At 26.0% G+C, this 42,564-nt stretch carries 52 protein-coding genes (1 of these 52 only partly in view); 37 read left to right on the top strand and 15 right to left on the bottom strand.

Annotation, left to right across the window (positions count from 1 at the left end; all coding sequences use genetic code 4):
• Nucleotides 1-212 precede the first annotated feature (212 nt).
• Together AAHF53_RS05640 and AAHF53_RS05635 are read right to left on the bottom strand one after the other, a co-directional pair.
• Entirely contained in the window at nucleotides 213-1,283 is a 1,071-nt protein-coding gene (locus AAHF53_RS05640; protein WP_342189781.1) for a hypothetical protein, read from the bottom strand.
• Nucleotides 1,284-1,306: 23 nt separating this feature from the next.
• Nucleotides 1,307-1,672 (bottom strand): hypothetical protein, encoded by a 366-nt coding sequence (locus tag AAHF53_RS05635; RefSeq protein WP_342189780.1) that lies wholly within the window; start codon nucleotides 1,670-1,672, stop codon nucleotides 1,307-1,309.
• A gap of 420 nt (nucleotides 1,673-2,092) precedes the next feature.
• On the opposite strand from AAHF53_RS05635, the gene AAHF53_RS05630 reads away from it, so the two are divergent.
• The 16 genes from AAHF53_RS05630 (at nucleotide 2,093) to AAHF53_RS05555 (ending at nucleotide 12,844) form a co-directional block, all read left to right on the top strand.
• The gene (locus AAHF53_RS05630) at nucleotides 2,093-2,365 is read left to right on the top strand and encodes a hypothetical protein (RefSeq protein ID WP_342189779.1); all 273 of its coding nucleotides are present in this window, start codon (nucleotides 2,093-2,095) and stop codon (nucleotides 2,363-2,365) included.
• Between the two features lie 17 nt (nucleotides 2,366-2,382).
• Nucleotides 2,383-2,526 (top strand): hypothetical protein, encoded by a 144-nt coding sequence (locus tag AAHF53_RS05625; protein WP_342189778.1) that lies wholly within the window; start codon nucleotides 2,383-2,385, stop codon nucleotides 2,524-2,526.
• Nucleotides 2,527-2,772: 246 nt separating this feature from the next.
• Entirely contained in the window at nucleotides 2,773-2,907 is a 135-nt protein-coding gene (locus AAHF53_RS05620; protein ID WP_338968593.1) for a hypothetical protein, read from the top strand.
• 19 nt (nucleotides 2,908-2,926) lie between these two features.
• A complete protein-coding gene (locus tag AAHF53_RS05615; RefSeq protein ID WP_342189776.1) occupies nucleotides 2,927-3,172 on the top strand; it encodes a hypothetical protein in 246 nt (81 codons plus the stop codon).
• Between the two features lie 24 nt (nucleotides 3,173-3,196).
• Nucleotides 3,197-4,183 carry a hypothetical protein gene (locus tag AAHF53_RS05610; RefSeq protein ID WP_342189775.1) on the top strand — a complete coding sequence of 329 codons (987 nt, stop codon included), beginning with the start codon at nucleotides 3,197-3,199 and terminating at the stop codon, nucleotides 4,181-4,183.
• A gap of 3 nt (nucleotides 4,184-4,186) precedes the next feature.
• The gene (locus tag AAHF53_RS05605) at nucleotides 4,187-4,372 is read left to right on the top strand and encodes a hypothetical protein (RefSeq protein WP_342189774.1); all 186 of its coding nucleotides are present in this window, start codon (nucleotides 4,187-4,189) and stop codon (nucleotides 4,370-4,372) included.
• Between the two features lie 101 nt (nucleotides 4,373-4,473).
• Nucleotides 4,474-4,722 (top strand): hypothetical protein, encoded by a 249-nt coding sequence (locus AAHF53_RS05600; RefSeq protein ID WP_338967900.1) that lies wholly within the window; start codon nucleotides 4,474-4,476, stop codon nucleotides 4,720-4,722.
• A gap of 22 nt (nucleotides 4,723-4,744) precedes the next feature.
• Nucleotides 4,745-5,137 carry a hypothetical protein gene (locus AAHF53_RS05595; protein WP_342189773.1) on the top strand — a complete coding sequence of 131 codons (393 nt, stop codon included), beginning with the start codon at nucleotides 4,745-4,747 and terminating at the stop codon, nucleotides 5,135-5,137.
• Nucleotides 5,138-5,404: 267 nt separating this feature from the next.
• Nucleotides 5,405-7,285 carry a hypothetical protein gene (locus AAHF53_RS05590; RefSeq protein ID WP_342189772.1) on the top strand — a complete coding sequence of 627 codons (1,881 nt, stop codon included), beginning with the start codon at nucleotides 5,405-5,407 and terminating at the stop codon, nucleotides 7,283-7,285.
• Nucleotides 7,286-7,331: 46 nt separating this feature from the next.
• Entirely contained in the window at nucleotides 7,332-7,856 is a 525-nt protein-coding gene (locus AAHF53_RS05585; protein ID WP_342189771.1) for a hypothetical protein, read from the top strand.
• A gap of 618 nt (nucleotides 7,857-8,474) precedes the next feature.
• Nucleotides 8,475-8,609: a 50S ribosomal protein L34 gene (gene rpmH, locus AAHF53_RS05580; protein ID WP_215826699.1), complete on the top strand. Its 135-nt coding sequence runs from the start codon at nucleotides 8,475-8,477 to the stop codon at nucleotides 8,607-8,609.
• A gap of 17 nt (nucleotides 8,610-8,626) precedes the next feature.
• Entirely contained in the window at nucleotides 8,627-8,956 is a 330-nt protein-coding gene (gene rnpA / locus AAHF53_RS05575) for a ribonuclease P protein component (RefSeq protein ID WP_338967806.1), read from the top strand.
• A gap of 12 nt (nucleotides 8,957-8,968) precedes the next feature.
• Entirely contained in the window at nucleotides 8,969-10,027 is a 1,059-nt protein-coding gene (yidC, locus tag AAHF53_RS05570; protein WP_342189770.1) for a membrane protein insertase YidC, read from the top strand.
• A 17-nt stretch (nucleotides 10,028-10,044) separates the two neighbouring features.
• Complete coding sequence (locus AAHF53_RS05565) at nucleotides 10,045-10,650, top strand: protein jag (RefSeq protein WP_342189769.1); 606 nt, start codon at nucleotides 10,045-10,047, stop codon at nucleotides 10,648-10,650.
• A 49-nt stretch (nucleotides 10,651-10,699) separates the two neighbouring features.
• On the top strand, nucleotides 10,700-12,064 hold the full coding sequence (mnmE, locus tag AAHF53_RS05560; RefSeq protein WP_342189768.1) for a tRNA uridine-5-carboxymethylaminomethyl(34) synthesis GTPase MnmE: 1,365 nt from the start codon (nucleotides 10,700-10,702) through the stop codon (nucleotides 12,062-12,064).
• 12 nt (nucleotides 12,065-12,076) lie between these two features.
• A complete protein-coding gene (locus AAHF53_RS05555; protein ID WP_342189767.1) occupies nucleotides 12,077-12,844 on the top strand; it encodes a TatD family hydrolase in 768 nt (255 codons plus the stop codon).
• Between the two features lie 66 nt (nucleotides 12,845-12,910).
• Here AAHF53_RS05555 and AAHF53_RS05550 read toward each other — a convergent pair whose 3' ends face one another.
• The 5 genes from AAHF53_RS05550 to AAHF53_RS05530 all read right to left on the bottom strand — a co-directional run bounded on the left by AAHF53_RS05550 (nucleotide 12,911) and on the right by AAHF53_RS05530 (nucleotide 18,691).
• Nucleotides 12,911-13,939, bottom strand: coding sequence for a rod shape-determining protein (locus AAHF53_RS05550; protein ID WP_342189766.1), 1,029 nt, complete (start codon nucleotides 13,937-13,939; stop codon nucleotides 12,911-12,913).
• A gap of 678 nt (nucleotides 13,940-14,617) precedes the next feature.
• On the bottom strand, nucleotides 14,618-15,634 hold the full coding sequence (locus AAHF53_RS05545; protein ID WP_342189765.1) for a rod shape-determining protein: 1,017 nt from the start codon (nucleotides 15,632-15,634) through the stop codon (nucleotides 14,618-14,620).
• Nucleotides 15,635-15,714: 80 nt separating this feature from the next.
• The gene (locus AAHF53_RS05540; protein WP_342189764.1) at nucleotides 15,715-16,746 is read right to left on the bottom strand and encodes a rod shape-determining protein; all 1,032 of its coding nucleotides are present in this window, start codon (nucleotides 16,744-16,746) and stop codon (nucleotides 15,715-15,717) included.
• Between the two features lie 160 nt (nucleotides 16,747-16,906).
• Nucleotides 16,907-17,980, bottom strand: coding sequence for a rod shape-determining protein (locus tag AAHF53_RS05535; protein WP_338967792.1), 1,074 nt, complete (start codon nucleotides 17,978-17,980; stop codon nucleotides 16,907-16,909).
• Between the two features lie 216 nt (nucleotides 17,981-18,196).
• Entirely contained in the window at nucleotides 18,197-18,691 is a 495-nt protein-coding gene (locus tag AAHF53_RS05530) for a hypothetical protein (protein ID WP_342189763.1), read from the bottom strand.
• A gap of 678 nt (nucleotides 18,692-19,369) precedes the next feature.
• On the opposite strand from AAHF53_RS05530, the gene rsmA reads away from it, so the two are divergent.
• From rsmA to AAHF53_RS05675, 16 genes are all read left to right on the top strand, one after another.
• The gene (gene rsmA, locus AAHF53_RS05525; RefSeq protein WP_338967790.1) at nucleotides 19,370-20,239 is read left to right on the top strand and encodes a 16S rRNA (adenine(1518)-N(6)/adenine(1519)-N(6))-dimethyltransferase RsmA; all 870 of its coding nucleotides are present in this window, start codon (nucleotides 19,370-19,372) and stop codon (nucleotides 20,237-20,239) included.
• Complete coding sequence (locus AAHF53_RS05520; protein WP_342189762.1) at nucleotides 20,229-21,224, top strand: ribose-phosphate pyrophosphokinase; 996 nt, start codon at nucleotides 20,229-20,231, stop codon at nucleotides 21,222-21,224. Before rsmA ends, AAHF53_RS05520 begins: the two co-directional genes overlap by 11 nt.
• 67 nt (nucleotides 21,225-21,291) lie before the next feature.
• The gene (pth, locus tag AAHF53_RS05515; protein WP_338967788.1) at nucleotides 21,292-21,849 is read left to right on the top strand and encodes an aminoacyl-tRNA hydrolase; all 558 of its coding nucleotides are present in this window, start codon (nucleotides 21,292-21,294) and stop codon (nucleotides 21,847-21,849) included.
• 51 nt (nucleotides 21,850-21,900) lie between these two features.
• Nucleotides 21,901-23,187 carry an adenylosuccinate synthase gene (locus AAHF53_RS05510; protein WP_342189761.1) on the top strand — a complete coding sequence of 429 codons (1,287 nt, stop codon included), beginning with the start codon at nucleotides 21,901-21,903 and terminating at the stop codon, nucleotides 23,185-23,187.
• A 20-nt stretch (nucleotides 23,188-23,207) separates the two neighbouring features.
• On the top strand, nucleotides 23,208-23,756 hold the full coding sequence (locus AAHF53_RS05505) for a DJ-1 family glyoxalase III (protein WP_338967786.1): 549 nt from the start codon (nucleotides 23,208-23,210) through the stop codon (nucleotides 23,754-23,756).
• Nucleotides 23,757-23,783: 27 nt separating this feature from the next.
• A complete protein-coding gene (purB, locus tag AAHF53_RS05500; protein ID WP_338967785.1) occupies nucleotides 23,784-25,082 on the top strand; it encodes an adenylosuccinate lyase in 1,299 nt (432 codons plus the stop codon).
• A 12-nt stretch (nucleotides 25,083-25,094) separates the two neighbouring features.
• Nucleotides 25,095-25,940, top strand: coding sequence for a 16S rRNA (cytidine(1402)-2'-O)-methyltransferase (rsmI, locus tag AAHF53_RS05495; protein WP_342189760.1), 846 nt, complete (start codon nucleotides 25,095-25,097; stop codon nucleotides 25,938-25,940).
• A gap of 384 nt (nucleotides 25,941-26,324) precedes the next feature.
• Nucleotides 26,325-26,681, top strand: a complete 357-nt coding sequence (locus tag AAHF53_RS05490; protein ID WP_342189759.1) for a hypothetical protein — start codon at nucleotides 26,325-26,327, stop codon at nucleotides 26,679-26,681.
• Nucleotides 26,682-26,703: 22 nt separating this feature from the next.
• Nucleotides 26,704-26,847, top strand: a complete 144-nt coding sequence (locus tag AAHF53_RS05485) for a hypothetical protein (RefSeq protein ID WP_342189758.1) — start codon at nucleotides 26,704-26,706, stop codon at nucleotides 26,845-26,847.
• On the top strand, nucleotides 26,841-27,089 hold the full coding sequence (locus AAHF53_RS05480) for a hypothetical protein (protein WP_342189757.1): 249 nt from the start codon (nucleotides 26,841-26,843) through the stop codon (nucleotides 27,087-27,089). Before AAHF53_RS05485 ends, AAHF53_RS05480 begins: the two co-directional genes overlap by 7 nt.
• Nucleotides 27,090-27,252: 163 nt before the next feature.
• A complete protein-coding gene (locus AAHF53_RS05475; protein WP_342189756.1) occupies nucleotides 27,253-27,468 on the top strand; it encodes a DUF2649 family protein in 216 nt (71 codons plus the stop codon).
• 1 nt (nucleotide 27,469) lies between these two features.
• Entirely contained in the window at nucleotides 27,470-28,504 is a 1,035-nt protein-coding gene (locus tag AAHF53_RS05470; protein WP_342189755.1) for a hypothetical protein, read from the top strand.
• Nucleotide 28,505: 1 nt separating this feature from the next.
• Nucleotides 28,506-28,832 (top strand): hypothetical protein, encoded by a 327-nt coding sequence (locus AAHF53_RS05465; protein ID WP_342189754.1) that lies wholly within the window; start codon nucleotides 28,506-28,508, stop codon nucleotides 28,830-28,832.
• A 344-nt stretch (nucleotides 28,833-29,176) separates the two neighbouring features.
• Nucleotides 29,177-29,575, top strand: coding sequence for a hypothetical protein (locus AAHF53_RS05460; RefSeq protein WP_342189753.1), 399 nt, complete (start codon nucleotides 29,177-29,179; stop codon nucleotides 29,573-29,575).
• 197 nt (nucleotides 29,576-29,772) lie between these two features.
• Entirely contained in the window at nucleotides 29,773-31,587 is a 1,815-nt protein-coding gene (locus AAHF53_RS05455; RefSeq protein WP_342189752.1) for a spiroplasma phage ORF1-like family protein, read from the top strand.
• Nucleotides 31,584-31,934 (top strand): spiroplasma phage ORF1-like family protein, encoded by a 351-nt coding sequence (locus AAHF53_RS05675; RefSeq protein WP_425289533.1) that lies wholly within the window; start codon nucleotides 31,584-31,586, stop codon nucleotides 31,932-31,934. Before AAHF53_RS05455 ends, AAHF53_RS05675 begins: the two co-directional genes overlap by 4 nt.
• Before the next feature lie 15 nt (nucleotides 31,935-31,949).
• On the opposite strand, the gene AAHF53_RS05450 is transcribed toward AAHF53_RS05675, so the two are convergent.
• Entirely contained in the window at nucleotides 31,950-32,330 is a 381-nt protein-coding gene (locus AAHF53_RS05450; protein ID WP_342189751.1) for a hypothetical protein, read from the bottom strand.
• Between the two features lie 90 nt (nucleotides 32,331-32,420).
• Between AAHF53_RS05450 and AAHF53_RS05445 the strand changes: the two genes are divergently transcribed.
• On the top strand, nucleotides 32,421-33,767 hold the full coding sequence (locus AAHF53_RS05445) for an Mbov_0401 family ICE element transposase-like protein (protein WP_342189750.1): 1,347 nt from the start codon (nucleotides 32,421-32,423) through the stop codon (nucleotides 33,765-33,767).
• Nucleotides 33,768-34,407: 640 nt separating this feature from the next.
• On the opposite strand, the gene AAHF53_RS05440 is transcribed toward AAHF53_RS05445, so the two are convergent.
• Nucleotides 34,408-34,806: a hypothetical protein gene (locus tag AAHF53_RS05440; RefSeq protein WP_342189749.1), complete on the bottom strand. Its 399-nt coding sequence runs from the start codon at nucleotides 34,804-34,806 to the stop codon at nucleotides 34,408-34,410.
• 21 nt (nucleotides 34,807-34,827) lie between these two features.
• Between AAHF53_RS05440 and AAHF53_RS05435 the strand changes: the two genes are divergently transcribed.
• Nucleotides 34,828-35,898, top strand: coding sequence for a hypothetical protein (locus tag AAHF53_RS05435; RefSeq protein ID WP_342189748.1), 1,071 nt, complete (start codon nucleotides 34,828-34,830; stop codon nucleotides 35,896-35,898).
• A 69-nt stretch (nucleotides 35,899-35,967) separates the two neighbouring features.
• Here the strand turns inward: AAHF53_RS05435 and tpx are convergent, their stop codons facing one another.
• On the bottom strand, nucleotides 35,968-36,456 hold the full coding sequence (tpx, locus tag AAHF53_RS05430) for a thiol peroxidase (protein WP_342189747.1): 489 nt from the start codon (nucleotides 36,454-36,456) through the stop codon (nucleotides 35,968-35,970).
• Between the two features lie 92 nt (nucleotides 36,457-36,548).
• Here tpx and metG point away from each other — a divergent pair, with 92 nt between their 5' ends.
• From metG to AAHF53_RS05415, 3 genes are all read left to right on the top strand, one after another.
• On the top strand, nucleotides 36,549-38,093 hold the full coding sequence (gene metG, locus AAHF53_RS05425) for a methionine--tRNA ligase (protein ID WP_342189746.1): 1,545 nt from the start codon (nucleotides 36,549-36,551) through the stop codon (nucleotides 38,091-38,093).
• A gap of 28 nt (nucleotides 38,094-38,121) precedes the next feature.
• The gene (locus AAHF53_RS05420; RefSeq protein WP_342189745.1) at nucleotides 38,122-38,847 is read left to right on the top strand and encodes a hypothetical protein; all 726 of its coding nucleotides are present in this window, start codon (nucleotides 38,122-38,124) and stop codon (nucleotides 38,845-38,847) included.
• 236 nt (nucleotides 38,848-39,083) lie between these two features.
• Nucleotides 39,084-39,638: a hypothetical protein gene (locus tag AAHF53_RS05415; RefSeq protein ID WP_342189744.1), complete on the top strand. Its 555-nt coding sequence runs from the start codon at nucleotides 39,084-39,086 to the stop codon at nucleotides 39,636-39,638.
• Between the two features lie 244 nt (nucleotides 39,639-39,882).
• Here the strand turns inward: AAHF53_RS05415 and AAHF53_RS05410 are convergent, their stop codons facing one another.
• From AAHF53_RS05410 to AAHF53_RS05390, 5 genes are all read right to left on the bottom strand, one after another.
• Nucleotides 39,883-40,878, bottom strand: coding sequence for a DDE-type integrase/transposase/recombinase (locus AAHF53_RS05410; protein ID WP_342189743.1), 996 nt, complete (start codon nucleotides 40,876-40,878; stop codon nucleotides 39,883-39,885).
• A gap of 61 nt (nucleotides 40,879-40,939) precedes the next feature.
• Complete coding sequence (locus AAHF53_RS05405) at nucleotides 40,940-41,473, bottom strand: hypothetical protein (RefSeq protein ID WP_342189742.1); 534 nt, start codon at nucleotides 41,471-41,473, stop codon at nucleotides 40,940-40,942.
• Between the two features lie 24 nt (nucleotides 41,474-41,497).
• Entirely contained in the window at nucleotides 41,498-41,743 is a 246-nt protein-coding gene (locus AAHF53_RS05400) for a hypothetical protein (protein WP_342189741.1), read from the bottom strand.
• Nucleotides 41,744-41,753: 10 nt separating this feature from the next.
• Nucleotides 41,754-42,080: a hypothetical protein gene (locus tag AAHF53_RS05395; RefSeq protein ID WP_342189740.1), complete on the bottom strand. Its 327-nt coding sequence runs from the start codon at nucleotides 42,078-42,080 to the stop codon at nucleotides 41,754-41,756.
• Between the two features lie 13 nt (nucleotides 42,081-42,093).
• Nucleotides 42,094-42,564: the end of a hypothetical protein gene (locus tag AAHF53_RS05390; RefSeq protein WP_342189739.1), read on the bottom strand. 519 nt of this gene lie beyond the right edge of the window; the window shows 471 of its 990 coding nt (coding positions 520-990); its start codon lies beyond the right edge, outside the window — the gene reads right to left on this strand; the stop codon is at nucleotides 42,094-42,096.

Below are 42,564 nucleotides of genomic sequence, written 5' to 3'. Positions count from 1 at the left end.
CTTGAATTACTTCCTATAAATATCATAACTTTAAAGTGGAAAAAGTTATCCATAAAAAATAAATAAATGTGGATAACTATAGTTATCCACATTATTATCCCCATTTATTTCCTTTATAAATATTGAATTTTTAATAGTTATCCACAAAATTTAATAATAACTAAAAAATTGTTAATTACTTGTTAATTAGATGTTAGTAATTGTTATTAAAATTAATTTCAATTAATTAGCTTTTTAATATTATAGCTTTCTAATTCCAAAATATCATTAGGTAAACGAATAATAATTCTTTCATTTCTAAAAATAATAAGTCAAAAATTTCTTTGATTAATAGTAATAAAAAATGGGTTTCATCTATATGACATACTAACCTTAGTAACTAAGTTTAATTCTTTCATTAAAAGAAGAGCAATTTTTTGAGCATTTTTAAAATTTGTAATTTCATCATAAGAAGTTTTAGTATTCGCGACCATATCAAAAATATTTGGTTTCTTTGCTAATAAAATTTCTTCTAATAAATATAAAATATAATCTTTAACATTTTTAATTTTAAATAAAATTTCTTTTTGTAATGAACCAATTTTAATATTAATTTTAAAATAATCACCGTTAGTAACTTTTTTTGAATTATCAATGATTTTTGCTTTGGAAGGATTTATAAAATCGATTTGTAAATGATAATATTCATTACCAATTAGATTTTGAATTAGAATTTTTACTAATTCAAAAGCATCATATCTTGTATTATTAGTCGTAAATTTATGTTCATTGTAATCAAATTCTTTTTCAAAATAATTAATAATTTTATTTAATATCATTTGATTTTTTTTAGAAATAGTAATATTAATTAAATGCAATTTAATTGGTTGATATATTTGATCATTTATTAATTTATCATTAATATAAATCGCTAAATAAATACTCATTTCTTTTAATTGCAAATTGTTATTATTATTTTGATAATCTCATAATTTGATAATAACTTTTTTATTTTCTTTATTAATTAAATTTTGATTTAACTTTTCATTTACTTTTTTAATAGCATCTTCTTGGGTATTATCTTCATTCAAATTAAAATCATATTTATTTAAAAAGAAAGTTTTAATTTCTTTAATTAATTCATTATTATCTTCTTCTTTTTCAAATTCAACAATTTTAGTTATTTCAATTATTAAATTTTGTTGTTCATTTTCTAAATATTTTATTTGCTTTCAAACTAAAGCTAGCATCATATCGCGTTCAGTAATTCCTAATGTATTTAATTTTGCTAGAAAATCACGCATTTTATGGAAGCGTTTAATAATTTCTATAAAGTTATCTTTAATTTCATTAAATGTGTTTTTTTATTAAAACTACTAATAACTTTACTAACTAGAAGTAATGCTTGTAGTTGTTTTAATTGCTTACTAAAATTTGTAATATGTTCGTCTAAGCGTTGAAATTCATCAAGGCGGTCTTGAAGACCTAATGCAGGATCTTCTAATGTTTTAAATTGATTATTAATATCATCATTAATAGTTTTAATTACCTTTTGAATACTGGTAATTATTGTTGTTGAATTTAAAGCAGTTTTAAATGTTGTCTTAGTAAATATTCCTTGATTTTTATTAATATTACTAATAGTAGATAATGAAATTAATAATGTGCTGAAAAAAGTTAATGATTTTTTCATAAAAGTTTTTACCTCACTTTATTTTTTATTTAATAAATTAGCAAATATTTTTCTAGAAATTTTAGAATTTATAATATCACAACTTTCTTGCTATTGTTTATATTAACCTATAACTTTTATTGTACATAGTTTTATTAATTATTTTAAATTAAGTTTAAAGCAATTTATGTTGTTGGTCGCGTTTAGTTTTCTTAGGTATTTTTTAAAAAAGAAAAAATAGTCATTTACTATAAATTATTTCAATATGCAAATTAAGTATATATTTCTTATGTATGATTTTTGTTGTAAAAAATTATTTTAATGTTGTTTTTATAAGCATTTTACTTAGTTTTTATAACCTTTTATTAAGAATATGTTTGTTAATATTAAATATTTTGTTTTATTAATTATTTTTCAAGTAAAAAGGTAATAAATTTTTAGTTGCTTTTCTTTCAAAATTATTCAAATCTTTACCCACCTAACAAAACTTTATGCGCCCTCACGATTGAATTAATATTTATTATTATCAGCATCATGCTATTGGCATATTTTGCTTATAAAATTTATGCCAAAATAAAAATGCGAATTAAATATAAAAATGCCATTAAAAATAATACTGGTAATTTCACGAAAGACGAAAAAGTATTTATTGCTCGCTTTGAGGAATGAGTTAAAGCTCCTAATTCAAAAGAAAATAACGCGGATAAAAAATAATGTTTTGAAAAATTATCATGGAATTCTTAGAACTGTTTATTCCGATAGAAAAAATGCCTGCACAAGTTGCATTTATTGCCGGATTAATTATTATCATTACTTTTCTTTTCGCATTAATTTCAATTATGTATTTACCAATAAAAATGATTTTTGGGAGATAAAAAATGACGGTAAATTTAAAAGAATTTAATTGAGAACAAATCAAACAAACTTTCTGAGATTTATTTATTCAAATTACAACGATTCCGGCTCATATTTAGTGGTGGTAAAGAAATTGATTTAACTCAAGAAACACTTTGACTTTTAATAGCAAACATTGCTTTTTGATTATTAACAGCGATTATGGTGTGATTTATTCTAATGCTACTTTGAAAAACCATATCAGTATTTAGATAGGGAAAAAATTAATGTCAAGAAGTTACATTGTGATGCATTCCCAAAGAAATTCAAAATTAATTAGGAAAAAATATAATCGTGTTAAGGTTAATCGTGGCTTTAACAAATTTAAGAAAAACTTTGAATATAAATGATGAATGTTTTAAAAAGAAAGGGGGTGATTATATGTTTGGAACTTTCTTGGCTGATGCACCTGCAACAGTAGAAAAAATAACAGCTAGTGACGCGATGACTAAATTATGAAATGCAATTATAACGGCTTTTACTAAAATGTGAGAAATTATTGCTGTTAATATGCCACAAGTCGGTAACTTCTTTGCTGACTACTGAATATTCATTTTTCCATTTATTTTGGCAATATTCTTTATTTGCTTTAAAATGTTTGAAAAATTACTTGGAGCGGTACGCTAACAAAAAAATAAAGTGAGGTGCAAGATGAAATTTTGCAACTGAATAATAGAAAAAAATAACCATTTTATTGAATTGAATCGCACCTCATTTTTAATTTTATGACATTGCGGAGCAATTTGATATATTTACAACGGTTATTTTAAAAACATTGTAAGCTATTTATTTTTAGCAGGTTGTATTTTAATTTTTCTTTTTAAAATCGGTAATTTAACACAAATTAACAAAGTTATTAATTTCTTAAAAAATTCACCATTAAATATTGTGATTGGTTCATTAGGAACTGGAAAAACTGCTTTTCTAGTATACGCATCAAAATTACTAAAAAAGAAGAAATATCATATCGCCTCAACCTTTCCATTACTAGAAACCCAAAAATTAAGTTTAGGACATATGGGATTATTAGATTTTGATTATCCGGTATTGCCAGACAAAACCTTACTTTTATGAGATGAAACTAACTTATTTTTAGAAGGAACTGATTGAGAAAAAAATAATACCAAAAACGAAGAAACTGGTATTCAAGAATATTTCGCTCTGGCACGCCATTTCGGTCATATTGTGCTGGCTAGCGGTCAAAGAGATAAACATATTTGAGTTAAAGTTCGTGATATTGCCAATAATGTGATTGTGGGAATTCGCAAAAAACCCGTTAATATTTTTCGCCCCTACTTAAAAGTCATCTATGGCACCTTTACAAGCATTGAAGAATATGAACGCTGACGAAACACCTTAATTGATGCTAAAAATAGCAAAAAGGGTCGTCGCATTAAATATCGTGATATTCCTGAACTTGATATTTATTTTTTTAAACTAAAAATCCCGCTACCAATATTAAACACTTACAATTCTTTTTACCTAGCATTTTTAAGAGATTATTTAAATGCAAAAGTAAATCCTGATTATGAAGATAAATACTATACTGATACGGCAATTGATTTAGAAGACTTAGAATACTTAAAAATGGATAAATTTAGTAAATTTTTAAGAAAAATGAAAGAAAAGGAACAATAAAAAATGGAAAATCTTGCAAAAATGGCCGACTTTCTCGCCCAAATGCTTTATAAAGTTTTTGATTTAATTTGAAGTTTGGAAGTACCAGGAACGAATATTCAACTAATATTTCCTCTATTCTTAACGCTGGCTGTAGAATTTCTTATGGCAATTATTCTTGGATTTGGTAGTCAACAAGTTAATTTATAAAAACAACGCCAATATGCCGTTAAAAATAAAGGGCGGTTAAGTGCATGAGGAAAAGCTAAAAAACAAATAAAACCAATAAAAACAAAACAAGGTAACTAACAATGTTTAAACTAATTATTATTTTTATCTTAATAACTGTTCTTGGATTATTAGCTGGTAGTCATTTTGAAACTTTAACGAACTATATTAGCGAAGGGCTTGCCAATTTCCAAAAGTTTATTACTAGCAATTTAACAATTTTAGATTTGTTTAAACCAATGGCACGAACATTTTCGCAACACCCAATTTTTACCATTCTTGGTGTAACTTGTGTGCTGATTGCTTTATTTATTGTGATTAAAGGACGATAAAAAATATGAAAGGAGAATTAAAATGAAAAAACTTTTAGGAAAATTATTTAAAAAAGATAATTCAAAAGAAAAAATGCCATTAAAATTAAAAATTAAAAATTCTTTTAAAAAGCAGTGGTTAAAAATCGTATTAAGTATCGTTTTCATCTTTATAAGCTTATTAATTTGTGCATTAACAGTAAGTGATGCTAAATGAATAACCGGAACAAGTGACGAATTTAATGACTTTATGAATAAAGAAATGGTTAATTTCTTTGGCAAGTTCAATAGTGGTATTATGCTAGCGGGAATATTTGTTTTTTGATGAGGCGGAGCAATATATTTTGCAATTAAATTTGAAAAATTCATCCGCTTGATTATTCAAAAAATTAAAAGAAAAAGAGCCTTGAAAAATGAAATCAAACAAACTCATTAATTCTTTAAAAAAATATTGATGGAGAATTTTACTTTACATTTTTATGATTATTATCTTTTTCATTTCATTTTTAAAATTGGAAATTAATGATTTGAAGTTATTATATGAAAAATTTTAATTATTAATTTCACTTATGAGATACTAGGATATTTAGATATATGCATTACAATAGTGGTAATTATAAACTGTGGTATTGAGTGACTTATTAAAAAAATTAAAGAAAAAAGAACAATGAAAAATAAAATATTTTAAAAAGGAGTGATAAAAATGTTTATGAAAATATTTACCGTGCTAACTATTAGTTTGAATAACATTTTTACCATTCCCCAAAACATTAACAATGATGAAATAACAACACAATCACTAATTAGAACTAAAAGACAAAATAATAAAATTTATAATTTTGAAATCAAAAACTTACAAAAGGTGAGGTTTCATTTTGGCGATCGCGAAACTTGGCCAACAACTAGACTTATAGAAGTTAACATAAAGAAAGAAGATAATATCAATCTAAATGAAAAATTACCAGAATTTAAAAACTTAAACGATTTTACTTTCAAATTTATACAATCAGAATTCTCTAATAATAAAAATAAACAAGATGAAATAAGACAATTAATAACTACATACGGAACCAAAGTAGGAAAGAAAGAATGAATAATCAATAAAAAAATAACAATCAAAGCACAAGGCACAAATTTAAATGACTACAAACAAGATGATAATACAACAGATTATAGTTTAATATGTACAAATGATTTTGAAATTGAAATTAAAAAAGATAGCACCGATATTGATTTACCAGAAACAACTATTAACTTTGACGGTAATCACAAATACAGCGATGTTATTGATAACCTTGATTATTTAATGATTCACCGCGGTGATTTTGATAAATTTAATTACTCTTATCTTTATTGAACACCAGTATTTAATTTCATTAATACTTTAGAAAAAGGGTATTACAAAGAATTTACCATTAAAAATCACGGTTTTAAAAACGAAAGCTATTTTTATCACAAAACTTCTAGTAGTAAAGATGAAATTAATACAAATATTTTGAAAATTAAAGCTTTTAATAAAACCTTAATTGCGGGTAATAACTATTTACAATTATTACACAGTGAAAGTGAAATCTGAAAATATGACACTGCAAACGATAACGATTATTACTTAATTAAGTATCTTTTTGGTACCTTAAATTATCTTAATGTTAAATTTAGTTTTTTGAGATACGATCCTGAATTAAAAAATGACATTTACCTTTATTTTAAAAACAACATTCCTAGTATTAACAACAGCGAGTACAAAAATGTTTTTGACGAAATCTATGAAATTCTTGGCAATTTCTTTTCCAGTTTATTTTATGCGACTTTTGATATGGACGAAAAAACTCATACCGAAATTGATTTTAAAGGCGTAGATAATTATAACAAGAACTATTTTATTCAAATTGGATTTTTTTATCGCTCGTTAATTACTTTTTATCCCAAAAAATACTTAATAAATATTATAGGAGACTCAGAATTATTACTAAGAAGTTATTTTTTTACTTTTGATAAAAAAACGCACCAAGAAAATTTTAATGCTATTAAAAATAATAATAGTATCTATCAAATTGAATTTAATGTTCTTAAATCTTACGACAATAAACTGATTACCTTGCCAACCAGTAAGACTGCTAACAGCATTAATTACTTCAATACGGACATTGATATTCGCTATGGCATTAATATTTTTACCTTAACTTTTCCTTTGTACCATAAAACAAATACCTCTAATTATAATTTTAAAATTTATGACTTTAATGTCCTTAATTCCACAGCGTTTATACCTGATGGTTCAACCAACTCGGAATGAGATGACATAATCCCGCCAGCAAATTGTAAATATTCTGGACGATGAATACCTACTTTTAATGACATTGGCTGTGCCATTCAAAATGCTGGTATCAAAATGATTAATTGAATGCTAACGGCCTCACAAATCATTACCATTTTACGACCATTAGCAATCATTGCAAAAGCAACAGTTAACTTTTCAACCGCAATTTTCCCGGTTTTTAAAACAGTACCAGCTTTTTACTATACCTTTCAATTTTTAATCGGTTTTGCCATCTTTCTAATGATATTAAGAATTTTTGTATAATATATATATATATATATTGAAAAAATAAAATAAAGGAGTTAATTTTATGAAATTTTTAAATATAACCGCTGTTTTAGGATTAATAACACTACCAATAATCGGCTGTTCCAAAAAAACAAATGAACCAGTAAAACAAAAAAATAAAGATAGTAATAAAGATATTAATAAAATTTATAATTTTGAAATCAAAAACTTACAAAAGGTGAGGTTTCATTTTGGCGATCGCGAAACTTGGCCAACAACCAGACTTATAGAAGTTAACATAAAGAAAGAAGATAATATCAATCTAAATGAAAAATTACCAGAATTTAAAAACTTAAACGATTTTACTTTCAAATTTATACAATCAGAATTCTCTAATAATAAAAATAAACAAGATGAAATAAGACAATTAATAACTACATACGGAACCAAAGTAGGAAAGAAAGAATGAGTAATCAATAAAAAAATAACAATCAAAGCACAAGGCACAAATTTAAATGACTACAAACAAGATGATAATACAACAGATTATAGTTTAATATGTACAAATGATTTTGAAAATGAAAATGAAAATCTCCCTAATAACTAAATTTAAAAACCGTTAAAATCATTACGGTCGCGTTTAGTTTTCTTAGGTATTTTTTAAAAAAGAAAAAATAGTCATTTACTATAAATTATTTCAATATGCAAATTAAGTATATATTTCTTATGTATGATTTTTGTTGTAAAAAATTATTTTAATGTTGTTTTTATAAGCATTTTACTTAGTTTTTATAACCTTTTATTAAGAATATGTTTGTTAATATTAAATATTTTGTTTTATTAATTATTTTTCAAGTAAAAAGGTAATAAATTTTTAGTTGCTTTTCTTTCAAAATTATTCAAATCTTTACCCACCTAACAAAACTTTATGCGCCCTATTAATAATTTTTAGTGTGTAAAAATTCAATAATATGGTAAAATAATCGTGAATAAAAATGACAATAACAAGAAAGGCGGGGTTAGTTTAGTAATTAAATAATATAATTAGCTGATTGTTTTACTTCTTCGAAGCAATACCTAAGAAAACTAAACGCGACCCGACCTATGTTTTAGTTTGACTTAATAAGGATATGTCTGTAAAATTAATTGGAACTATAATTACTTTTTTAAAGTTTTTTTATTTTAGTTTAAAAACAGTAACTTATTTTTAAAGAGGAGAATGACAATGAAAAGAACCTATCAACCATCAAAAGAAAAAACAAAAAAAGTTCATGGTTTTCGTTCAAGAATGGCAACAGTTGCAGGAAGAAAAGTTTTACAAAACCGACGCAGAAAACAACGCGCTAAGTTAACAGTATAAAAGGATTTAAATACACCTTGCAAAAGAAATTTCGTTTAAAAAAGAATTATGATTTTCAAAGAATTATTAATGGAAAACAAAAAATTCATAATAATTCATTTGTTATTTATTATGCAAATAATTCATTAGATCATTGTCGTTTTGGAATATCAGTTAGTAAAAAAAATGCGAATGCTGTTAATCGTAATCGGATTCGTCGCCAAGTTCGTTCAATGTTACAAAAGGTTTGATGCTTAAAAAATAATAATATGGATATTATTATTTTAGTAAGACCACCTTATTTAAAACAGGAATATAGTAAAAATCAAAGATTTTTAGATATTTTGTTAAAAAAAATTATTAAATAATGGAGAAAAATTATGGACTATAAAAAATATTTATTTGCGCCTAATAAGCCACAAACTCCATGGTGAAAACAAGTTTGAAAATTTGGTAAAATTTTCATTTATACCTTTTTTATTGTTACCTTTTTATGAGGTTGTGGACAGATGTTTGATCCTAATGTGTCAACAAGTGGAAAAACTACGGGTGCAGGTTCAATATTTGGTACTTATTTTGAATTACTTTTCCCTGGTGATGGCAATAAGACACATTTTATAAATGGTGAAGAAGAATTACCTTTTAATGGTATTTCTAGTTGAAGTGAAGCTTGAACAGTTACTAAATCACCATTTTTTGGTTTATTTGTTTATCCAATTGCTGCATTATTATGAGTATTACTAAAAGGTTTTAGTGGTGGAATTGCTGCTGAACCAACAGCAGCTGCAGCAATTGGAGCAATGTTTGTTACCGCTTTAATAATTAAATTAATTACTTTAGCCTTTTCTTGAAAATCGCAAAAAAATCAAGAGAAAATGCAAGCAATTCAATTAAAACAAGGCGAGATTCAAGCAAAATATAAAGGTTCAACTGATCCCCAAGCAAGACAAAAAATGCAATTAGAATTAATGGGATTATATAAAAAAGAAGGGGTTAAACCTTTAGCATCATTTGCAAGTTTATTTTTATCAATGCCATTTTTATATGCGATGTTTATGGTTGTTCGTTCAATGAGAATTTTGAAAGAACAAGAGTTTGGGGCAATTTCTTTTACAATAACGCCGTGAGAAGGATTAAAAGCAGGAGACTGAGCATATTTAGCAATTGTTTTTGTTTATTTACCAATTCAAATTATTTCAATGTTATTACCAATGTATTTAAATCGTGGTAAGAAAAAAGTTTTTACTAAAGAATCGAAAGCAGCACAAAAGAAACAATTAATTACACAGTTAATTATGACGGGGGTGTTTATGTTACTGGTCTTTACAATTGGTTCAGGAGTTGCGATATATTGAATTTTTTCTGGGGCGTTGCAAATTGGACAAACAGTTTTATTTCATTATATAAATAAGAATGTTAAGTATAAAAAGAAAAAATAAATTTGGAGTTGAATTAAATGGAACAAAAAATATTTAAGAAACGCGAAGATTTAAAAACTTTTATTGAGCAACAAGATGAACTCCATTTTTACATTATTAAAGAAGAAATTAAAACATTTTTAAAAAAACAAGTGATTGCCTTAATATATAATATGAGTGATGTTAAAACCTATTTAGTTGGTGTTTTGCAAGGACTTTTAACAGAGTTAGACTTTAATGATATTGAAATTAAAATTTCACAAATTAACTATGAAACGATTAAAGTTAATATTAATTGTGATAATAATGCGTTATTAATTGGTAAAAATGGTTATGTATTAAGTTCTTTACAAAATTTATCTAACTGTTATTTATCAAGTAAGTTTCATCGTCGTTATATTGTTAAAGTTGATGTTAATGACTATTTTCAAAGACAAGAGAGTAATTTAATTAATTTAGCAAAAAACACTGCTAAAAAAGTATTGTTTACTAAAAATGATATGGCATTATTACCAATGCCTAATAATCAGCGAAGAATTATTCATAATGAATTAAAAAAATTCGATAAGGTTATTAGTGAATCTCAGGGTTCAGGTAATAAAAGACATATTGTTATTAAATATCTTGAAAGCAGTGAAATCTAGTCGTTAATGTCTAGATTTTTATTTTTAAAAAAGAAATTTGGTGATATTTATGATTAATGATACGATTATTGCTTTAGCAAGTGCTCCTCTTAAACAAGCCATTGCTATTATTAGAGTTAGTGGTCCAGAAACATTTTCACTTATTAATAAAGTATTTAGTAGAAATATTTTAAATGCTTCAAAAGAAAAATATTTCGGAAGGATTATTAATCCTAATACAAAGATAATTATTGATGAAGTAGTTTTAGTTTGCTACTATAAAAGTAGTTCATTTACTGGTGAAGATACTATTGAAATTAATTGTCATGGTAGTATGTTAATTGTTAATAAAATTATTCATTTATTATTAACAATTATGAAAAATGATAATATTCGGTTAGCAACTGCGGGCGAATTTACAAAAAGAGCATTTTTAAATGGAAAAATTGATTTATTACAAGCACAAGCGGTTAATGATTTAATTAATGCGCCTAATGATGAAGCGTTAGCATTAGCAATGAATAGCTTAAATGGTAATAATAGCAAATTATTAAAAGAACTTGAAACAAGATTATTAGAGTTAATAGCTAATATTAGTGTTAATATTGATTATCCTGAATATGATGGGGTTGAAAACTTAACCCAAAAATTAGTTTTAACTCGTACAAATGAACTTTATAGTGATTTATTAACCATTACTAAACAAAGTAAAATTGCTCAGGTTATTAATGATGGCATTGATACTGTAATTATTGGTAAACCTAATGTAGGAAAATCAACTTTATTAAATGCTTTATTAAAAGAAAATCGCGCGATTACTTCAACAATTGCTGGAACAACCAGAGATATTGTTACGGGAAAAATAAATATTGATAATATTTCTTTAAACTTAATTGATACCGCAGGAATTAGAAATACTAATGATATTATTGAACAATTAGGAATTCAAAAATCAAAACAGTATTTAGAAAAAGCCCAGTTAATTTTATTAGTGCTTGATGGTAGCAATATTTTAGATGATAATGATATGTTATTATTAGAACTAGTTAAAGATAAAAATTGTATTATTGTTATTAATAAAGTTGATTTACAACAAAAACTATCTGTTTCGCTTTTGCCATTAAGTTCAGTCCCAATAAGTGCTTTAAACAATGATTTTAATCCCTTAATAGATAAAATTAAAGAGATGTTTTTACAAGAAAAAATTAATTATCATAATAATTTAATTTTGACATCAACCCATCACCAAATGTTATTAGATAAAATTACAATGACAATTGATGAAGCAATTCAAGCTTTAAACAATAGTATGCCGTTAGATTTAGTAATCCTTCATTTTCAAGAAGCGTGAGATTATTTACAAGAAATTAATGGTAAAATAATTAAAGATAATCTCTTAGATGAAATGTTTAGTCGCTTTTGTCTAGGTAAATAAGGAGTTTAATTAGTGAATGGTTTATTTGATACGCATTGTCATTTAGTCTCAGATTCATATCAAGATGAAGATATAAATAATATTTTAGAAGAAGCGAAATTAATTGGTGTTAATTTAATTTGTAATGTTGGTTATGATTTAAAAACTAGTAAATTAGCAGTTGACCAAGCATTTTCTTCACCCGATGTATTTGCAGCTGTTGGCATTCATCCTAACGATGTTAGTAATCATCAAGAACACCATCTTTATGAATTGGAAGAACTAATTAAAACAGGAAGTGTTTGTGCTATTGGTGAAATTGGATTAGATTACTATCGCAATCAAGATAGTAGTGATTTACAAAAAGAATGATTTATTAAACAAATTAAATTAGCTAAAAAATATCAATTACCAATTTTAGTTCACATTCGTGATGCTTTTGATGATGCTTATGAAATTTTAAAACAATATGATGTTGTTGGCATTATGCATTGTTTTTCAGCAAATACAAAAACTGCTAATAAGTTTATTGAATTAGGATATTATATTTCTTTTTCAGGAATTCTTACTTTTGAAAATGCTAAAGATTTGCAACAAGTTGCTAAAGATATTCCCTTAAATAAAATTGTTTTAGAAACTGATGCTCCGTATTTAACACCTGTTCCTTATCGGGGAACAAAAAATTATCCAAAAAATATTATTTTTACTGCTAAAAAATTAGCAAGTTTAAAAAAAATATCCTTAAATGATGTTATTATCACAACAACAAATAATGCGAAACGAATTTTAGGAATTAAATAAAAAAATGCTCTTAAATTTTATAAGAGCATTTTTTTATGTTTGTAATTTTATTTTTTTATAAAAATCTTAGTAAGAATTTTGAATTTGTTCAAAAATATCAGTTTCAAACTTTTTAGTACCATTAATAACTGCTAATAAAGGATATTCACCAATTTTAGTTGGTAATTCTAACTTTTCTGTAATGTATTTATCCGTTCCTTTTAATAATGCCCCACCACCACAAATCGTAATGCCATTTTTATAAATATCACCAGATAGTTCCGCTGGAGTTATTTCTAATGTTTGAGTAATTACTTCAATAACTGGTAGCATAGCTTGTTGTAAAACTTGCCGAATTTCTTCTGGTTTTAAGATTGCTGCTTGGGGTCTACCATTAACATAGTGCCGACCATAAATTTTAAAATTATTTTCATCATCATATTGTGTTAAAGAACCAATTTTAATTTTAATATTTTCTGCTGTCGTGCTACCAATTTCAATTCCATATTGAGTACGAACATATTTTTGAATTTCATTATTAAAATAGTTTCCTGCAATTTTAATAGATTTAGATAATACAATGTCACCAGATGCAATAACGGCAATATCAGTAGTTCCGCCTCCCATATCAATAATTAGTTGCCCGTGAGGACTATTAATATTTACGCCACCACCAATGGCCGCCATTTTTACTTCTTCTTCAATAAATACTTTTTTAGCACCTAGATTGTGACCAATTTGTTTTAAAGCTTTCTTTTCTAAATCAGTAACGGCTGAAGGACAAGCCAGTAATAATGCTGCGTCATTAATACGGTTTAAAATTTTTAAATTCATAAAAATATATTGTAATTGGGCTTCTGTAGCTTTAACATCACTAATAACCCCATTGGTCATTGGTTTGATAACACGAATATTTTTATTACCTTTTCCTACCATTTTTCTAGCAGCTTCGCCTACTGCAATAATTTCATTACGATTAATATTGTATGCAATAATTGAAGGTTCATTATAAACAATGCCTTCTCCTGAAATATAAATTAATGTATTTGCTGTGCCTAAATCAATTGAAATATATTTAGGTTTTTGCCTTTTTCCTTTGAAACTAAGTATGTTCATACGATTTATTTCCTTTCTTACGATCCATTTTCTATTAAAACTAAAATGCTATTTAAATAGCATTTTAACCTATAATACATTTTAACAAAGTATTTAGTAATATGCTATTAGATTTGCGATATTGGTCGCGTTTAGTTTTCTTAGGTATTTTTTAAAAAAGAAAAAATAGTCATTTACTATAAATTATTTCAATATGCAAATTAAGTATATATTTCTTATGTATGATTTTTGTTGTAAAAAATTATTTTAATGTTGTTTTTATAAGCATTTTACTTAGTTTTTATAACCTTTTATTAAGAATATGTTTGTTAATATTAAATATTTTGTTTTATTAATTATTTTTCAAGTAAAAAGGTAATAAATTTTTAGTTGCTTTTCTTTCAAAATTATTCAAATCTTTACCCACCTAACAAAACTTTATGCGCCCTGCGATATTACTAGCAATGATATTAGCATATTACACTGATAGTAGTATTTTAGTTTTAAAGGTAAATTACCGTGAATAATAATTTTTCATAATTAAACTGATAAATAAATGAAGGCAATGATTTGTAACTCATTGCCTTTTTAAAAAATTAACTAATTTAAAATATCAAGTTTAAACTGCTATTAATAAATATTTATTATTATTTTAATTTTGTAATAATAAATTAAAAATGTCAATTATTTTGATATTTTTTAACCAAAACGACGGTTTCGCCCTTGAAATTCAATTTCTTCACGAATTGAATTTTCTCAAGATTTAGTACCTTCAATAACACATAGTAATGGATTATTAGCAATATTAACAGGAATAGTAAATAAAGCTTTAAAATGTTTTTCAATTCCTGGGATTAAAGCACCACCACCACAAAAGTAAATTCCATTGCGGAAAATGTCACCAACTAATTCTGGATCAGTTTTTTCTAATACTTCGGCAATTAAGTCAGCAATATTGTTAAAAAATGGTAGTAAGATTTCTCTGATTTCACTATTATTTACGCGAATTTGTTTTGGCATTCCGTCAATCATACCTCGGCCATAAACTTCTAAATAGACTTCACTAGCATCTTTATGTAATGTTCCTAAGGTTCTTTTTAAGGTTTCACCAGTTTTTTCACCAATAATAATATTATGGCGAGCTCGTAAATATTTTTGAATTTCAGTTGTCATATGTCTCCCAGCAACTTTAATTGAACTAGAAACAGCAATATCTCCTGATGAAAGAACAGCACAATCGGTAGTCCCCCCACCAATATCAACAACAAGATTACCTTCAGGATTACTAATATTAATACCAGCGCCAACAGCTGCCATTTTTATTTCTTCTTCAATAAAGACACTTTTAGCACCTAATTTACTTGCCATTTCTTTTAAAGAATTATGTTCTAATTCCGTAACTGATGAAGGGGCTGCTAATAAAACAATGGCATTTTTTCATATTTTAAATAATTTAATTTTTTCAAAAATCGCCTTTAATAGTTCTTGAGTTGCTTTTAAATCACTAATAACCCCATCACTAATCGGACGCACTAAGCGAATGTTTTTATGTTCCTTACCAATTAAACTATAAGCATCATTTCCTAAAGCGACTAAGGATTTCTTTTTAATGTCATATGCCATTACTGAGGGTTCGTTAAAAACAATTCCACGGTTTGATGAATATATGACAAGGTTTTCTGTGCCGAGATCAATTGATACATAGTTTTTAATCATACAATTCTCCTTTTTTATTTTTTACTTATTTTTAATTTTATCATTAAATAAAATTAAGTATATATTTTTGTAAAAACTATTTATAACCCTTGATAAATTTCTTTTTCAATCCGTTTTGTACCCTCAATAACACATTTTAAGGGGTCATTAGCAACTTTAACTTTAATATTAAACTTACTACTAAAATATTCATCAATCCCTGCTATTAGGGCACCACCGCCACAAATTGTAATGCCATTTTTAATAATATCCCCAGCTAATTCTGGCGGGGTTGATTCCAAAACTTCAGTTAAAACTTCTGAGATACGATTAAATTGGGTAATAATTACGGGTCTAATTTCGTCAGCAGTAATATTAATTTCTTCGGGTCTTCCCGAAAGAACATTACGACCATAAGCAATGAATTTTTTATTTTCTTTCGTTTCACTTAAAGAACTAATTGCATGTTTTAATTCAATAATACTTTTAATACCAATAGAAATATTATATTGACCACGAATATATTTTTTAATTTCATCATCTAATAAGTTACCTGCTACTTTAATACTCCGAGAAATAATAACGCCTTTTGATGCAATAACGGCAATATCAGTAGTTCCGCCACCAATATCTAATACTAAGTTACCACTTGGCAAATTAATATTAATGTCAGCCCCAATGGCCGCCATTTTTACTTCTTCTTCAACAATAACAATTTTTGCTCCCATATTGTAAGCAACTTTTTTTAAACCATCGCGCTCTAATTGTGTAACCCCCGATGGGCAAGCTAAAACAACAATGGCATTTTTTCACATATTTGATAATTGCAATTTTTTAAAAATAGCTTGTAGTAAATCTAAAGCTGCGTCTAAATCAGAAATAACTCCATCAACTAGTGGTTCAATAATTTTAATATTGTCATTAGTTTTACCAATAATTTCAAAGGCTTCGTGTCCTAAAGCAAATAATTGGTTATTTTTTGATAAATCATAAGCAATCATTGAAGGTTCGTTATAAACAATTCCTTGTCCTGCGATATAAACTAATGTATTTGCTGTTCCTAAGTCTAAAGCAATATAATTACGCTTTGTGCCTTTAAGGAAGCGCTTAAATTTTTCTAAAATGTTTGTCATATCGATACTCCTTTTCTTCTGAATTTATTTTATCAAATTTTAAAGTAATTCTAACGGCAAAATGTCCTATTTTATAAAATAGGACATTCAAAAGTTTTTAAACATTAATAATTTTAATTTTGTAATAATAAATTAGAAATATCAATTATTTTGATATTTTTTAACCAAAACGACGATTTCGTTTTTGTGACACTTGAAATTCAGTATCATTTTGGTTTTCTTCAATAATTGCTCTTGCTAAAGTATCACTAAGTTTTTTTTCAAAACTTTTTGTACCATTGATTACCGACATTAATGGATCATTAGAAATCCTTACAGGAAATTCAAAAATACTTTCAAAGTATTTATCAATTCCTTTAATTAATGCACCACCGCCACAAATGGTAATACCATTTTTAATAATATCACCAGCTAACCCAGGAGGGGCACTTTCTAAAACATTAATTGTTAAATCAATAACTTTAGAAAAAACATGTAGCATTACATTGCGAATTTCTTCAGGATTAACAAGAATTCTTTTCGGTAAACCAGAAACAATATCACGACCATATTTTTCAGTTTTCTTTTCATTAGGAAATTTAATTAAAGAGCCAATTTCACATTTGATTTCTTCAGCAGTTTTTTCACCAATAACAACATTTTGTTCTGATCTTAAATATTTTTGAATTTCTTCATCAATGTATCTGCCAGCAACTTTAATCGAACCAGAAACAATAATGTCACCAGAAGCAATAACGGCAATATCAGTAGTTCCCCCACCAATATCTAATACTAAATTACCAACAGGTAAATGAATGTTTATTCCAGCCCCAATGGCCGCCATTTTTACTTCTTCTTCAACAAGAACATGACTTGCGCCCATTTCTGATGCAACTTTTCTTAAAGCTGTTCGTTCTAATTCAGTAACACCAGATGGACAAGCCAATAGGACAATAGAATTTTTTCAAACATTAGTTAAACGAATGCGATCAAAGATGTAGCGCAGTAAATCTGTTGTTGCTCCTAAATCAGAAATAACACCATCAACTAATGGTGTTACCATACGAATATTGCTATGAGTTTTTCCCACCATTTCGTATGCGGCACTTCCAACAGCAATTAATTTATTAGTACGAACATCATATGCCATTACTGAAGGTTCGTTATAAATAACACCTTGTCCAGATACGTATGCTAATGAATTAGCCGTTCCCAGATCTAGTGATAGGAAGTTAGCTTTTTTTTGATTAAACATCAACTTAAATCCTCCTTTTTAAATTTAGATAATCACAGTAATTATAGTATATAAAATTTATTTTTCAATCAATATAATTTCTTTTTAAAAGTTAAATGACTATTTTGTGAAATTATCATCATCTTTATTTTAATTATGAGATATTTTAAGAAACTAAGTCAACATAAAATTAATAAAAATTTTGTAAAAATCACAAATAGTTAGGACATTTGATTTTTAACTAGTTGTTGCAATTGGTAAATTAAGTAATATTGTTGTTTTACCTTTTAGTGGTTGATAACCTAAAATCGTTATTTTAACAATTTTGTTAGTAGTTGATAAGTCAATATATCTAGGTTTTCCTCAATTAAAATATTCATCAAAACCAATAACAAAATTATTTTCAGTTACTGAACTTTCTCGTTCTTTTAATATTTTTAATATTTCTGGTTTGATTGCTAAATTTAATTCATATTCTTTAACTTGTTGAGGATTTGTTGCCTTAATTTTGGTAATTGTAATTGAAGTAATATAGCGAACATCTTTATTTTTAAAGTATCTTAATATTTCATTTTCTTTGATGATTTGAGCATCGTTATTATTTTTATTAGGTTGCAAATTTGGTTTATTTATAGTGAAGCTATTATTTTTTTTATTCTCACAAGAAATTAAATTTACTGTTCCAGCGACTGTTAAAATAGTTTCTCCTAAAATTATCAAAATTTTTTTCATATTTTATTATCCTTTATTTTATTTTTTACTTGATATTGTAATAAGAGTAATGCTGATTTGTTGTAAGACTTTAAACTTTTATTATGCTTTATTCGGTTTTAATTAATTATAAATTGCATTTTTAACACTAATATTATTTTCTTCATCAACTTGTTTTAAAAATTGATATTAATAATACCATACCATAGAGTTATGAGAAGGTACAAGTCTTTTTATAAAAATGGTCAAGGCAGATTTAATGGTGATTTTAATATTTTTTTAATTGTGCAAAGTATTGGGGATGGTAAATTTTTAATGGGCGCATAAAGTTTTGTTAGGTGGGTAAAGATTTGAATAATTTTGAAAGAAAAGCAACTAAAAATTTATTACCTTTTTACTTGAAAAATAATTAATAAAACAAAATATTTAATATTAACAAACATATTCTTAATAAAAGGTTATAAAAACTAAGTAAAATGCTTATAAAAACAACATTAAAATAATTTTTTACAACAAAAATCATACATAAGAAATATATACTTAATTTGCATATTGAAATAATTTATAGTAAATGACTATTTTTTCTTTTTTAAAAAATACCTAAGAAAACTAAACGCGACCTTTTTAATAAAAATTTAATAATATTTTATTTACTATGTTATAATTATATGATATGAAAAACTATTATAGGATTTAAAAATGAAACCACAAGCAGTACTTTTAAAATATAATTTACATCCGATGAAAAAATGAGGACAGAATTTTTTAAATAATGAACAAATAGTTAATCAAATTACGAATAGTTTTAGATGTGAGAATACTGATGGCATTTTAGAAATTGGAACCGGATTAGGAATAATGACGGTTAGTCTTTTAAAAAAGGCACAAAAAGTAGTTAGCATTGAAATTGATAAAAAATTAATTCCAATTTTAAATGAACAATTTAAAAATGAAGCAAATTTTAAACTTATTAATGATGATTTTTTAAATGTTAATTTACCATTATTAATTAAAGAACATTTTGTTAATATTAAACGAGTTCATATTGTTGCTAATTTACCATATTATTTAACTTCACCAATTTTATTTAAATTATTAGATAATGTTCAATATTTTACGAGTTTTACATTAATGATGCAAAAGGAAGTAGCTCAAAGAATTACTAGTTTACCAAATAATAAAGCATATAGTAATTTAAGTGTAATTTGTCAGTATTATAGTAAAGTGAGTATTCCTTTAAAAGTAAGTCGTCATAATTTTTTTCCTGAACCTAATGTTGATAGTTGAATTGTTCATTTTGCTTTACAAAAAAATTATCAAGTTGATAATGAAAGAGAATTTAATGATTTTGTTCGCAAATTATTTGCTATGAAAAGAAAAACTTTACTTAATAATTTAAATCTGATTACTAATAATAAACAAATTTCTGAATCATTAATTTTAAAATTAAATTTACCTTTAACCATTAGAAGCGAACAGTTAACAATTGAACAGTTTATCAATTTATACCATTTTGTTAAAGATAATGGTAATATAATATTAACGAGGAGGTCATTTAATGACAAATAATAGTTATGAGCATGTTGCTTTTTTTGGATTGAATGCCAGTAAAAAATTAGCACAAGAAATTTGTAATATTCTTAAAGTTCCTTTACAGGAAGCAAAAGTAAATAATTTTGCAGATGGTGAAATTTCTGTTGAATCTTTAATGTCAGTTCGTGGTAAAGATGTTTATGTAATTCAATCAACATCATTTCCAGTTAATGAAAATTTAATGCAATTATTAATTTTTATTGATGCTTTAAAACGAGCATCAGCTAATAAAATTAATGTTGTAATTCCATATTTTGGTTATGCACGACAAGATCGGAAAGCAAAAGGGCGACAACCAATTACTGCCAAATTAGTAGCTAATATGTTAACTGGTGCTGGTGCTGATCGGATTATGTTAGTAGACATTCATTCATCACAAATTCAAGGTTTTTTTGATATTCCTGTTGATGATTTACGATCAAGTCATGATTTTGCGGAATATTTTTTAGAAAAAAAACTTAATAATGTTGTTGTAGTATCGCCAGATCATGGTGGTGTTACCCGAGCGCGACATTTAACAACTTATTTACCTGGCGAATTAGCAGTTGTTGTTAAAAAACGCCCTGAACCTAATGTTAGTGAAGTTGAATTTGTGCTTGGTGATATTAAAGATAAAAACTGTATTATTATTGATGATATGATTGATACGGGTGGTACCATTGTTAATGCAGCGAGAGCATTAAAAGATGCTGGTGCCAAAACTGTTTATATTGCTGCCACGCATCCAATATTTAGTGGTAAAGCTGTGGAACGGTTAAAAAATGCGGTCGCTAGTGGTATTGTGAATGAAGTTGTTGTTACTAATTCAATTGAATTGTTAGAAGCAAAAAAATTTACTGGTTTAAAAATAATTTCTATTGCTGGTTTTTTAGCGAAGATGATTAATGCTTCTATTAATTGTGAATCATTGTCAGAAATATATGCTACTCGTTCAAAAAAATTATCAAATTTACAGGAGTAATAGTTAATTAACTCGAATTCTAGCGAGTTTTGTTTATTTAATGAATTTTTTGCGAAAGGTTAAAAAAATGAAATTAATTGTAGGTCTAGGAAACCCTGATAAAAAATATGTCCATACGCGACATAATATTGGTTTTCAAATTATTGATGCTTTAGTTAAAAAATGAAATATTAAGTTAGATAGTAAAAAAATGGATGGTCAATATGGTAAAACGATTAAAAATAATGAAAGTATTATTTTGTTAAAACCATTAACATATATGAATTTATCAGGATATAGTGTTTCATCAATAACTAATTATTTTAAAATTGCAATATCCGATATCATTGTTATTTATGATGATGTTGATTTACAACTTGGAGTTATAAAATTACGGCATAGCGGTAGTAGCGGTGGTCATAACGGTATTAATAGCGTTATTAATAGTTTAAATAGTAATAAAATTAAACGGATTAAAATTGGTATTGGTAAAGATAATGCTTATGATACTAGTTCTTGGGTTTTAGGTAAATTTACTAATAAAGAACAACCAATCATTGATGACACCGTTAATAAAGTTTTAAATATTATTGATGATTTTGTTGTTGATTTTAATTTTGAAAGAGTTATGAATATTTATAATTAAGTTTTGTAGTAAAATACAAGTAATAATAAAATAATTAAAGGAAGTAATGAAATGAGAAATACATTAGCAATTATTGGTAGTCAATGAGGTGATGAAGGAAAAGGCAAAATAAGTGATTATTTTGCGCAAAATAGTGCCGTTATTGTTCGCTGAGCTGGTGGTGATAATGCTGGTCATACAATAGTTTTTAATAATGAAAAATATAAGTTAAATTTAGTTCCGTCAGGGATATTTAATGAGCAAGCAATTAATATTATTGCTAATGGTTGTGTTATTAATTTAGAAAAGTTAATTATAGAAATTAAAAGCTTACAAGATAAGGGTTTTTCGTGTCGTAACTTAAAAATTTCAAATCGTGCCCATATCATTATGCCATATCATTTAAAAATTGATGAATATCAAGAAGCAAAGCGAAAACATATTATTGGGACAACTAAAAGAGGCATTGGGCCCACATATGAAGATAAAATCGCAAGAGTAGGCATTAGAATTTGTGATTTAGAAAATCCATTAACATTAAAAGCAAAATTAGAAAATGTTATTGCGATTAAAGAAGATATTTTAAAACAAATATATCAAGATAATTTGCATATTATAGTAGATGATTTATTAAAACAATGTCAAGAGTGATATGCGGTAATTAAACAATATGTTTGTGATACTTCATTATTATTAAATAATTTAATTAAAGCAAATCAAAAAGTATTATTTGAAGGTGCCCAAGGAGTAATGCTAGATATTGACCACGGAACATATCCTTTTGTTACTAGTTCTAATCCCTCAGCATCATCAATTGCTGTTGGGGCAGGAATTGCTCCGTGAATGGTTAATAATATATTAGCAATTAGTAAACCATATAATACTCGTGTTGGTAGTGGTGTATTAATTACGGAAATGAATGCTGAAATGGCCCATACAATTAGAGAAGTTGGTAAAGAATATGGTACGATATCATTACGACCACGCCGGATTGGTTGATTAGATATTGTTGTTTTACAACATGCAAGTCGTGTTAATGGGTTTACATCATTAGCAATTATGCTTTTAGATGTTTTAAGCAATATTAAATTATTAAAATTATGTGTTGCTTATATTTATAAGGGTGAAAAAATTAATTATATTCCCGCTGATATTGAAGAGTATGAAAAATGTCAACCAGTTTATATGGAATTAGCTGGTTGAGAAGCGGATATTACAAAAGTAAAATCGTGAGCAGAGTTACCTGAAAATGCTAAAATTTATTTACAAACAATTAGTAAATTAGTTGATTTACCATTGGCATTATTTTCTGTTGGTCCAGATCGTGAACAAACAATTTTATTAACTGAAATATTTTAAGAAAAAAGAGGTTTTAATTAATGGCAACAGTAGCAATTTTTTTAGCAACTGGTTATGAAGAAATTGAAGCAATAACTGTTATTGATATTTTACGAAGAGCAAAAATTAATATTGATATTATTAGTAGTGAAAATAAAGATTTTATTGTGGGTGCTAATAATATTACTATTAAAAGTGATTATTATTTTAGTCAAATGCCTAATGATTATGCGATGCTAATTTTACCTGGTGGAGCGACGGGTGTTAATAATTTACAAAAAAATGAACATTTAATGAACTTATTAAAAACATTTAATGAACAAAATAAATTTATTGCTGCGATTTGTGCTGCCCCGCAAATTTTAGGATTGTTAGGCATTGCTAATAATAAGAATATTAGTGTTTATCCTGAGTGTTTCAATGGTTTAGAAACTGCTAAAATTATTAGCAATGAAGCGGTTGTTATTGATGGTCATATTATTACGGCATCATCACCTGGTGTTGCGATTAAGTTTGCTTTACAACTAGTCGCAATATTAACTAATGATAATATTAAAGAAATGATTACAAAGCAGTTAGTAATTTTATAAATCTATTTCCATAAAGGAGGAACAAAGATGATTAAGCGTTATCAAACAAAAGAAATGAAAGTGATTTGAAGTGAAGAAAAGAAATATGATACTTGATTAAAAGTAGAATTATTAGTGTGTGAGGCATGAGGCAATTTAGGATTAATTGATAAATCTGATTTAAAAAAATTGAAAAAAGTTAAAGTTGATTTAAAATTAATGAATAGTTTAGAAAAGCAAACACAACATGATATGGTTGCTTTTACAAGAATGTTATCACATAGTTTAGAAAATGAAAAACGCTGAATTCATTTAGGATTAACTTCAACTGATGTTGTTGATACCGCCCAAAATTATTTAATTAAGCAAGCAAACGATGTTATTGCTAAAGAACTGCAAAAATTATTAGATAATTTAAAACTAAAAGCTTTAAAATATCGGAATTTAATTTGTATTGGCAGAACACATGGCATATTTGCCGAACCGACTTCTTTTGGTTTAAAATTTGTTTTATGGTATGAAGAAATTAATCGGCAAGTGGAAAGATTTTTGTTAGCTCGTAAGCAAATTGAAGTTATTAAAATTTCTGGTGCGGTTGGTAATTATGCGAATGTTGAACCAGTTGTGGAGGATTTTGTCAGACAAGAGTTAGAATTAGGTGTTGATAATATTTCAACACAAGTAACCCAAAGAGATCGGCATGCCTTTCTTTTTAGTGTTTTTGCAAATATTGCTTCCACATTAGAAAAAATTGCTCTTGAAATTCGTCATAGTCAGCGAAGTGAAGTTGATGAAATTCGCGAAGGATTTTCATTAAACCAAAAAGGTTCTAGTGCGATGCCTCATAAACAAAATCCAATTGGGAGTGAAAACATTTGTGGGTTAGCGCGTCTGATTCGTGCTAATAGTGTTGTTGCTTATGAAAATAATTTGTTATGAAATGAAAGAGATATTTCGCATAGTTCTAATGAAAGAATAATTATTAGTGGAACATTTTCATTATTACATTTTATTTTAAAGCGGATGAATGCGATTCTTAATCTTTTAGAAGTTAATGAAAAAAATATTGCTTTAAATATTGAAAAAACATTTAATACTTTTTTTAGTCAAAGATTATTATTAGAAATTATTAAGAAAACCCAATTTTCTCGTGAAGAAATTTATGATTTTTTACAAGAGTGTACTTTTGCTAGTTTAAAAGAAAAACGAGATTTTAAGGAAGTTGTTAAAGAATATAAAATTTCTAAATATTTAGATGATGAGCAATTAGAAAAATGTTTTGATATTAATTATTTTGTTCGTAATGTTAATATTATTTATGAACGGGTTTTTCCTAAAAGAGAATAGGATAAGATAATAATGATTCAGAAAAGTTTTCGTAATGAGCAGCCATCGCTATATTTAGTAGCAACACCAATTGGCAATTTAAAAGAGTTAAATAGTCGGATTGCAGAAACTTTACAACTGGTTGTTGTAATTTTTTGTGAAGATACAAGAGTAAGTAAGAAAATATTACAACATTTTAATATTAAGAAAAAACTTATTTCGTTACATCAACATAATGAAAAAGAACGAATTGATTTAGTATTACAATTTTTAAATAATAATCAATCAGTTGCTTTGCTAAGTGATGCTGGCTATCCATTAATATCGGATCCCGGATATCAATTAGTCCAAGCAGTAATTGCTAAGGAATATAATGTTGTTAGTATTAGTGGTTCTAGTGCGTTATTAAATGCTTTAGTTTGTTCGGGATTACCACCATATCCGTTTTCTTTTTGAGGTTTTTTAGACCACAAAGTAGGAAAACTTAAACAACAAGTTGAACAATTAAAATATCGTTCTGAATCGTTAATTTTTTATGTTGGTGTGCATCATTTAGAAAAAACATTAAGGGTGATGAAAGAAATTTTAGGTAATCGTGATGTTTGTTTAGCAAGAGAGTTAACGAAGATGTATGAAACTATTTATCGAATGCCATTAAATGATATTATTAACCTTGATTTAACTTCATTAAAGGGTGAATTTGTGTTAATTGTTAAAGGATATGAAGTGGTGGTTGATTATCGTTCTTTAACTATTAAAGACCACATTATCTTAGTAGCTAAAAAGCAAAATATTACTATTAAAGAAGCAATTAAGGAAGTAGCAAATATGCGAAATCTTCCTAAAAGTCTTGTATATCAAGTCTATCATCAAGAGTAACCCTAGGAGGGGGCGTATAAAGTTTTTATAGGTCTAAATATATATCTTTTAATGAGACAACCAGAAATGGTTGTCTTTTTGCATTTTAAGGGGGTAGATAAATTAATCAGAATTAAGTGAAATGGAATATAAATAAACATCAATGGATAAGTGGCCATTATTTATTGCTGTAACGATATAAGTTATAGGTGCTAATAAATTAGTGCTTATAAATATTTTTAATCGTGCAGTAATTAATAATTTGTGTTGCAACCAAACTTAGTTAACTTAGTTTATGTAACAGAATATGAACTTTAAAAATCTGAATAAATCAGAATTTTAAAAATTAAAACTAAATTTTTATAACTAAGTATATAAAAACTTAGTTTAGAAAGGATTAAAAATATGTTTATAAAGAAAAACCCTAATGTAGAAAACTTTTTTATTAATAAAAAAGTAATTTGCAAAGAAACTTTAAAAGCAATAAAAATTAAAGCACCAATAAATAAAGAAAATATCTTTATTTGGTTTGCTAAAGATTTTGTAAGAGATGGTAAATATCCAAACTCAGTTTGTATAGGGATTATTAAAAATAAACTCTATGAATTAATTTTTCAAAACGGAATTACTAAAGAAGAAACAATATACGATAAAGTAACTGGTGAGATTTTATTAGAGATGTTTAAAAAACAAAAGCTAGAAAATAAGCAAAAAACTTATAATTATTTCTCACAAAATTCTTCGATGATAGAAGAATTATAAAAAATAAAGGAGATAAAAAATAGTGGCTACTTGAATTCAAATCATAATAGTAACAATTATTGCAGTTGCTTTTATTTCAGTAATTGCAGCGACATTATGACATTTAATAGAAAAAGCATTAAAAGTTAGAAATGAAAGAAAAAACAAAGGAGATAAAAAATGTTAAATTCATTACTTATGGAATTAAAAATATTAGCAAGTTCTACTAGCTTTGGTGATGGTGCAGCTGCAATGTGAGAAGGACTAGGAAAAGCTTTAGCAAAAGTAAAAGAAGGTGTGTATGCAATAATGCCTGAAACAATGATATTTTTAGGAGATGCTTGACCGATCTTATTAGTAATAGCAGTATCGATTGTTTGAAAAATACTTTTTGCATTCTTAGGAATGTTAAACATTAGAAAGGTTTAGAAGGGTAATATTTACCCTTCTATAAAATAACGATGTATAAATATTGATCGGAATTTATTGACATCATAATCGGTAAAGATGCACCTGTAGAAATCAAAGTTATATCATTTATTATTTTTATAATCTTATTTTTTGGAACATTTTTTAAAATCGCTAAAGGAATATGGAGCGTATTCAAAATATAATGCAAAAAGATTGAGAAAAATTTCAAGAATTTTTAATTAAAATTTTTATCTTTATCCCTAAAAATCGGTTTGAAAATATTGTTCCAAAATTAACCGATACCAATTATTACATTATGATGTGTGGCATATGATTAGTTATTATTGTTTTTATTTGATTTGTGTTATGAATAACTTTTAAAATTTTGAGTTGATAAAATGAAAGAAAAATTAAAACTAATTTGAAAAATCTGATGACACACTAATGCATACTTATTAATTTATTCAGGAGTTGATTTATTATTAGCTATTGGGTTATTTATGACTACAGGTTTATGATATTGAATATTATTTAGTATTCAATGTAGTTACTTTTTAATTTTTTGTTATACGCACTTAAAATATCAATTTAATACGCACAATCTTAATAGTTTTATTTGGGATAGTCCAATATCTTTAGTAATTGGGAAATTAGGTACTGGTAAAACTTTATTTCTAGCTTATTTATCAGAAGTAATGAAACATAAAGCAGAACATATTTATAGTAATTTCCCAGTTGATGACAAACATACTAAACTATTAACTTTTAACAACTTAGATTTTACGAATCGAACAAAACTAGTACCGCCAGATAATAGTTTAATTTTATTTGATGAAAGCTATTTATATATCGATGGAACTAGTCCCCACGATGAAAAAATAACACATTCAGGTAAGATTCCGTGAATTGTGCTAGCACGCCATTTTAAAAATCGAGCAGTGTTTACTGCTCAAAGAAGTGGAATGCTTTGAAATAACATTAGAGAATTATCTAGTTGTTTAATTATTCCATTAAAACTAAGAAAACCAAAAATTAAGAAGAAAGGGTTTAATCTATTTAATCGTTTCTTTATTATGAAAATCGGTATTTTTCAAGACATCGATAGTTATGAAATTTGAAAAAATAAATCAACGGAAAGATTAGCTGATGGTAAAAGAGTTAAACATAAATCGGATGACGGTATGGGAATCCACTTTTTTAAAATAATTATTCCTCTAGAATATGTTGAGAAATATGATAGTTACTGATTAAATTTTGTTCGTGATCTTAAAAATGATGAAATTATCAATAAACGAGAATATCGTTGATGAGAAATTCAAAATCTTGATAATAAAGAAAAATTAAAGTTGTTCGATATTGATATTCTTAAGAAAAACTTGCAAAAAAAAGCAACTGAAAAACCAAGTTGAAAAAAACCTAAGGAGAAAAAATAGAATGCAACTTTTACTAGTAGCAGTAATTAAAAATGAAGAAATATGAAATAAGCTATTTTCTTTCATCTTTGAAATTTATCTATTTATTTTTGATGCTATTTGAAATACAGAAATTCCTTTAACTGATATTAAAGTTGGTTACTTTTTAATTTTTTGATTAATTGTGCAACTTTCAATTTATGCCGTTAATGGTACTTCTACAGAATATAACAATATGGGAAGTTCAGTATCAAAAGCATACAGTTCTGCTGTTAAAAGTGGACGAAATGCTAAAAATCGCCATCGCTCAAATAAAGTATATCGTGAAAAGCAAAAGAAAGGAAAGTAAGTAAATGATTAAACTAATTTTATTGATCGTAGCTATTGGCATTTTTGGCACCGGATTCCTAACGATGATAATTAATCAAATAGACTTCAGCAAAAAACATCATAATGGACTTATATAACTCCAATACGATGCTTTTATCGTGATTTGGTAAAATAGCAGTTTTGTTTTTACACCCGCTAATGTTGGCAGTATCAAGTATTTATATAGTTTACTTTATTATCTCAAAAACATTATACAGTTAATCAAGTAAATGAATACAGAATATATATTATTTTATTTTCGGTGGCTGGAACGCCTAATATTTTCAAAATAAATTATTTGTAAAAAAATGAAAGGATTTTAAAATGAAAACATTTTTCAAAAATTTAGTTAACTGAACTAAAAAAGCAAAATTTAATTTAATGTTAATAACGCTTACCCTTACAGCTGCTAATTTAATAACATTAATTGAGCACAAGATACTGCCAATTTGAGTTACAGTATTTCCAACAATAATAACTATAATACTATTTCTACTAGTAATAATATGACCTATAAGTAAACTTAATGAAGTTTGATTAGATAGAAAAGAGCGAAGAAAGCAAGAAGTAGAAAATTTTTTAAAAGAAGAAATTAAAAGTAGAGACAAAACAATTGCCGAATTAGAAAAATGAAATACTATCCATATCAATCAAAAGTCAGACTTAATAATTGAAAACCAAAAACTAAAATGAAAGAATAAAGACAATGAAAAAGTTGTTTAAAATTTATAATTCAATAAATGAAGCTTTATGTGTATTATTTTCAGTCATTAGTATAATTTCGTGCATTTTATTTTATTTAGCAATGATAAAAGTAATTAATTGATTATTTCCTTCGATTATTTTTGCGATTGGATGTTGTAACTGTATTTTAGAAATTATATTGTCAATTTACTGGTCACGAAAGGAAACTGAATTAAATGATTTATAAAATAATATCATTAGTAACTATTATTCAAGTAGCATTATTTAGTTTCTTAACACCTTTAGGAAAGATAATTATACCTAAAACAGATATTCCTACTAGTTATGTTCAACGAGCAAATACTGGCATTAATGAAGAAGACTTTATCAACACAATGTTCCTAAAAGCAGAATTCTTTGAAAATTGATCAGATACTAACTACTTTATTAACCCAACACTAAAAACTTCAAAACCACTGAAATACAATGAAAAATGATATTTAGATTATATCGATGATAGCTATTCAACAGCTCTCGGAATTGAATTAGCCAGTTTAGACTTTCAAAATTTCTATTTACATTATAAATCAGAAATTGATAAAGTTTTTAATCCTGTATATGAAAAATTAAAGGGTGATGCTTTAAATTGATTTAAGGATAAACTTTATCAACCACTCAGTCAAAACAAAAAATTCTTCTTAAAAAATGTAATGGAGCTAATGTTACATATTTTAGGTGCAGGACAAAGATATATCGCGGTCGTTGAAGAATTTGCTGGAGAAATTGAAGGTTGGTTAGGTTGAACTGATGATTGGTTTGAAAAACAAAGTATTCAGATAAATAATAAATTAAAGAATAATTTTAAATATTACACATATCATAGTATGTATGCAGAAACTCGATATTGAAATAAAAATGGAGTTATTCGCAGTCAAAATGAATTAACTTCACGATATACAGAATTTGCTACAGAACTAAGCGAAATGGAATTTAGAAGTAAAGAAAGTGCTAGATTATATAATTACAATGGTTATTTAGTCAATAAATGAAACGAATTTAGAAATTCAGCAATAAAATTTTTACAAAAATATGAAGATATCATCGTTACTGAAATGTTTCGCGTACAAAAAGGGGGTAGTCCCAACTATGAAGAAATTATACCTTATGAAGAAAATAAGAAAATTATTTTTTATATGGAAATAATCGATGAAGAGTTAAAAACAGAAAGACAATATATTTTCACAATTACAATTAACAACAAAAATAAAATTCAAGCCGGTAACTTAAAACTACACCATCTAAAAAACAATACATTTGAAAATAAAAAATTAAATTTCGAGTTAAATTTTGTTTCGATAAAAGAAGAAACATATAGTTTAGACACGAAAACATTCAGTTACGAAAATAGCAGAGAAATTATATACGAACAACTATATGGCACGATTAAAATTAACGACTTTTTAACCGCATTCTTTAGCAATGCAGTAATTCCTATTTTTCAGAATCGTAGTAGCTTCATTGAGAACGGTTATTTAAATGAACTAGAATATAATAGCGTACTTCTTAATTTTTTTGGTTTAAAAGAAATAGATTTCATTAATACAGTAAAAATTGATGAAAAAGAAGAAAATAAGGGTAACTGAAATGGCATCATTAAAAACATTATTAATATTTCAAAGAATTTTTATAAAGACTATTTAAGAGCTTTATTTGACCTAAATAATAACACATACATCCAAGGGCAGAAAGCTAATCACGGATTATTAGCTAATAACGGATTTAAGATTTACCCAAGATATTTTTATTTTTCGGATAAATATTCAGAATTAGACTTTAATCTATATTCAGCATATAAAAATAAATTCTATAACACAAAATACGGAATCAATTTCAATTACGATTATTCTATTAAAAAATCATTCAATATTTTAAAAAATGAAGGAGAAGTTTTTAAAAAACCACCAGAAAATAATAAATATAAATTTAAACACACGAAAATGGAAGAGCAAAAAATAGGCTATAACATTTTTGAATTACAAGTTAAAAAATAGATGGTAAATATAAATATTACGATTTCAATTTCGGGATTTATAACTGACAAGAAATTACAAAAGATGGAATTAACCCTGATAAACAGTGATGAGAATACAAACCAGAAAGTTGCAGCTGATACAATATTGCTTGTCATATAAAAAATGGAGTCATATGAATTATAAATAACATTCCAGGAGTAAAAGAAACTAATGAACTAGCTAGTGGAATTGGTAAAATATTAGATGTAACTAAAGAATTCTTTAGTGGTATTTTTGAAATGTGAAAATTTAGCCCAATGGTTTATAACACTGTAACTAATATTTTTATGTTAATTATCTTTATGAAAGTAGTTAAACTACTATAAAAAATGACTAAGTACTTAGTCATTTTTTGGTTCTACTTCTTCTTTTTCATAATGATCTACAAATAAACCATTATGATTTTTTTTAATTGTTACAGTTCAATAAATTCATCCAGTATCTAAAGAACCACAGCTTGCCGTACCTTTTACTTCATACTTATTTTTTAATTCTCATCTTCAATAACCTAAACTTTTAACACCACATTCGCTTAAATTATTAGAAAATAAATACTTTAAAGCAATTTTTGTAAGTTTTTCATAATCTTCTATTTCATTATGCATATCATCATATTTTATTTCTAAATGTTGATTGGAATAACTATCAGAGCAAGAAGTTAAAGATAAAATGGGTGTTATAAATGAAACTGACAAAATCAATGATTTAATTATATTTTTCATAAAAGAACTCCTTTTGTTTGTTAAAATTATAACAAAATCTTTGAATTTGTTAAAATTAATCTACCTAGTTAAAGAAAGGTAGATTTTTTAATGTTTTTGACTGAAAATTATTATGATAAGAAAATAGCTAATAAATTCTTGGAATATGAACAAGATATTAAAAATGAATTTGAAAGTTTAGATGAAAAATTGTTTCGAAGTAAACCGGATTTTTTATTTTCCATTGGTAAGTTTAATCGAACTGTTATTACGCCGTATGGGGTTGTTTGTTTTAAAAGGCGAAAATATCGCTATTTAGAGCATAATACTTGAAAGTATTTATTTCTCTTAGATAATGAAATTGGTTTAAAAGCTTATCAAAGAATTACTACGGAACTGAAACTAAAGATATTAAGTAATATTAATGATGGTAAAAGACAAAAAGATATCCTTGATATGTATAGCAATGCTAATATTTCGAGAATGTCAATTTCTAATATTATTAATGAATTTAAGAGCAATAGCTATTATCGAATTGCTAAAAATAATATTTTTGAAAAAGATAAAATTGACTTGGAAAGCAAGTTTTTATATATTCAACTAGATGAAACATTCTTAAATTTAAAGCGTAATAATAAAGCTAGTAAATATAAAATTCGCTTAGCTACGTTTCATACGGGTTACGATAAAAAGGCTAATTTTAATCGACCAAAGCTTGAAAATAAACGGGCGTTTTACATTAAAGTAGCATCAAAAACTCCTATTAGTACTGAAAAATATTTAGATTTAGTATTAAAAGAAATTAATATTTTCTATAAGAACATTAATTTTAAAAAGATTATTGTTTGTGGTGATGGTGCAAGCTGAATTCGTAAATTTGCTGAATTTTATAAATTTCCTTATATTTTAGATAAATTTCATTTAATAAGATACTTTAAAGGCTGTTTATTTAGTAACAGAAAATATGTTACTTGAGAGATGTTTAAAGACTTACTTAGTAGTTATTTTAATGGCAATTGTGCAGAAATAATTAGTCATCTTAAAAAGTGATTAATTGTAACTATAGATAGTAATGGCAACGATAAAATTAAAGAAGCTATTAAGTATGTTGAGAATAATAAAGATGGTATTCATAGTCAAGAATTGAATTGAAATATTGGTTGCTCGATAGAAAGTGATATTTCGCATATGGTAAAGTCAGCATTAGGATATGGTGCTAAAGTTTATTGTAACAATAATTTTAAAACAATTATGGATTTAAGAATAGCTAAGGTTAATGAAATAGATATTTTGAAATATTATGAAGCTGATTTATTAGCTGAGACAGCAGAGCAACAAGCAAAATTTAAAAGATTACGATATATTCATTGATCAAAAATGAAGTCTGATTATCAAAGCAGAAAGGGGAAAAACCGTGTTTTTTTGTTAGATAGTATTCCAGTGCTGTTGATTAGATAATATTGCAGTTTGGGCGCATAAAGTTTTGTTAGGTGGGTAAAGATTTGAATAATTTTGAAAGAAAAGCAACTAAAAACTTATTACCTTTTTACTTGAAAAATAATTAATAAAACAAAATATTTAATATTAACAAACATATTCTTAATAAAAGGTTATAAAAACTAAGTAAAATGCTTATAAAAACAACATTAAAATAATTTTTTACAACAAAAATCATACATAAGAAATATATACTTAATTTGCATATTGAAATAATTTATAGTAAATGACTATTTTTTCTTTTTTAAAAAATACCTAAGAAAACTAAACGCGACCTTGCAGTTTAAAAAAATCATATAAATTTGAATTCTATGATAAAATAAAATTTGTAAAAAGCGATCTTAGTATTTCTATATTAAATACAGTAATTTTTTGAAAATAAAATAATTCTGGTTATCTAATTAAAGATATCCCTATAACAACTTTACACGACCCCCAAGAGTGTAAAAACTATTGGAGAAAATAATGATGCATTATTACTAGAACTTAAAACACAATATGATGCTATTAAATCAAATGATACAGTTGTTGTAATTAAAGAGTTAACTGAATTTAATAGTGAAAAAACTACTGCTTTAAAGTATGTTAAGACTCTTGAAGACTACCGATTTCAAAAAGAAAAAGCTTTAAATGAGAAATTAGCTGAGAAGGATACTCAAATTACTAAATTAAATGACCAAATTAAAATATATACAAAACAAGTTAACTTAATTACTGATTTAGTTGCTACTTTTGGTAAAGAAGGTAGTTTAAAAGAACTTAAAAAAGTAAAAGAAGAAGCGAAATTTGAAGACCAAGTTGATCATATTAAAGCTGAGTTTGAAAGAATAATTAAAGAAAAAACTAAGCTTAATACTGAAAATGAAGCAAATAAGCAAGAAATTAAGGATGCTAATGAGGCTTTAGATGCTTTACAAATAGCGATTGATACTGGTAAAACCGTTAAAACTGAATTAGAAACTGCTGTTGACAACTTAGAAAATTTAATTAACGACTTCAAACAATAAGAGGCAATATTATGATGTTTAAAAATCTTTTAAACCTTTTAATTGTAGCTAGTTTGACAGTTGGGGTAGGGGTTACTTTAACAGCTTGTGCTGGTAAAGCACCAATTCCTACGGAACAAAACTTAATTGTTAAAGATAGTATTTTTGATGAAATTGTTAATAACACTTTATTTCGCGTTGAAAAACAAAGTTTAGTGAATAAAATTAATGATTTGACTAATCAAATAAAAAATCTTGATAAAAATATTGATTTAACTATTGCACAACTAGAAAATATTAAGGTCAAATTAGAAATTAAGATTAAAAAATACCAAGATGAATTAGCACTTTTAAATGCTGATTTACAAAAATTGGATGAGTTAGTTAATAGTTTTGGTAAAGATAAATTAAAGGATATTAAACCTTTTACGGGTTCTAAAACTGATTGAAAGGGTAAAATTGCCCATATTAAAGCTGAATTTTTACGAATAATTGGTGAACGAAAAGATTTAATTAAGGAAAATCATAGTTTAATAATACAACTTATTAAATTGTATTTTGAAACTGAGTTTGATTTTAATGTCCACAAATTAAATACTGGTAATACCAGATTAGATGCGTATAATAAGGCAAAAGAATTAATTAAAACTTTATTAGGTGATGATTATCAACTTTTAAAAATTTCATTTAAAGGTTCAGAAACTGATAATTTAACTGGTAATTCAGAATGATACGATATGGATATTACTATTGGTAAAGAAACGGCAACGATTCGTTTTAAAGTAAAAAATGTTGGTTTTATTAGAAAATCAAATGAAGAAATTTTAACTTTAGTTAAAAATTTTTTAAAAATTCGCTATAACTGAGGTTTGAAAGAACTTACAAACTCAAGGAGCGAAGCTATTGCTCTTTTAAAAGAACAATTACAAAAATATTTGGGAAAAATAAACTATGATCAAGTAAGTATTGAGGATGGAACACCAATTTCAAAAAATAATAAATTAACTTCTTTTTTTGGTGAAACAGATCTTGATTTAACTGTTAAAGTTGGTAGTTTAGATGAAGTTTCATTAAGTTTGTATTTAAAAGGCCTTTCACATATATAAAACTTATATAAATTAATAATAAAATAAATAAAACACACTTTGTATAAAGTGTGTTTTTAACATATGTGATTATTTGTTTAAAAAGTCTCATAGTTTAGTGTAATTCGGTTCCACTGATGTTTCTTCGTTAATATCAATATAGATAACGATGTTGTTTTCATCTAATACTAATAAGGTTCTTGCTAGAAGTTCTAGTTTTTGGATTACTAAACCAGTTTTAATGCCGAAATCACGGTATTTGTAATCAGATATAAGGATGTGATTATTGTCTTTAAAACTTTCACAAGCTTTATTTTGGGCGAAGGGTAGGTCTCTTGAAATTGTAATTAGTTGCATATTTTCTAGTTTACTAATATTTTCGTTCATATGTTTAGTTTGGGTTAAACAAGTGCTAGTATCAACACTGGGGACAACTGAGATTACTTTCTTTTTATTGACGATATCAGTTATTTTAAAGTCTGACATATTAAGATTAGTGGCGATAAAATCAAGAGTTTCACCAATTTTAATTGGTTCTTTAATTAATTGTAAAGGTTTTCCTTTCATTTTTACTTCCATATTAGTCCTCCTTAGGATATGTATAATTTAATTATATAAAGAAATGATGTAATATAATATATAATATAAATAATTTGATAAAGGATGAAGTTATGCAACCAAAATATTTTTATGTTTCAACGCCAATATATTATCCGAATAATGAATTGCACTTAGGACATGCGTATACAACAGTTTTAAGTGATGTTTTAGCGCGTTATAAGAAACAACAAGGTTATGAAGTATTTTTTACTACTGGTAGTGATGAACACGGACAAAAAATTGCTAAGGCGGCACAATTAGCAAATATTACCCCCCAAGAATTTGTTGATGGCATCGTTAATAAGTTTAAAGATTTATGAACAGCCTTACACATTGATTATTCTAAATTTATTAGAACTAGTAGTCAAGAACATACTATTGTTGTTGAAAAAATCTTTAATCAGTTATTAGCCCAAGAAGATATTTACTTAGATCAATATGAAGGTTGATATTGTATTGCTTGTGAAGAATTTGTTACTAAATCACAAATTTCTCGTGATAAGTTGCATTTATTATGTAATCAACAATTAAAGTTTTTACAAGAAGAAAGTTATTTTTTTAAAGTTTCAAAGTATCAAAAACAATTGTTAGCTTATTATCATCAACATCCTGACTTTATTTATCCCGAATCACGAATGAATGAAATGATTAATAATTTTTTAAGTCCGGGACTTCAAGATTTAAGTGTTACAAGAACAAGTTTTAATTGAGGGATTCCGGTTAAAGAAAATTCCAAACATATAATTTATGTTTGAATTGATGCTTTAAGCAATTATTTAAGTTCATTAGGTTATCTTTCATCAGATAATAGTGAATTTAATAAATATTGAGGCGAAAATAGTGAAATTGTGCAATTTTTAGGTAAAGAAATTACTAGATTTCATGCTATTTATTGACCAATCCTATTAATGGCATTAAATATTCGTTTACCTAATAAATTAATTAGTCATTCGTGAATCACAATGAATAATGATAAAATGTCAAAATCAAAAGATAATAGTATTAATCCATTACAATTAATTAATGAGTATGGTAGTGATGCTTTACGATTTTTTCTTGTTAATGATTTACATATTACCAGAGATAGTAATTATAGCTTACAATTATTAATTGATTCTTATAATAGTAATTTAGTTAATAATTTAGGTAATTTATTATCAAGAACAATGACAATGACCGAAAAATATTTTAATAATGTTATTCCGCAGTATGTTCCTAGTACTAATGATTTAGATAAGGCATTAGAACAACACATTCATTTAACAATTGAAAGTTATGAAGCAAAAATGGATCAATATTTAATTAATGATGCTGTTAAAGCAGTAATTGAATTATTACATTATACTAATAAGTATATTGAAGAAAGAACTCCTTGAATATTATTTACTAATCATGATGTTAATTTAAATAAAGTTATTAATAATTTATTACAAGTTTTAAAAGTAAGTGCGTATTTATTACAACCTGTTTTAGTAACGAAAAGTATTGTTATTTTTCAACAATTAAATATTAATTACGAACAGTTAAATTTTACAAATTTAACTAATTTTCAAGACTTAGATAATGTTAAAATTAATTTGAAACAAATATTATTTCCGCGAATAAATAATAGTTAATTATTTTTAATTTAAAGGAGGATATTTTATGAAAATTACTAAAGATTCTAATAAATGATGGTTCATTTATGAAATCGTAATTGCTGTCTTTACATTATCAGTTTTAATTTTTGGCTATGTTGAACATTTAATAACTAAAACTTGAATGCGAAGTATTGATGAGCCTTTTTCTTATACGGGTTTTCAAGGTCAATATTTTAGTTATTTTACAATTCAAAGTAATATTATTGTTTTTGTGTGATTTTTATTAGCAGCAATTTATCACTTTAAAAGTGATAAACCACTAGTTTTAAGACAAGGTGGTTTAATTGTCATCTCATTATATATTTCTATTACTTTTATAACATATATGACAATGATGCTCCCTTTTGCGGCGACAACAATGGCACCGATTACTTGATTTGAAAATATGAGTCAGCATTTAATTATTCCATTATTAGTAATTTGTTATATGTGTTTTCATATTGGTGAAAAACCAATTGTTATTAAAGAATATTTAAAGAAAAAATTATGAATTAATTTTCTTTATCCATTGTTTTACTTTTTATATATTATTCTTCGCTTGTATATGGGAGTATTAGATGATAAACCAACTTTATTGTATTTCCCTTATTTACCTAAATTAGATGTTGCGAATTGATTGTTAGTTGTTTTAGTTATTATCGCTAGTATCATTATTTTGATTTTATTTGTTGTTGTTAATATCTTTTATTGTTATATAAATAATAAAATATATGAACGAAAAGAAAAATAATCAAAAATCGCTAGAGTAGGGGGATATTTGACTTTTTGAGGTATTTTTTATATAATTAATAGGATAAGGTATAAATTAGAAATGAAGAGTTACTACTTTTTTTATGTAGTTTTGGTTTATATTGAGTAAAAATGAGGTATTAAAAGCTATGAATAAAATAGAAATAACAGGTCAAAAAATTACAAATTTAAACTATAAAAAAGTTTTAAATAAATGACAAATAGAAGTAGATTAAAATGGTTAAACGATGATTAAATATTTTAATTGTGACTGTTTTTTCGTTAGGAATTGGTACTAATTTAATTGCTTGTTCTTCGCAAACAAGGGCAAAAAATTTCATTAAGGAAGAAATTACGAATAATCAGTTATTAAATGAGGAAATAAACGCGTTAAAAAGAAAAATTGCGATTTTAACAAATGATTTTCAGGAGTTAATTAAGAAAAACAATGTTACTAAAAAAAGAATTGGACAATTAGAACAAAAATTGCGAGAAAAAATTACCCAACAAGAAAGTGAAATCGCGCAATTAATTGAATATACCAGTGAATTAACTAAGTTAATAAATAGTTTTGGTAGTGGTGAATTAGCAGATATTGCTAAGTTGCTTAAAGATAATGCCACTTTGGAAGATAAACTGCATCATATTAGAATGGAAATGGCAAGATTGTTAAATAAAGAGGAATTAATTGCTAAAAATGATGCTTTAAAAGTAAAAATTGTTTCTACATATTTAGAACGATTTAATGCCAATAATCGTTTTGGGGCGCATAAAGTTTTGTTAGGTGGGTAAAGATTTGAATAATTTTGAAAGAAAAGCAACTAAAAATTTATTACCTTTTTACTTGAAAAATAATTAATAAAACAAAATATTTAATATTAACAAACATATTCTTAATAAAAGGTTATAAAAACTAAGTAAAATGCTTATAAAAACAACATTAAAATAATTTTTTACAACAAAAAATCATACATAAGAAATATATACTTAATTTGCATATTGAAATAATTTATAGTAAATGACTATTTTTTCTTTTTTAAAAAATACCTAAGAAAACTAAACGCGACCGATTTAATTTTTTATCATTATCATAAAATAATTTGGTATAATGTTGATGGAATCGTTCAATCTTCCCATTAGATTGAGGCGAACGAATTGGTGTCGTTTCATGAACAATCCCATTATTTGAAAGAAAGGTTGTAAAAGGCCTTTCTTTTACTTTGTATGATTTTTTATTGCTTCAGTTAGTAGTAGTAAATTCCGGAGCATTGTCAGTACGAAGGCGTTTAATAGTTATGCCAAGTTCACGAAAATCTTTCATTGCTCTTTGCACGGCATTAATGGCGTTATTGGTTCCTAAACTATCATAAACATAGCCAAATACTATCCGTGTTATTTCGTCAATGAAATCATAAATATAATATTTTTTATCAACCGGAAAATTTGATGTGGTAATAATTTTAGCATCCATTTGTAAAAGACCAATCTCGGATACTTCATAACGCTTAAAATGGCGTTTTGTTTGTTTGATTTGTTGTTTTAATTCTTTTCAACGAGGGTCAGATTTAATTCAGCGATAAAAAGTTTTGATATTTTTCGGAACTTCTGAATTTTTAATATCGTGAAAACCGTTTTTTAAATTGTTAAATAAAGACCACATTCCGCCGGCTTGAAGATTTTTGTAATCAAAATATAACTCACATACTTTTTCACGAGAATTTAAACTATATTGATAATTAAGATTTTGTGGTTTTGTAGTTTTAAACAATAACAAATCTAAATTGTCAGAATAATAAGCGGTCATAATTTTTTCTGCCCAACGATAAAAGATTTTCGTTGCATTCTTAAAATATTTTTTAATAAGTTTTGTTAAAGTAGTTTCTTCAATATAGAAATAAGTACATAAATTTAAATATGCAGTAATGCGTTTTTTAGTTTTATAGTAATAAGGATTACGACAATTAGCATTTAGTCAACTTTGGATTTTTGCTTTTAAATCCGCTAAATCAGCTTGGGAAATAATATATTTCATTTTTAAACTCCTTAAATTAAGAAAATCGTATTTTTTGTAATACGATTTTCAATAATATTTATTAAATTTTTAATTGATTAGGTAATGGTTGCTCGTTATCTTTTTCTGGCAAAGGGGAAGAAGTAAACATTAATTCTAATCAATCATATTGTCAATCAGCTCCAATGCCGGTCTCGCTTGTCCCGGTATTATAGCTATGAATTTTACCTTTAATACTAATTGCGTCAACCTTACCCGGTTTTGTTAAATCATAAACATTAGTTAACAAATCACTAATAGTTTTTTGCGTAAACCTAAAAGATGGATATCAAGTAATACTATAAATCATATTCTCTGGCAAGTTTACTAATTCGTCCTTATTAAAATTTGAAAATCCGACAAGATATCTTTTAGAACTACTATCTTGTCAATTAATAGTTGCTTTAGATAAAGAAAATTCATAAATTTCACCATTACTAGAATTAGTAGCTCGTTTTTCTCGCTTCATAAAAGATTGTTCTATATTAGATTTTGATGGTTGTTTTGTATCAAAGAAGGCACCCAGCGGGACTAAACCAATAAAAGCGATAACTAATCACGACATAAATTTATACATATCTATTTATCCTTTCTTTTGCGTTTAACTTCTTAAAATAAGGTATACTGTTGATAAAATGCAAATAGTCCCTAAGATTTGGAAAATTGGATGTTGAGAAAATAACCTTATCATTGGTTTAAACAAATCTAAAATTTTAATATTACTTGATAGAACTTTATTAAAATATTCTAAACCCTCACGAACATAAGCTCATAAACCTAAAAAGTCGTTTAAAGCAAAAATAGAAAAAACAGCAACAAGAATAAATAATATTATCAATTTAAACATTTTCTAAAACCTACCTTTTTATTCGCCGTCCGTGTTGGTTAACTCACGGTCTGTTTTTAGGACTATTACCACTAAATTTCTTAATTGGACCACTAGATGATTGTTTCTTAGTTCCTCAATTAGCAACTGATTTTTGGTATTTTTTACGAAAACCAACTTTTGGTCGTTCAATATGAATCCCTAAAATGCCACCAATTACAAGATTTATCACAAGCATAATTAGCGGAAAAATAATAATACGAATGTCTGTTCCAGGAATGGTTAAAGTTCAAATTAAATCAAAAACTTTATAAAACATATCGCCAATTAAACTAGCCATTTTTTCTAAGTTTTCCATTTTTTAAACTCCTTTACTTGTTTTTCTTATTTAGATTATTTTTTAACTTAGTAAGTATCTTACTGAATTTTTCCATTTTTAAATATTCTAATGCTTCAATATCCATTACATTATCATTTCAAAATTTATGTTGATAATTATCATTCAAAGCACGATTACTTAATTCACGCAAGAATGATAAATATTTATTATCGTAAAGGTTTAAAATTGACATCGGAATTTTCAATTTAAAGAAATAAATATCTAATTCGGGAATGCTACGATACTTGATTTTGCGACCGTTTTTATCATTTTTTGCATTAATTAACGTTAATCGTCATTGTTCGTATTCGCTTACCGATTTAAAAGTGCCATAAATAACTTGTAAATAAGGACGAAAGATACTAACGGGTTTTTTTCTAATGCCAACAATTATTGAATTCGCAATATCACGAACTTTAACTCATATATGTTCAGCTCGTTGTCCGCTTGCTAATACGATATG

Origin of the sequence: Spiroplasma endosymbiont of Dilophus febrilis, assembly GCF_964030685.1 — a bacterium.
In the GTDB taxonomy this organism is placed as follows: Bacteria; Bacillota_I; Bacilli_A; order Mycoplasmatales; family Nriv7; genus Nriv7.
Note: the sequence above shows the minus strand (reverse complement) of the source record. Positions and strands in the feature narration are given on the sequence as shown.